At 56.1% G+C, this 57,671-nt stretch carries 52 protein-coding genes and 1 pseudogene (1 of these 53 running past the window's edge); 34 read left to right on the forward strand and 19 right to left on the reverse strand.

Translation table 11 applies throughout. From position 1 onward, the window contains the following. Positions 1-16 precede the first annotated feature (16 nt). Positions 17-2,074 (reverse strand): LTA synthase family protein, encoded by a 2,058-nt coding sequence (locus tag V7787_RS26780; RefSeq protein ID WP_336090277.1) that lies wholly within the window; start codon positions 2,072-2,074, stop codon positions 17-19. Between the two features lie 139 nt (positions 2,075-2,213). Next, positions 2,214-2,405, reverse strand: coding sequence for a PLDc N-terminal domain-containing protein (locus V7787_RS26785; RefSeq protein ID WP_003252818.1), 192 nt, complete (start codon positions 2,403-2,405; stop codon positions 2,214-2,216). Positions 2,406-2,531: 126 nt separating this feature from the next. On the opposite strand from V7787_RS26785, the gene V7787_RS26790 reads away from it, so the two are divergent. Beyond that, on the forward strand, positions 2,532-3,470 hold the full coding sequence (locus V7787_RS26790) for a ZIP family metal transporter (RefSeq protein WP_064492977.1): 939 nt from the start codon (positions 2,532-2,534) through the stop codon (positions 3,468-3,470). 123 nt (positions 3,471-3,593) lie between these two features. On the opposite strand, the gene V7787_RS26795 is transcribed toward V7787_RS26790, so the two are convergent. Both V7787_RS26795 and V7787_RS26800 read right to left on the reverse strand, forming a co-directional pair. Beyond that, entirely contained in the window at positions 3,594-4,124 is a 531-nt protein-coding gene (locus V7787_RS26795; RefSeq protein ID WP_336090282.1) for a hypothetical protein, read from the reverse strand. Between the two features lie 60 nt (positions 4,125-4,184). Then, positions 4,185-4,709, reverse strand: coding sequence for an ankyrin repeat domain-containing protein (locus V7787_RS26800; RefSeq protein ID WP_336090284.1), 525 nt, complete (start codon positions 4,707-4,709; stop codon positions 4,185-4,187). A 266-nt stretch (positions 4,710-4,975) separates the two neighbouring features. On the opposite strand from V7787_RS26800, the gene V7787_RS26805 reads away from it, so the two are divergent. Continuing rightward, positions 4,976-5,248, forward strand: a complete 273-nt coding sequence (locus V7787_RS26805; RefSeq protein WP_003252809.1) for a DUF3509 domain-containing protein — start codon at positions 4,976-4,978, stop codon at positions 5,246-5,248. 126 nt (positions 5,249-5,374) lie between these two features. Here V7787_RS26805 and V7787_RS26810 read toward each other — a convergent pair whose 3' ends face one another. The 3 genes from V7787_RS26810 to aroC form a co-directional block, all read right to left on the reverse strand. Next, positions 5,375-5,911, reverse strand: a complete 537-nt coding sequence (locus V7787_RS26810; RefSeq protein ID WP_064492978.1) for an oxidase — start codon at positions 5,909-5,911, stop codon at positions 5,375-5,377. After that, entirely contained in the window at positions 5,911-7,065 is a 1,155-nt protein-coding gene (locus tag V7787_RS26815) for an MFS transporter (protein ID WP_020192206.1), read from the reverse strand. The genes V7787_RS26810 and V7787_RS26815 overlap by 1 nt, the downstream gene beginning before the upstream one ends. A 142-nt stretch (positions 7,066-7,207) precedes the next feature. Then, on the reverse strand, positions 7,208-8,299 hold the full coding sequence (aroC, locus tag V7787_RS26820) for a chorismate synthase (protein WP_336090286.1): 1,092 nt from the start codon (positions 8,297-8,299) through the stop codon (positions 7,208-7,210). A gap of 235 nt (positions 8,300-8,534) precedes the next feature. Here aroC and V7787_RS26825 point away from each other — a divergent pair, with 235 nt between their 5' ends. Both V7787_RS26825 and V7787_RS26830 read left to right on the forward strand, forming a co-directional pair. Further along, positions 8,535-9,497 carry an alpha/beta hydrolase gene (locus V7787_RS26825; protein ID WP_064492980.1) on the forward strand — a complete coding sequence of 321 codons (963 nt, stop codon included), beginning with the start codon at positions 8,535-8,537 and terminating at the stop codon, positions 9,495-9,497. Between the two features lie 65 nt (positions 9,498-9,562). Then, positions 9,563-10,345 carry a hypothetical protein gene (locus tag V7787_RS26830; RefSeq protein ID WP_020193726.1) on the forward strand — a complete coding sequence of 261 codons (783 nt, stop codon included), beginning with the start codon at positions 9,563-9,565 and terminating at the stop codon, positions 10,343-10,345. A 213-nt stretch (positions 10,346-10,558) separates the two neighbouring features. On the opposite strand, the gene prmB is transcribed toward V7787_RS26830, so the two are convergent. Beyond that, positions 10,559-11,467 (reverse strand): 50S ribosomal protein L3 N(5)-glutamine methyltransferase, encoded by a 909-nt coding sequence (prmB, locus tag V7787_RS26835; RefSeq protein ID WP_020190530.1) that lies wholly within the window; start codon positions 11,465-11,467, stop codon positions 10,559-10,561. Between the two features lie 181 nt (positions 11,468-11,648). Between prmB and V7787_RS26840 the strand changes: the two genes are divergently transcribed. The 5 genes from V7787_RS26840 to V7787_RS26860 all read left to right on the forward strand — a co-directional run bounded on the left by V7787_RS26840 (position 11,649) and on the right by V7787_RS26860 (position 14,575). Continuing rightward, positions 11,649-12,239 carry a cysteine hydrolase family protein gene (locus V7787_RS26840; RefSeq protein WP_003252796.1) on the forward strand — a complete coding sequence of 197 codons (591 nt, stop codon included), beginning with the start codon at positions 11,649-11,651 and terminating at the stop codon, positions 12,237-12,239. Between the two features lie 85 nt (positions 12,240-12,324). Then, positions 12,325-12,645 (forward strand): hypothetical protein, encoded by a 321-nt coding sequence (locus V7787_RS26845; RefSeq protein WP_020190529.1) that lies wholly within the window; start codon positions 12,325-12,327, stop codon positions 12,643-12,645. Positions 12,646-12,967: 322 nt separating this feature from the next. Beyond that, positions 12,968-13,528 (forward strand): Smr/MutS family protein, encoded by a 561-nt coding sequence (locus tag V7787_RS26850; RefSeq protein WP_019437969.1) that lies wholly within the window; start codon positions 12,968-12,970, stop codon positions 13,526-13,528. A 70-nt stretch (positions 13,529-13,598) separates the two neighbouring features. After that, positions 13,599-14,144 carry a GTP cyclohydrolase I FolE gene (folE, locus tag V7787_RS26855; protein ID WP_003252789.1) on the forward strand — a complete coding sequence of 182 codons (546 nt, stop codon included), beginning with the start codon at positions 13,599-13,601 and terminating at the stop codon, positions 14,142-14,144. Between the two features lie 59 nt (positions 14,145-14,203). Further along, a complete protein-coding gene (locus V7787_RS26860; protein WP_010952857.1) occupies positions 14,204-14,575 on the forward strand; it encodes a glutaredoxin family protein in 372 nt (123 codons plus the stop codon). 125 nt (positions 14,576-14,700) lie between these two features. On the opposite strand, the gene V7787_RS26865 is transcribed toward V7787_RS26860, so the two are convergent. Continuing rightward, the gene (locus tag V7787_RS26865) at positions 14,701-15,303 is read right to left on the reverse strand and encodes a glutathione S-transferase family protein (protein WP_104887197.1); all 603 of its coding nucleotides are present in this window, start codon (positions 15,301-15,303) and stop codon (positions 14,701-14,703) included. Between the two features lie 144 nt (positions 15,304-15,447). On the opposite strand from V7787_RS26865, the gene V7787_RS26870 reads away from it, so the two are divergent. Continuing rightward, entirely contained in the window at positions 15,448-16,638 is a 1,191-nt protein-coding gene (locus V7787_RS26870; protein WP_104887196.1) for a benzoate/H(+) symporter BenE family transporter, read from the forward strand. 96 nt (positions 16,639-16,734) lie between these two features. Here V7787_RS26870 and V7787_RS53155 read toward each other — a convergent pair whose 3' ends face one another. Both V7787_RS53155 and V7787_RS53160 read right to left on the reverse strand, forming a co-directional pair. Further along, positions 16,735-17,616 carry a methyl-accepting chemotaxis protein gene (locus V7787_RS53155; protein ID WP_442965332.1) on the reverse strand — a complete coding sequence of 294 codons (882 nt, stop codon included), beginning with the start codon at positions 17,614-17,616 and terminating at the stop codon, positions 16,735-16,737. 27 nt (positions 17,617-17,643) lie between these two features. Then, positions 17,644-18,675 (reverse strand): annotated as a pseudogene (locus V7787_RS53160) (methyl-accepting chemotaxis protein); the annotation flags it as partial. Positions 18,676-19,080: 405 nt separating this feature from the next. On the opposite strand from V7787_RS53160, the gene V7787_RS26880 reads away from it, so the two are divergent. Then, positions 19,081-19,824 carry a hypothetical protein gene (locus V7787_RS26880; RefSeq protein WP_064491200.1) on the forward strand — a complete coding sequence of 248 codons (744 nt, stop codon included), beginning with the start codon at positions 19,081-19,083 and terminating at the stop codon, positions 19,822-19,824. A 143-nt stretch (positions 19,825-19,967) separates the two neighbouring features. Here V7787_RS26880 and V7787_RS26885 read toward each other — a convergent pair whose 3' ends face one another. Beyond that, entirely contained in the window at positions 19,968-20,729 is a 762-nt protein-coding gene (locus V7787_RS26885) for an SDR family oxidoreductase (protein ID WP_064491201.1), read from the reverse strand. Positions 20,730-20,906: 177 nt separating this feature from the next. Here V7787_RS26885 and V7787_RS26890 point away from each other — a divergent pair, with 177 nt between their 5' ends. After that, positions 20,907-21,908 (forward strand): NADP-dependent oxidoreductase, encoded by a 1,002-nt coding sequence (locus V7787_RS26890; protein ID WP_014591984.1) that lies wholly within the window; start codon positions 20,907-20,909, stop codon positions 21,906-21,908. Positions 21,909-22,872: 964 nt separating this feature from the next. Here V7787_RS26890 and pyrF read toward each other — a convergent pair. Next, positions 22,873-23,574, reverse strand: a complete 702-nt coding sequence (gene pyrF / locus V7787_RS26895; RefSeq protein WP_010952851.1) for an orotidine-5'-phosphate decarboxylase — start codon at positions 23,572-23,574, stop codon at positions 22,873-22,875. Between the two features lie 183 nt (positions 23,575-23,757). Here pyrF and V7787_RS26900 point away from each other — a divergent pair, with 183 nt between their 5' ends. Then, complete coding sequence (locus V7787_RS26900) at positions 23,758-23,925, forward strand: DUF2897 family protein (RefSeq protein ID WP_010952850.1); 168 nt, start codon at positions 23,758-23,760, stop codon at positions 23,923-23,925. A gap of 36 nt (positions 23,926-23,961) precedes the next feature. On the opposite strand, the gene V7787_RS26905 is transcribed toward V7787_RS26900, so the two are convergent. Beyond that, positions 23,962-24,297 (reverse strand): ComEA family DNA-binding protein, encoded by a 336-nt coding sequence (locus tag V7787_RS26905; RefSeq protein ID WP_020193049.1) that lies wholly within the window; start codon positions 24,295-24,297, stop codon positions 23,962-23,964. Between the two features lie 428 nt (positions 24,298-24,725). On the opposite strand from V7787_RS26905, the gene wecB reads away from it, so the two are divergent. Then, positions 24,726-25,868, forward strand: coding sequence for a non-hydrolyzing UDP-N-acetylglucosamine 2-epimerase (wecB, locus tag V7787_RS26910; protein ID WP_064491736.1), 1,143 nt, complete (start codon positions 24,726-24,728; stop codon positions 25,866-25,868). Between the two features lie 670 nt (positions 25,869-26,538). Beyond that, positions 26,539-26,814: a DUF3077 domain-containing protein gene (locus tag V7787_RS26915; RefSeq protein WP_020193848.1), complete on the forward strand. Its 276-nt coding sequence runs from the start codon at positions 26,539-26,541 to the stop codon at positions 26,812-26,814. Positions 26,815-27,012: 198 nt separating this feature from the next. Here V7787_RS26915 and V7787_RS26920 read toward each other — a convergent pair whose 3' ends face one another. Further along, positions 27,013-27,726: a hypothetical protein gene (locus tag V7787_RS26920; protein ID WP_336090304.1), complete on the reverse strand. Its 714-nt coding sequence runs from the start codon at positions 27,724-27,726 to the stop codon at positions 27,013-27,015. 440 nt (positions 27,727-28,166) lie between these two features. On the opposite strand from V7787_RS26920, the gene V7787_RS26925 reads away from it, so the two are divergent. Further along, on the forward strand, positions 28,167-29,204 hold the full coding sequence (locus V7787_RS26925; protein ID WP_336090306.1) for a hypothetical protein: 1,038 nt from the start codon (positions 28,167-28,169) through the stop codon (positions 29,202-29,204). Positions 29,205-29,276: 72 nt separating this feature from the next. Here V7787_RS26925 and pgi read toward each other — a convergent pair whose 3' ends face one another. After that, complete coding sequence (pgi, locus tag V7787_RS26930; RefSeq protein ID WP_336090307.1) at positions 29,277-30,941, reverse strand: glucose-6-phosphate isomerase; 1,665 nt, start codon at positions 30,939-30,941, stop codon at positions 29,277-29,279. A gap of 333 nt (positions 30,942-31,274) precedes the next feature. Between pgi and kdsA the strand changes: the two genes are divergently transcribed. The 11 genes from kdsA (at position 31,275) to V7787_RS26985 (ending at position 42,396) form a co-directional block, all read left to right on the forward strand. Beyond that, the gene (gene kdsA / locus V7787_RS26935; RefSeq protein WP_336090309.1) at positions 31,275-32,117 is read left to right on the forward strand and encodes a 3-deoxy-8-phosphooctulonate synthase; all 843 of its coding nucleotides are present in this window, start codon (positions 31,275-31,277) and stop codon (positions 32,115-32,117) included. 675 nt (positions 32,118-32,792) lie between these two features. After that, positions 32,793-33,548, forward strand: coding sequence for an ABC transporter permease (locus V7787_RS26940; RefSeq protein ID WP_336090312.1), 756 nt, complete (start codon positions 32,793-32,795; stop codon positions 33,546-33,548). A 12-nt stretch (positions 33,549-33,560) separates the two neighbouring features. Then, positions 33,561-34,214, forward strand: coding sequence for an ABC transporter ATP-binding protein (locus V7787_RS26945; RefSeq protein WP_336090314.1), 654 nt, complete (start codon positions 33,561-33,563; stop codon positions 34,212-34,214). Between the two features lie 50 nt (positions 34,215-34,264). Then, positions 34,265-35,371, forward strand: coding sequence for an ABC transporter permease (locus V7787_RS26950; RefSeq protein ID WP_336090316.1), 1,107 nt, complete (start codon positions 34,265-34,267; stop codon positions 35,369-35,371). Then, positions 35,364-36,449, forward strand: a complete 1,086-nt coding sequence (locus V7787_RS26955) for a polysaccharide biosynthesis/export family protein (protein WP_336090318.1) — start codon at positions 35,364-35,366, stop codon at positions 36,447-36,449. Before V7787_RS26950 ends, V7787_RS26955 begins: the two co-directional genes overlap by 8 nt. Positions 36,450-36,552: 103 nt before the next feature. Further along, complete coding sequence (locus V7787_RS26960) at positions 36,553-37,563, forward strand: galactosyltransferase-related protein (RefSeq protein WP_336090320.1); 1,011 nt, start codon at positions 36,553-36,555, stop codon at positions 37,561-37,563. After that, complete coding sequence (locus V7787_RS26965; RefSeq protein WP_336090321.1) at positions 37,556-39,088, forward strand: stealth conserved region 3 domain-containing protein; 1,533 nt, start codon at positions 37,556-37,558, stop codon at positions 39,086-39,088. Before V7787_RS26960 ends, V7787_RS26965 begins: the two co-directional genes overlap by 8 nt. A gap of 33 nt (positions 39,089-39,121) precedes the next feature. Then, a complete protein-coding gene (locus tag V7787_RS26970) occupies positions 39,122-39,895 on the forward strand; it encodes an acyltransferase (RefSeq protein ID WP_336090323.1) in 774 nt (257 codons plus the stop codon). Between the two features lie 53 nt (positions 39,896-39,948). After that, complete coding sequence (gene tagD, locus V7787_RS26975) at positions 39,949-40,368, forward strand: glycerol-3-phosphate cytidylyltransferase (RefSeq protein WP_336090325.1); 420 nt, start codon at positions 39,949-39,951, stop codon at positions 40,366-40,368. Positions 40,369-40,379: 11 nt separating this feature from the next. Beyond that, complete coding sequence (locus V7787_RS26980) at positions 40,380-41,363, forward strand: hypothetical protein (protein WP_336090328.1); 984 nt, start codon at positions 40,380-40,382, stop codon at positions 41,361-41,363. Between the two features lie 304 nt (positions 41,364-41,667). Further along, on the forward strand, positions 41,668-42,396 hold the full coding sequence (locus tag V7787_RS26985; RefSeq protein ID WP_336090330.1) for a CatB-related O-acetyltransferase: 729 nt from the start codon (positions 41,668-41,670) through the stop codon (positions 42,394-42,396). A gap of 103 nt (positions 42,397-42,499) precedes the next feature. Here V7787_RS26985 and V7787_RS26990 read toward each other — a convergent pair whose 3' ends face one another. Beyond that, a complete protein-coding gene (locus tag V7787_RS26990; protein ID WP_336090333.1) occupies positions 42,500-47,197 on the reverse strand; it encodes a CDP-glycerol glycerophosphotransferase family protein in 4,698 nt (1,565 codons plus the stop codon). Between the two features lie 252 nt (positions 47,198-47,449). Between V7787_RS26990 and V7787_RS26995 the strand changes: the two genes are divergently transcribed. Together V7787_RS26995 and galU are read left to right on the forward strand one after the other, a co-directional pair. Continuing rightward, positions 47,450-48,247, forward strand: coding sequence for a S1/P1 nuclease (locus tag V7787_RS26995; protein ID WP_336090335.1), 798 nt, complete (start codon positions 47,450-47,452; stop codon positions 48,245-48,247). Between the two features lie 48 nt (positions 48,248-48,295). Next, positions 48,296-49,135, forward strand: coding sequence for a UTP--glucose-1-phosphate uridylyltransferase GalU (gene galU, locus V7787_RS27000; protein WP_336090336.1), 840 nt, complete (start codon positions 48,296-48,298; stop codon positions 49,133-49,135). A gap of 63 nt (positions 49,136-49,198) precedes the next feature. On the opposite strand, the gene V7787_RS27005 is transcribed toward galU, so the two are convergent. Together V7787_RS27005 and V7787_RS27010 are read right to left on the reverse strand one after the other, a co-directional pair. Continuing rightward, positions 49,199-50,215 (reverse strand): XcbB/CpsF family capsular polysaccharide biosynthesis protein, encoded by a 1,017-nt coding sequence (locus V7787_RS27005; protein ID WP_336090337.1) that lies wholly within the window; start codon positions 50,213-50,215, stop codon positions 49,199-49,201. A 364-nt stretch (positions 50,216-50,579) separates the two neighbouring features. After that, on the reverse strand, positions 50,580-51,515 hold the full coding sequence (locus V7787_RS27010) for a KpsF/GutQ family sugar-phosphate isomerase (RefSeq protein ID WP_336090338.1): 936 nt from the start codon (positions 51,513-51,515) through the stop codon (positions 50,580-50,582). 514 nt (positions 51,516-52,029) lie between these two features. Between V7787_RS27010 and V7787_RS27015 the strand changes: the two genes are divergently transcribed. From V7787_RS27015 to V7787_RS27035, 5 genes are all read left to right on the forward strand, one after another. Continuing rightward, positions 52,030-52,866: a phosphotransferase gene (locus tag V7787_RS27015; RefSeq protein WP_336090339.1), complete on the forward strand. Its 837-nt coding sequence runs from the start codon at positions 52,030-52,032 to the stop codon at positions 52,864-52,866. A gap of 177 nt (positions 52,867-53,043) precedes the next feature. Next, on the forward strand, positions 53,044-55,068 hold the full coding sequence (locus V7787_RS27020; RefSeq protein ID WP_336090340.1) for a capsular polysaccharide biosynthesis protein: 2,025 nt from the start codon (positions 53,044-53,046) through the stop codon (positions 55,066-55,068). Continuing rightward, entirely contained in the window at positions 55,008-56,327 is a 1,320-nt protein-coding gene (locus V7787_RS27025; protein WP_108078045.1) for a capsule biosynthesis protein, read from the forward strand. Before V7787_RS27020 ends, V7787_RS27025 begins: the two co-directional genes overlap by 61 nt. Then, positions 56,324-57,100, forward strand: coding sequence for an SDR family NAD(P)-dependent oxidoreductase (locus V7787_RS27030; protein ID WP_266024488.1), 777 nt, complete (start codon positions 56,324-56,326; stop codon positions 57,098-57,100). The genes V7787_RS27025 and V7787_RS27030 overlap by 4 nt, the downstream gene beginning before the upstream one ends. 7 nt (positions 57,101-57,107) lie before the next feature. Continuing rightward, positions 57,108-57,671, forward strand: the 5' end (the start) of a protein-coding gene (locus V7787_RS27035) for an LTA synthase family protein (RefSeq protein ID WP_336090346.1). 972 nt of this gene lie beyond the right edge of the window; 564 of the gene's 1,536 nt are visible here — the first part of the coding sequence; it begins with the start codon at positions 57,108-57,110; the stop codon falls past the right edge of the window.

The following is a 57,671-nucleotide window of genomic DNA, read 5'->3' on the forward strand; positions in this document are numbered from 1 at the left end:
GCAACGCGGCCCCGGTTTACTTCGGTGTGCCGTGCACCACGCCAGCGGTGTTATCCAGCAGGCTCTTGGTCGCCGTCTGGATATACGCTTCCAGCTTCTTGAGCATTTCCGGCTGGTCCGGGCTTTCGATCAGTTCGGCCTTGAACTCGCTGCCCAACTGGTAGCGGTACATCCGCGGGCTCATGTCCTTGGACTCGATCAGGATACGGTCACCCTGCACCAGCCCGACAATCTGCTCGCTGCCCGACGGCTTGATCATGCCCACGCCCTGGTCACCCTCGGGCAGGTTGAGCAGGTCACGCCCCCAGCACTGGTGGCGAGCCTTGCCACCCAGGCGGCCCATGATGGTCGGCACGATGTCGACCTGGGTACCCACGGTGTGGTTCACCGCACCGAACTTCTCCTGAATGCCCGGGGCAATCAGCAGCAGCGGTACGTTGAAGCGGCCCAGGTCCAGCTCGGTAACCTGCTGGTGGTTGCCAAAGCCATGGTCACCGACGATGACGAACAGGGTTTCCTTGAAGTAAGGCTCCTTACGCGCCTTCTCGAAGAACTGGCCCAGCGCCCAGTCCGAATAACGCATGGCGGTCAGGTGCTCGTCCAGACGGCCCTGGCCGGTAACCTTCTCAACCGGCAAGTCCTTCGGCAGGGCATACGGCGTGTGGTTGGACAGCGTCTGCAGCAGCGCGTAGATCGGCTTCTTGCCATCGTGCCTGGCCAGCTCTTCGTTGCCCCGGTCGAACATGTCCTGGTCGGAAACCCCCCAGGTCGGGTCGGAGAACACCGGGTTGACGAAGTCATTACGGCCGATGAAGGTGGTCATCCCCTGGTTGCCGAAGAACCCGGACTGGTTGTCCCAGGCAAAGTCGCCGTTGTAGACGTACACGTCGTCGTAGTCACGGGCGCTGAGCAGGGCCGGCAGGCCCGACAGCTTATGGCCGCCTTCCGGGGTCTGCATCAGGTATTCGAAACCTGGCAGGTTGGGGAAGCAGGCCATGGTGGCGAACATGCCCTGGTGGGTATGGGTGCCGTTGGAGAAGAAGCGGTCGAACAGCAGGCCTTCTTTGGCCAGCTTGTCGAAGTACGGGGTGATGTTGTTGGGGCTGCCAAGCGCACCTACCGAGTGGCCGGCGAAGCTTTCCATCAGGATCACCACCACGTTCTTGATCGGCAGGGTACGGTCAGCTGGCGGCACAAAGTCACGGCGGATGGCGGCTTCGTCGGCGTCGACCAGTGTGTCGTGGGCGGTCAGCAGTTGCTCACGCACACTTTGCGTGGCCACGTCCTGCTGCAGGACTGGCTTCCAGATGTTGGCACGGTCCTCGCCAAAGCGGCTCTTGGCGGCGTCGATCAGGGTCAGGGTGCCGTTCAGGCCCAGCTGGTTGACGAAGTTGGAGTCAGTGGTAAAGGCATCACCCCAGCGCATCGGCGGGCCCTGGCGCAGGGTGCCACGGGCAGCGGCCACGGCCACCAGCAGGATCACCATGAATACCGCCAGGCGCTTGTACCACGGGGCAACGCGGTGCAGGCCTTCGGCGCGGGTAGCGCGATCGATACCTTTGAACAGCAGGCTCAGCAGCCAGGTACCGAAGGCCCAGGCCAGCAGGTAGCGAACCACCGGGAAACCGTACCAGAGCATGCTCATGACGGTTTTCGGGTCTTCCTTGATGTACTGGAACACCAGGCCGTTGAGGCGCTGGTGGAACTCGCGGTAGAAGTCCATTTCCATCAGGCCGAGGAACATCACCACGCTCGAAGCGAGGGTCAGCCAGAAACGGAACACGCCACGCCGGGCCATGGCCCAGGGGCTGAGCATGGCCAGCAGCAGGGGGATGCTGATGTACACCACCACCCGCAGGTCGAAGCGCAAGCCGTTGAGGAAGCCTTCGGCGACCGTCGAATAAGGGGTATCGCCGACCATGTCGTTGTTGTAAGCCAGCAGCGCCAGGCGCACCAGGCTGAGCATCAGCATGATCACCAGGCCGCTGAGCAGCGTGTAGGCCAGGTGGGATTTCAGGGTCGGCGAAAATGACGTTCGCGCGCCCTGTTGCTTCAAGGCGTCGGAGGTAGCCATGAATGGGAAGGTCCTAGGATTGCGGTTTGCGAAGAGGCGATGGCGCTAGGCCAACGCAGCATTATGCGGGTGCGGATTCTGTTTAAACCAATGTGAAAATTTTGTCACGTCCCTATTACTGGCTATGTCAGTACCGCGCTTAGAGCCGCACATTCCCCCGCGGCCCGGCAATCGCCCAGATCACCAGCCCCACCACCGGTAGCAAGGCGATCAACAAGATCCACAACACCTTGATGCCCACCTCGCTGCCACTCTTGATCACGTTGAGAATGGCCCAGATATCCAGCGCCAGAATGATCAGCCCGACCAGGCTGTTGAAGGTAGATCCCATGTCTGAATTCCTGTCCAGAGGCTTTGCTGCACAGCATAGTCAGCTATCGCGCCAATAGAAGGGAATCCTTGGCGGATGTCGCAGGTCCCTCGGTAGACTGACTGCATTCACTGATTCGAGGTTTGTATGCCACCTACCCATAGCCAAAGCGCCGCCCCACCTTCACTGCTGCAGGCCTGGCGCCAACAGGCCATCGATACCCCCTGGCTCAGTGCCGGCCTGGGGCTGAGCCTGCTGGCGGTGTGCGTGCTGCTGGCCGCCAGCCTCTGGAACGCGGTGAACGGCGACCATGCCGAAAACCTGCACCTGGCCATGCTGGGCGGGTTGTCGGGCTTTGGCGCCACCGCACTGGGCGCCGTGCTGGCGGTGGTGCTGCGCGATGTCAACGCGCGCACCCAGGATGTGATGCTGGGCTTTGCTGCCGGCATGATGCTGGCAGCCAGTTCGTTTTCGCTGATTCTGCCGGGCCTGGAGGCTGCCCGCGAGATCACGGGCAACGGCCCGGCCGCCGCGTTTACCGTGGTGCTGGGCATGGGCCTGGGTGTGCTGCTGATGCTGGGCCTGGACCGCTTCACCCCGCATGAACACGAAAGCACCGGCCCGTGCGGGCCCGAAGCCGAGCGCATCAGCCGGGTGTGGCTGTTTGTGCTGGCGATTACCCTGCACAACCTGCCTGAAGGCATGGCGATTGGCGTGAGCTTTGCCAATGGCGACATGAACATCGGCCTGCCGCTGACCAGTGCCATCGCCATCCAGGACATCCCCGAGGGGCTGGCCGTGGCACTGGCCTTGCGCGCCACAGGGCTTTCCAACCTGAAGGCCGCGTTGGTGGCGATAGGGTCGGGCCTGATGGAGCCGCTAGGGGCGGTGATCGGGCTGGGGATTTCTACCGGCTTTGCCCTCGCCTACCCGATCAGCATGGGGCTGGCGGCAGGGGCGATGATCTTTGTGGTCAGCCACGAGGTGATCCCCGAAACCCACCGCAACGGGCACCAGACAGCGGCGACCCTGGGGTTGATGGGCGGGTTTGCGGTGATGATGTTTCTCGACACTGCGCTGGGCTGAAGATTGATGTTTCGTGAGCCGGCCTCTTCGCGGGCTCGCCCGCTCCCACAGGGTTATCACAGGGCCTGATGCGCTGGAGTACCTGAGGGAGCGGGCATGCCCGCGAACAAGCAATCACTGGTATCAGATGTGGACGGCGACTTTCAAAGCCTCCAGCGCCGGCTCGACCTTGATGCCCAGCGCTGCACCCAGCTCCATTACCCGTGCCAGGTCCTGCTGCCCCACCATGACCATCTGCAGCTCGTCATCCAGCAACTGGCTGAAGTTGAGCAGCACATAACCACCCGCCTCCTTGTTCAGCGCGCCCATCTGCACCTGGATACGGTTGAGCGCGGTCAGTGGCTCGGTACGGGCCAGTTGCTTGGGCTTGAGGGTAAACGGCACGCTGTTGTCGAACGAATCACTGATCTGCTGGAACAGCGCCTGATAGCTGTCGGCCTGGAACACCACGGTATCCGGCAGGCTGCCCAGCACCACCCATTCGCCCAGGGGAATCGGGAAAGTGTCGTCGTAGTTGATGTCGGGGTTGGCGACCAGGAAGGCGACAGGGTCGGCGTAGGCCTGGGCGGCCTCGTCGGCGATACGCTCGATATCTGCCTCACGCATGCAGCCGGCGCCAATGAGGCTGATGAATTCGAGCAACTGAGTTTTCATGAAAGGGGGCCTGCGACGGGTGAAAAGTCGCCAAGGATAGCCGCAAATGCCCCCAGGCGGTTAGCCGGCCAGCACTTGCAGGCGCGCGGCGGTGTCTGCTGCGCCCATGGTTTGCGCCGCCATCAGGGCGGTGATGCCACGGGCATCCTGGTGCGCCGGATCGGCCCCTTGTGCCAGCAGGTAGTCGAGGATTTCGCTGCGGTTGAACATGGCCGCCAACATCAGCGCGGTGCGACCGTCCTGCGCGGCGGCATCCACCGGCACGCCATGCTCCACCAGCAGGCGAATCATCGCCAGGTCCCCTTTGAATGCGGCACCGGCAATCGGCAGCTGGCCATTGTCGTTGGCAATCAGCGGATCGGCACCTTGCGCCAGCAGCACGCGCACCGCCTCGTGGTGGCCGTGGTAGCTGGCCAGCATCAGCAGGGTATCGCCCTTGTGGTTACGCAGGTTGGCCGGCAGGCCGCTGGCAAGCAGGCGCCCGAGCATGTCGGCGTCGCCCTGGCGGGCACGTTCGAACACCTGCTCGGCGAACACAGCGGTTTCGTCATCGGTCATGGTGGCGGGTGCGGCTTGGCTGGACATAGGGAACCTCCTGGCATAATTAATGGCCCAAGTGTTCGTCAGGCATGCCATTGCGGTCAAAGGTTCAGATTCTATAAGGCCGATAGGCAAACCCTGACCCGTGCAAAATGCACTGTGCAAAATGCACGACCGTGCAGCCTGCACGATGCCGCTTCTGCAAATCCCCCGTAACCGCCTGTATTTACTAGGTTTTTCGCTAAACAGGATTCTGGCACGGTCACTGCAACCATCAACTCATGTCTGCCACACAACAGCCAGGAGTTGATATGGACCTCATCCAGCAAAAGTTCGCATCGGTATTTTCGGCCTATCAGGTGAATACCAAAGCCCGGCCCGATGGCGGTGTACTGCTTACCCTGCGCGCAGCGGATGGCAAGGTTACCCGCCGGGTGCTGACCTATGGGCAACTGCACAGTGCCGAACAGTTGTCCTGGGCGATCAGTGCCATCCGTCGTGACCTGGCTGAAGAGGCCAGTGAATTGCCGGTGATCTCGATGCTGCAAAGCCAGCAGCGGTTTGCACTGCCGACCTATCGTTGAGATTTGTGTCGCCTGACCTGGCTTCTTCGCGGGTAAACCCGCTCCTACGACCGACGGTTGCGCCGCCCTTGGCATCGCGCAGTCAATGTAGGAGCGGGTTCACCCGCGAAGAGGCCGGCAATGCCATTACAACTCGTCGATCCCCAGAAACGCCCGTGCCGTTACATCCCCGGTAAACCGCGCCTGCATGCCCTGCTCGCTGCCATACAAGCGCAACGCCAGGCAAAACGGTGTATCACCCAACTCAACCCAACGCCGCGTCCCGGCCGGCACCAGCAGCTGGTCACCCTTCTCGCACAGCACTGAATACACCCAGTCCCCCAGCCGCAGGCCAACCTGCGCCCGCCCGCTGACCACGGCAAACAGCTCGTCGGCATCATGCACATGTTCATCACGCACATCGACCTGTGCCGGGTCTTCACCGTCGCGGTTGAGCAGCGCGAAGGCCTTGCTGCCATGCGCCGTCATCAACTCATCCAGATACGCGCGGCAAACCTCCAGCACCTCGTCCTGGGCCGTGCCCGGGCGCACCCGCAGGCCAGGTTCGGCATGCACAAAGCGCACGCCCTGCTCGGCCAACGTAGCGGCGATGTCGTCGTGGTGAGTCAGCACCTTGTTCGGCAGTGCCGGGCTGGCGGGGTGGAAAACGCTGAGAATGCTCATCAGGGGCGGGTCCTGGTCGGTTGCGAACAAAGGGCAATGATAACGGCTGCGGCCAAGGCTGCGGCACTGGCCATACCAAAGGTGAAGGTGGGGCCCAGCAGCTTCCAGCTGTAGCCTGAGTACAGCGCCCCCAGCGCACCGCCGGTCCCCGACAGCGCTGCGTAAAGCGCCTGGCCCTGGCCCTGCTGGCGGGCGCCGAAGCTGGCCTGGACGAAAGCGATGCTGGCGGCATGGAAGCAGCCGAAGGTGGCCGCGTGCAGCAGCTGGGCGAAGATCAGTACTGCCGGCTCCTGCGCCAGGTTACCCAGCAGCAGCCAGCGCAATGCCGCCAGCAGGAAGCTGACCAACAACACGCGCTGCACGCTGAAACGAGCGAACAGGCGGCTCATGACCATGAACATCAGCACCTCGGCCACCACCCCAAGCGCCCATAGAAGGCCGATGGCACCGCGCGTGTAGCCCAAGTGCTCCAGGTGCAGGGTAAGGAAGGTGTAGTACGGCCCGTGGCTGAGCTGCATCAGGGCCACGCACACGTAGAACGCGATCACCCCCGGGGCACGCAACTGCTGCAGGAAGCCCCCCGTGCCGCTGCGCCCGCCCTGCTCCACCGGCTGGGCATTGGGCACCCACAGGCTGGCGGCGACGATGCCGGCCATGATCGTGACCAGCGCCACCGGGTAGATGTCCAGGCTCAACCATTCGAACAAGCGGCCCAGGCCAACCACGGTGAGGATGAAACCGATCGAACCCCACAGACGTACCTGGCTGTAGCGCGACGTCTGCCCATGCAGGTGGGCCAGGGTGATGACCTCGAACTGCGGCAGCACCGCATGCCAGAAAAACGCATGCAGGGCCATCACCAGCGCCAGCCAGGCGTAGCTTTTGCCGAAGAAGATCAGGGCGAAGGTGGCCAGGGTGCACAGCGCGCCAAGGCGGACGATCAACAGGCGCTGGCCCGTGCGATCGCCCAGCCAGCCCCACAGGTTGGGGGCCACGCAGCGCATCAGCATGGGGATGGCCACCAGCTCGCCGATGCGCGCCGGGGAAAAGCCCAGGTGGTCGAAGTACAGCGCCAGGAACGGTGCGGTGGAGCCCAGCAGGGCGAAGTAGAACAGGTAGAAGCTGGACAGGCGCCAGTAGGGGATGGGTTGCATGGGGTGGCCTTGTGGGGACCTGGGCCGGCCTCTTCGCGGGTGAACCCGCTCCTACGCGGATTTCACCCTGTCACTGCACCTGAGGGCAGTGATATCCCAATGTAGGAGCGGGTTTACCCGCGAAGAGGCCGGCGCAGTTGGATCAGCGCTGGCCCAGCACCGGGGTATTCACTTGCACATCGGCATTCTGCGAACGGTGGCGCAGCAGGTGGTCCATCAACGCGATGGCCATCATCGCCTCGGCAATCGGCGTGGCACGGATGCCCACGCACGGGTCGTGGCGGCCCTTGGTGATGACGTCCACCGGGTTGCCATCGACATCGATCGAGCGGCCCGGGGTGGTGATGCTGGAAGTGGGCTTCAGTGCCAGGTGGGCAACGATCGGCTGGCCCGAGGAAATACCGCCCAGAATGCCGCCCGCGTTGTTGCTGAGGAAGCCTTCCGGGGTCAGCTCGTCCCGGTGCTCGGTGCCGCGCTGGGCCACACTGGCGAAACCGGCGCCGATTTCCACGCCCTTGACCGCGTTGATGCTCATCAGCGCATGGGCCAGCTCTGCATCCAGGCGGTCGAAGATCGGCTCGCCCAGCCCGGGCATCACGCCTTCTGCGACCACGGTGATCTTGGCGCCCACCGAATCCTGGTCTCGGCGCAGCTGGTCCATGTAGGCCTCCAGCTCAGGTACTTTGTCCGGATCGGGGCTGAAGAAGGCGTTCTGCTCCACCGACTCCCAGGTCTTGAACGGGATTTCGATCGGGCCCAGCTGGCTCATGTAGCCACGCACGGTGATGCCCTGGGTGGCCAGGAACTTCTTGGCGATAGCACCGGCGGCCACGCGCATGGCGGTTTCACGGGCGGAGCTGCGGCCGCCGCCGCGGTAGTCGCGGATACCGTACTTGTGGTGGTAGGTGTAGTCGGCGTGGGCCGGGCGGAACAGGTCCTTGATGGCCGAGTAGTCCTTGGACTTCTGATCGGTGTTGCGGATCAGCAGGCCGATCGAGCAGCCGGTGGTGCGGCCTTCGAACACGCCGGAAAGGATTTCCACCTCGTCGGCTTCCTGGCGCTGGGTGGTGTGCCGGCTGGTGCCGGGCTTGCGCCGGTCAAGGTCGTGCTGCAGGTCGGCGAGGGAAATTTCCAGGCCCGGAGGGCATCCATCGACAATGGCGACCAACGCCGGGCCATGGCTCTCGCCAGCGGTGGTGACAGTGAACAGCTTGCCGTAGGTATTGCCGGACATGGACGCTCCGCGAGTTCTGCCTGAAATGGACGAAAGCAGCAGTATACAGATGGTTTGATCGCCTGTGCGGGCCTCTTCGCGGGCATGCCCGCTCCCACAGGATCACCACAGATCCAAATGCTGTGAAATACCTGTGGGAGCGGGCGTGCCCGCGAAAGGGCCGAACCTGCAATTCGCCCCCCAGAACCTTCCTGCGAACATTGGGTCAAACCCACATCTCCCCATGTAGTACCGCATGATGTCGCGCCTCGTCGCCTTGCTCTTCCTGCTGTGCACCGGCCTGGCCCAGGCCGCCGCCCCCACTGTACTGCAACGCCCGATCGACCTGGACACCGGCCAGGGCGTGCTGCACGGCAGCCTGCTGCTGCCGCAACAGGCCACCCCGCCGCCAGTGGTGCTGATCATCGCCGGCTCCGGCCCCACCGACCGCGACGGCAACAACCCGGCTTCGGGCCGGGTCGACAACCTGAAGCGCCTGGCCCTGCTGCTGGCCAACGAACACATTGCCAGCGTGCGTTACGACAAACGCGGGGTGGCCGCCAGCCAGCCGGCCACGCCTGACGAGCGTGACCTCAGCGTGGAGCGCTATGTGGCCGATGTGGTCGCCTGGAGCCACAAGCTCAAAGCCGACCCGCGCTTCGGCCCGCTGATCCTGATTGGCCACAGCGAAGGCGCACTGATTGCCAGCCTGGCCGCCGAGCAGGCGGGCGCCAGCGCAGTCATCACCCTGGCCGGCAGCGGCCGGCCGCTGGCCGAGGTGCTGCACGAACAACTGGCCCAGCGCCTGCCGCCCGCGCAACTGGCCGGTGGCAGCGCCCTGCTCGACCGCCTGCAGGCCGGGCAGACCAGCCTGGATGTACCTGCGCCGTTGCGCCAGGTGTTTCGCCCCAGCGTGCAGCCGTACCTGATTTCGCTGTTCCAGCAAAACCCGGCAGCCGCCTTTGCCCGCCTGCCCATGCCCGCGCTGATCGTGCAGGGGCGCAACGACGTGCAGGTGGACGTGGCCGACGCCCAACGGCTGAAAGCGGCCAAGCCAGATGCACAACTGGTCCTGATCGATGGCATGAACCACATGCTGCGCATCAGCCCCAAGGGCATGAGCCAGCAGCGCGACAGCTACCTCAACCCCGAGCTGCCGCTGGCGCGGGAGCTGGGCGAGCGAATTGTGACGTTCATCCAGCATTTGCCTTCGGCGTAGGTCAAACAGGCTCAGGTCTCAGCCATGCCTGCCGATACAGCAGGCATAGCTGAGGACAAGCCCTGATGACCACCTCCCCCACCGCCGTCGAGCCGGCCGAAGAACCCCAGGAAATCCCCGCCCTGCCCTGGGCCGAGCTGACCGCCGAACATTTCCAGCTGCTACGCCTGGCAGCACTGCCGACCGACCGCAGCACCGGCGCGCGGCCGCTGCGTTTTGTGCAGTTCGGCTATGCCGAGCGCCATGACAAGGCACACAGCCTGCTGCGCATGGAAATCCAGTTGCCTGGGCAGAAAGTGCACAAAGAGCAGAACCGCCTGGACATCCGCGTCGACCATGCCGAGCGCCTGGTGCGCATTGGCAATGAACATGGCCTGCAACTGGAACCGGTGAACCGTGGCATCGGCCGTTTCATGCTGGCCCAGGCCGCTCAGTGGTTGCAGCGCAAGTGGTCGCACTACCGGGTGGAAGGCATGGCGCTGCCGAGCAAGGACGCCCTGAACGAGGACTCACGCCTGCGCCGAGACCAGTGCTTGCGCGGGGTGGGTATCGAGGTGCAGTACGAGGACAGCCAGCACCTGAAGGGCCGTATCGCGGATATGACAGTGGGCCAGCTGAAGGCCGCCTGGAGCAGCGAGCGCCTGCAGCGGGTGGAGATTCTGGATGCCGCCAACCTGCTGCAGCAGGCTGACCAGCAACTGCAGGAAAAGGAAGGGCAACTGCGCGAGCGGGATGAGCGCGTGGCCAAATACCAGCGCGAAGACGGCGGATTGCGTTTCACCATTACCTGCCTGGTGGCGTTTGCCGTGTTCCAGGCAGGGCTGTTGATCTGGATTGCTACCCGCTAAGACCGCATCAGTTGGTGGAGACTGGGGCCGCTTCGCGACACAAGGCCGCTTGTGTCTTGCTCAATTTCTAAAAGTTGGCACGATTCGTGTGGGAGCGGGCTTGCCCGCGAACACGGGCGAAGCCCGTGCCATCCACCGCGGTGTATTCTTCGCGGGTAAACCCACACGGATAACGCTTGTGTCGCGATGGGCTGCATAGCAGCCCCAAACAGCCTAAACGCGGGCCTTGAACAATTCCTGATGCTGGCGGCACTGCTCAGCGGTGAGCATGAACACCCCATGCCCGCCACGCTCGAATTCCAGCCAGGCAAAGTCCACCTCGGGGTACAACGCCTCGACATGCACCTGGCTGTTGCCCACTTCGACAATCAGCAATCCCTTCTCGGTCAGGTGGTCAGCCGCTTCGGCCAGCATCCGCCGTACCAGGTCCAGGCCGTCGCTGCCGCAGGCCAGGCCCAGCTCGGGCTCATGGTGGTACTCGGCCGGCATGTCGTCGAAGTCTTCGGCATCGACATACGGCGGGTTGGACAGGATCAGGTCGAAACGCTGCCCCGGCAAACCGCCAAAGCCATCGCCCTGCACAGTGTACACGCGCCCGTCCAGGCCATGGCGCTCGATGTTCTGGTTGGCCACTTCAAGGGCCTGGAACGACAGGTCGGCCAACACCACCTCGGCCTCGGGGAACACGTCGGCGGCGACGATGCCGATGCAACCCGACCCCGTGCACAGGTCCAGAATGCGCGCCGGCTCGCTGGCCAGCCACGGCTCGAAACGTTTTTCGATCAGCTCACCAATGGGCGAACGCGGTACCAGCACCCGCTCGTCGACGATGAACGACATGCCGCAGAACCAGGCCTCGCCCAGCAGGTAGGCGGCCGGTACACGTTCTTCGATACGGCGTTTGAGCAGGTGCTGAAGGCGTACCCGCTCATCGTCCTCGAGCATGCAGTCCAGGTAGCTGTCGGCCACCTCCCATGGCAGGTGCACCGCACCCAGCACCAGCAGGCGGGCTTCGTCCCAGGCGTTGTCGGCACCGTGACCGAAGAACAGATCATGCTCGTGGAAGCGGCTGACCGCCCAGCGGATGTAGTCGCGCAGCGTGCGCAGACGGGATGTGATCACGGGGTACTCCTATTTTCAGACCGGACAAAAGTCTAACAGCCCCACCCGCACATTTGTTCCTTTGCGTTGCCCAAAGGCTAGCCACAGGCCAGTAACCACGCCGCTTGCGTTGTCAACCATTCCCATTGGCGCCAAGGCAGGGGAGAATAGGTATACAAAAGCCCTATCCAAGGAGCCCTTGATGTCCGTTCCAACCACGATGTTTCGCCTCACTGGCCGCGACTATCCGCCGGCCAAGCTGAGCCACGCCAGCCTGATCATCATCGATGCACAAAAGGAGTACCTCAGTGGTCCCCTGAAGCTGTCGGGCATGGACGAGGCCGTGGCCAACATCGCCAGGTTGCTCGACGCCGCCCGTAAAAGCGGCCGTCCGATCATCCATGTTCGCCACCTGGGCACTGTTGGTGGCCGTTTCGACCCCCAAGGGCCGGCTGGCCAGTTCATTCCGGGGCTGGAGCCGCTGGAAGGTGAAATCGTCATCGAAAAGCGCATGCCCAATGCGTTCAAGAACACCAAGCTGCACGAAACATTGCAGGAGCTGGGCCACCTGGACCTGATCGTCTGTGGTTTCATGAGCCATTCCAGCGTCAGCACCACCGTTCGCCGCGCCAAGGACTATGGTTATCGGTGCACCCTGGTAGAAGACGCGTCGGCCACCCGCGACCTGGCATTCAAGGACGGCGTCATTCCGGCCGCGCAGATTCACCAGTGCGAAATGGCCGTGATGGCTGACAACTTCGCTTGCGTGGCCCCCACCGCCAGCCTGATCTGAGCGGCTTGCAGGACCGCCCGGCAGCCGGGCGGAACCCGATGGGCAGCAGCAGGTCGAATTCCGGATATCCACCGAGGAGAGCGGAATGAAGCTTAAAGGCAGTTTCGACGCCAAGCGCCTGCGCCCGCGCGAACCGCGTAACTGGGGCGCCCGCCTGGCGGCCGGCCTGTCGGCCCTGCTGGCGACGCTGGGCGTATTGCTGGCCATGGCCGGCGTCGCCGGGCTGCTGGGCAACTACCCTGCCCTGCAGGAACTGAATGCCAACAAACCGTTGTCCGGCACCCTGACCGTGGCGGGCCTGGTATTGCTATGGCTGGGTGTGCGCTTCTGGCGGCGCAGCCGTATCCGCTTGCGCCGCGGGCGGGAGCTTAACCTGTCGCCGCACCTGATGAAGAAGCACGATTGATGGTTTTGCGTAACCTGTGCGGGCCTCTTCGCGGGTAAACCCGCTCCTACAGGTACCCCGCCGCCTTCAGGCTCTGTGACATCCCGGTAGGAGCGGGTTCACCCGCGAAGAGGCCCGCACAGGCTGCCCCGGCAACTCATGCAGTGAAGCTGAAATCCTCGGGGGCGCTGCGCACCCCTTTCGCGACACAAGGCCCACCCCGATCGCATCGGCCTGAAGCCATGTGCAATCCCCGTAGGAGCGGGTTCACCCGCGAAGAGGCCCGCACAGGCTGCACACGGCCCCACAGTCGCGTAAACTACGCCGCCTACGTGGAGGCATCATGCAAGACGACGATTTTTCCCTGTTCAAGGCCGAAGTGCGCGGCGTAAAGCCGATCCGCCACGACCGTGCCGACGTCGGCAAGCCCAAGGCCGACCGCCAGAAGCTGGCCGGCCTGCGCCAGGCGGCGACCGTGCGCAGTGACAAGGCTTTGGTCATCGATGGCATGTCCGACCAGTTCGTCATCGACGTAGGCGCCGAAGACGAGCTGATGTGGCGCCGCGATGGCGTGCAGGAAGGCCAGCTGCGCAAGCTGAAGCTGGGGCAGATTCCGTTCGAGGGCAGCCTCGACCTGCACGGCATGACGGTGGAAAAGGCCCGCGAAACCTTGTGGGACTTCATCGCCGAAGCCACCAAACTGGAGGTGCGCTGCGTGCGGGTGACCCACGGCAAGGCCGCGCGCCTGGACGGCAAGCGCCCGATGATCAAAAGCCACGTCAACACCTGGCTACGCCAGCACCCGCAAGTGCTCGGTTTTGCCTCGTGCAGTGCCCGCCACGGCGGCACCGGCGCGGTGTATGTGATGCTGAAGCGAACCATGCTCGAAGGCCGCGACGAGTAACGCCGCGCTTGCAGCGCCGCCCTCACCGCCGTACCCTTCGTTTTTGCGATTTTTTCCCACAGGTAGATCCATGTCCCTGGAACAGAACTACACCGAGATCCTCAGCCAGATTGGCGAGGACGTCTCCCGTGAGGGCCTGCTCGACACGCCCAAGCGGGCTGCAAAGGCGATGAAGTACCTTTGCCGCGGTTATGAGCAAACACTGGAAGAAGTCACCAACAACGCTTTGTTCAGCTCTGACAACAGCGAAATGGTGCTGGTCCGGGACATCGAGCTGTATTCGATGTGCGAACACCACATGCTGCCGTTCATTGGCAAGGCACACGTTGCCTACCTGCCGAAGGGCAAGGTACTGGGCCTGTCCAAGGTGGCACGTATCGTCGACATGTACGCCCGCCGCCTGCAGATCCAGGAAAACCTCAGCCGCCAGATCGCCGAAGCCGTGCAGCAGGTAACCGGTGCCGCGGGTGTAGCCGTGGTGGTCGAAGCCAAGCACATGTGCATGATGATGCGCGGTGTCGAGAAGCAGAATTCGACCATGATCACCTCGGTGATGCTGGGTGAGTTCCGCGACAACGCCGCCACCCGTAGCGAGTTCCTCAGCCTGATCAAGTGATTGGTTGCTGACCCCGAGCCGACCCTTCAAGGTCGGCTTTTGCATTTCAGGAGTTGCCCATGATCGTCAAAGCCCTGCGGGTTGGCCTCGGCCAGCTCATCGTCTTCGGTGACTGGATCAGCCGCCCGGCCAAGCGCAAACGCGACGCCGCCGCCCAGGCCCGCATCGAGCAAGCGGCCAAGGGGCTGGCGCTGTACCAGTTCCACGCCTGCCCGTTCTGCGTCAAAACCCGCCGCACCCTGCACCGGTTGAACGTGCCGGTGGCGCTGCGCGACGCCAAGAACGACCCGGTGCACCGCCAGGCCCTGCAAGAAGGTGGCGGCCGGGTGAAAGTGCCATGCCTGCGCATTGAAGAAGCCGGCAAGGTGACCTGGATGTATGAGTCCAAGGCAATCATCGCTTACCTGGATGAGCGGTTTGCCGCCATCTGACTGACGCTGCAGATCCCTTGCGGGAGCGGGCGAGCCCGCGAAGCAGGCACCGCGGTGGTTGGCACGGGCTGCGCCCGTGTTCGCGGGCACGCCCGCTCCCACAAGCCTGGAAAACAGGTCGGTTTTCAGCCCACCATCGGCACATGCCGCGGGTGGCTGCTGACCCGCTCAAGCCAGGCCCTTACCGCCGGATACTCTGCCAGGTCGAACCCGCCCTGCTGCGCCACATGGGTGTAGGCATACAGCGCCACATCGGCAATCGAGTACTGCTCACCCACCAGGTAAGGCGTCATCTGCAACTGTCGCTCCATCACCTTCAGCGCCTTGTAGCCGCCCTTGTGCAACTTGCGGTACTCGTCCAGGCGCTCGTCCGGCAGCCCCAGGTAGAACTGGATGAACCGCGCCACGGCAATGTACGGCTCATGGCTGTACTGCTCGAAAAACTGCCACTGCAGCACCTGGGTACGCAGGCGCGGTTCGCTGGGCAGGAACTCGCTGCCATCGGCCAGGTAGTTGAGAATGGCGTTGGACTCCCACAGGTAGCTACCGTCTTCCAGTTCCAGCACCGGTACCTTGCCGTTAGGGTTCATCGCCAGAAACTCGGGCGTTTCGGTCTCACCCTTGAGAATGTCCACCGGGTGCCATTCATACGGCCGGCCCAGCAGGCTCAACATGAGCTTGACCTTGTAACAGTTACCCGACTGGTAGTCGCCATAAACCTTGTACATCGACCCTCCCTGCAAAGCAGTTTCGCAATTGCGCCCAATATTTGGCGACTGTACGGCTAAAAGCAATGGCCGCTGTATGGCAAGGATCAACCTTGCTCGCTGTAGTCTGAAAAAACTGCTTACACCTTTACAAGGATTTTGTTCATGACCGATGCCACTTCCGCACGCCTGCGGCCCCTGGCAGACACCTCCCCCTCGGCGGTGGTCGCCGGCTTCATTGCCATGCTCACCGGCTATACCAGTTCGCTGGTGCTGATGTTCCAGGCCGGCCAGGCGGCCGGGCTGACCACCGCGCAGATCTCGTCCTGGATCTGGGCGCTGTCGATCGGCATGGCGGTATGCAGCATCGGCCTGTCGCTACGCTACCGCACACCGATCACCGTCGCCTGGTCCACCCCCGGCGCGGCGCTGCTGATCACCAGCCTGGGTGGGGTCAGCTATGGCGAAGCCATTGGCGCCTACATCACCTGCGCCTTGCTAGTGCTGGTGTGCGGCCTGACCGGCAGCTTCGAGCGCCTGGTCAAACGCATCCCGGCCTCGCTGGCCTCGGCACTGCTGGCGGGCATCCTGTTCAAGATCGGCAGCGAAATCTTCGTGGCAGCGCAGCACCGCACGCTGCTGGTGCTGGGCATGTTCTTCAGCTATCTGCTGGTCAAGCGCCTGTCGCCGCGTTATTGCGTGCTGGCCGCGCTGCTGGTGGGCACGGCATTGTCCGGCGCGTTGGGCCTGCTGGACTTCAGCGGCTTCCACCTGGAAGTGGCCAAGCCGGTGTGGACCACCCCAAGCTTCTCGCTGGCGGCAACCATCAGCATCGGCATTCCGCTGTTCGTGGTGGCCATGACCTCACAGAACATGCCCGGCGTGGCCGTCCTGCGTGCCGACGGCTACCAGGTACCGGCCTCGCCGCTGATTTCGGCCACTGGCTTTGCCTCGCTGCTGCTGGCGCCGTTCGGCTCGCACGGGGTCAACCTGGCGGCGATCAGCGCGGCGATCTGCACCGGGCCGCATGCCCATGAAGACCCGGGCAAACGCTACACCGCGGCGGTGTGGTGCGGGATTTTCTACGGCATTGCCGGGGTATTCGGGGCCACCTTGGCGGCACTGTTCGCGGCATTGCCGAAAGAACTGGTGCTGTCGATTGCGGCACTGGCGCTGTTTGGTTCGATCATGAACGGTTTGACCGTGGCCATGAACGAGGCGCGCGAGCGGGAGGCAGCAGTGATCACCTTTATGGTGACCGCTTCGGGGCTGACCTTGTTCTCGATTGGCTCAGCGTTCTGGGGGATTGTGGCGGGGGTGTTGGCTTTGGTGATTCTTAACCCGCGTAGGGGGTGAGGGTTGTTGTTGCCTGGGGTGGCCTATTCGCGGGTAAACCCGCTCCTACGACGGGAAATCACAAAACCCGCGAATGGGCCGCCCCTGGCAACGAGATTACAACCTGAAATGCCCCACCATGCCCTTCAAATCGGTGCCCAGCTGCGCCAGCTCGACACTGGACCGGGCATTGTCCTGCATCGCCAATGCCGCCTGGTCCGCACTGCCGCGAATCTGCGTGACACTGCGGCTGATCTCTTCCGCCACCGAACTCTGCTGCTCGGCGGCTGCGGCAATCTGCTGGTTCATCTGCTGAATCAATGACACCGCTGCGGCAATGCTGCCCAGCGCACTCTCGGTCTGCAGTGCATCGGCCACGGCCAGCCGCACCAGCTCGGTACTGCCGCGGATCTGCGCCACTGACTGTTGGGCATTGCCGCGCAGGCTGGCCACCAAGGTCTCGATCTGCTCGGTGGATTGCCGGGTACGCCGCGCCAGCGCGCGCACTTCATCGGCCACCACGGCAAAGCCGCGCCCCTGCTCGCCGGCGCGGGCAGCCTCGATGGCGGCATTCAGCGCCAGCAGGTTGGTTTGCTCGGCCACGCTCTTGATCACTTCCAGCACGTCACCGATGGTGTGGATTTCGGCACTGAGGCTGTCGATGCCGGCGCTGGCAGCTTCTGCCGCCGACGCCAGCTGCTCGATGCGCTGCATGCTCTGGCGCACCACCTGCTGGCCGGTGTCGACCTTCTCGTCCGCGGCCTGGGCCGCCTGCGCCGCCTCCTCGGCATTGCGCGCCACATCGTGCACGGTGGCAGTCATCTGCTGCATGGCGGTCGCCACCTGTTCGGTTTCCTCCTTCTGGCTGCCCACCTCGCGGTTGGTCTGCTCAGTCACCGTCGACAACGCCTGGGCGCTGCCGGCCAATTGTTCGATACCCTGCTGCAAGCCACTGACAATGCTCGAGAGCCCCGCCGCCATCTGCTGCATGGCCTGCATCAGTTGCCCCACCTCATCCCGGCGCGGCGCCTGGGCGTCGAAGCCCAGTTCACCCGCCGCAATGCGCTGGGCGCGGGCGATCACATGCTTCAACGGGCCGACCACAGCGCGGGTAATCAGCCAGGCCGCCAACACGCCGACAAGCAACGCCAGCGCCGTGGCCAGGCCGATGGCGATGGCATTGCGCTGCAGCTCGCCTTGCAGGGCCTGCTCCTGCCCAAGATAGGCTTGGTCGACACGCCCGGTAACCCGCTCGGCGCTGGCTTGCAACTGCGCCTTAAGCCCCTGCTCGCGGGCCAGCTGGTCGGTGTATTCGTTGAGTTTTTCCGAGAAACTGCCAATGTGCCCCGCCACTTCGCCCAACACACTCTGGTAACCGGCATCGCCAACCGCGCCTTGCAACTGGCTGACCAGGCCAGCGGCCTCCACCGCCTGGGCAATACGCTCCTGGCTCACACCCTCCTCGCCCTTGCGGCTTTTTTCCAGGCGTACCCGTGCTTCGTCCATGGCCTGCAGCATCAGCCGCGACACCTGGGCCACCTGCGCGGCTTGCTCAAGAAACTCGCCACCCTGCTGGCCCTGGGACTGCTTGAGGGTGTACACGCCGTCATCGGCTAGGCCGGCCTGCAGCACATCAAGGTTGTTGGACACGTTGGACACCGACCAGCTGGCCATGTCCAGCGCCAGCTCCTTGGCTTGCACGGCCTCGACAAAGGCTTCGAATGCCTGGCCATAGGCGGCGAGATCGGTTTGCGCCGCCGCCAACGCCGGCAGGCCCCGGGCGCGTTCGACCAAACCCTGCAGGCCGCCACGCAAAGCGTCGGCCTGCTGCATGTCGGAGCGCAGGGCAAACGCCTGCTCATGCTCGCGCAAGCGCAGCAAGTCGGTATTGAACTGGGCCAGCTGACGCAAGCTGTCGAAGCGCTGGCCAACGCTTTGCAACGCCACGACGCCGATAGCCGCCACCGCCAGCGTCAGCAGCAGCACCAAGGCAAAGCCCAGGCCAAGTTTGCGGGCCATGCCCAGGTTGGCCAGCACACCGTGCTTGCTCGTGCCCATCACCGATCCCCTTTCAGCCAGTGAGGTTATCCCGAAGGCTAAGGGTGGCAACGTTATCTGCCAATGAACAAGGGCCTGGCGTCAGAATAGTGTCAAATAGCTATGTCTTGTCGTTTTTGGCTGCAAAAGGGTCGCTTTCAGTGCCAGCTGTAAAAGATATCACTAGGCCATCAATGATAGCCCGTCCCTCAACCTGCGACGGCACCTGCCCATATTAAATCGACGCAAGTGAAACATTCATTTATTCCAATCCACACTTTATCGAACACTATTGACGCCATTAAATTTGCGCCAAAAGTGGGGTATTGAAATTTTTTTAAACACCCCTGCACACAATAAAAACGTCGCTATCGTGATCGGTAACTGGCCCGTTCTCCGGACCTGCAGTGCACCCTGGAGTTTGCAATGAAAACAGCCATGTTTACTGCTGTGGTCACCCCGTTGCTGCTGTTTACTGTGCCAACCGTTGGCTATGCCGAAACTTCCACCGCCCCGTTGTTCACCCTTGGCCTACAAGGGAGCTACACCCAACTGGAACTCAACGGCCGTAATAATGAAACCGAAGATATGCCCGAAGGTGGCTTATTCATCAACTTCGGCAACAAGATGACGGCCAGGCAAGGCCTTGTCTACCAGGCCGAGGCCAGTGGCATGTACTCGAAACAGCATGACCAGAAGCTCAAGGACGGCCAGGCCGACCTGGACCTGGGTTGGCGGTTGGCGCTGGCCGAACGGCATTCAGTCGACCTGCTGCTGGGCGCCGGTTACAAATGGAACCGGTTGGAACCCAATACCAGCCGCCATGATATCGACCTTACCAACCGCACGCCGTTCGCCAAACTGGCGGCGGGGTACAATTACCGCTTCAATAATGCCACCTTGCGTTTCGAAGCGGGCATACGCCAGGTTATCAATGGCGATTCGCAATTGAAAATACATGGCATCAGCAACGAAGAGGTTGATTTGAAAGATACCACCAACCCCTTTGCCGAACTTAGCGTGCTGTTCAACCAACACGGTACTGTGCCGGTATACGCTTCGCTTTACTTCAGCCGCTACAACTATGAACTGGACGGGCAGTTCCTGATGACCGACTCGGACGAACAAACCCGTGACGAGTATGGCCTGAAAATAGGCGTCAGCTTTTAGCCGGGTGACCGGCTGGCTGCCCGGCTTGCTCAGAACGGCCTGGGCACGACCCTCCTGTCCATGCGCGACATCGTAGGGTTTGGCCTGGTGGTCGCATTTGTCAGGGGCGGGCTTGCCCACGAAGCAGCCCGCACGGCATCCACTCAGATCGCCGTAGCCCCACCATCCACCGTCAGGCAATGCCCGGTGGTAAACGCCGCGCCGTCACTGCACAGGTACAGCACGGCGCTGGCGATTTCCTCGACCTTGCCAATGCGCCCTACCGGGTGCATGGCTGCGGCGAACTCGGCCTTGCGCGGGTCGGCCTGGTAGGCGCGGCGGAACATGTCGGTGTCGATCACGGCCGGGCACACGGCGTTCACGCGGATGCCCTTCTTGGCGTACTCGATGGCCGCCGATTTGGTCAGGCCGATAACCGCATGCTTGCTGGCGCTGTAGATGCTCATCTTCGGCGCTGCCCCAAGCCCCGCCACCGACGCGGTATTGACGATGGCCCCACCGCCTTGGGCCAGCAACAAGGGCAACTGATACTTCATGCACAACCACACGCCCTTCACGTTCACGCCCATGATGGCATCGAACTCCGCTTCGCTGCCTTCGGCCAGGCGGTGTTGCTCGATCTCGATCCCGGCGTTGTTGAAGGCGTAGTCCAGCCGGCCATATGCGGCAATCAGGCGCTCATGCAACTGGCGCACTTCGGCGTCGCGGGTCACGTCGCAGGCAATGAACAGCGCTTCGCCGCCCGCCGCGTGGATCTGCGCCACGGTGGCCTCGCCGCCGACCGGGTCGAGGTCGGCCACCACCACTTTCATGCCCTCGTGGGCGAACGCCAGGGCGGTTGCCCGGCCGATGCCGGCAGCCGCGCCGGTCACCAGGGCTACCTGGCCAGAAAAGGTCATGCTCATCGCGTGCTCCTGTGAGGGTTGGGGTGGGGTTCAGAGCATAGTCAGCCACCACTCGGCCGGGCAGCATCATCACAGCAACGGTTGGGCTACCATGCTTGTCAGTGATTTTAAGGAACCGTCTTCATCAACAAGGTAGATTGAACGCCTTACGCCCTCCACCGCCCACAAGGACCCGCCATGACCCAGACCAACCGCCGCTTCCTGCTTGCCAAACGCCCGGTCGGCGCCGTGCGCCGTGACGACTTCAGCTTCGAGACCGTACCCGCCGAACAACCCGGCGAAGGCCAGGTACTGGTGCGCAACCTGTACCTGTCGCTGGATCCGGCCATGCGTGGCTGGATGAACGAAGGCAAGTCCTACATCCCGCCCGTGGCCCTGGGCCAGGTAATGCGTGCGCTGGGCGTCGGTGAGGTGGTTGCCTCCAATCACCCCGGTTATCAGCCCGGCGACCACGTGAGCGGCGCCCTCGGTGTGCAGGACTACTTCACCGGCGAGCCCCAGGGCCTGCACAAGATCGACCCCAAGCTGGCCCCCCTGCCCCGTTACCTGTCAGCCTTGGGCATGACCGGCATGACCGCCTACTTTGCCCTGCTGGAGGTCGGCCAACCCAAAGCTGGCGATACCGTGGTCATTTCCGGCGCGGCCGGTGCGGTGGGCAGCATTGTCGGGCAGATTGCCAAGATCAAAGGCTGCCGCGTGGTCGGCATTGCCGGCGGTGCCGAGAAGTGCCAGTACCTGAAGGACGAGCTGGGCTTTGATGGCGTGATCGACTACAAGGCCGAAGACGTGCTGGCCGGCCTGAAGCGCGAATGCCCCAAAGGCGTGGACGTGTACTTCGACAACGTGGGCGGCGACATCCTCGATGCCGTGCTGACGCGCATCAACTTCAAGGCACGCATCGTGATTTGCGGCGCGATCAGCCAGTACAACAACAAAGAAGCGGTGAAAGGCCCGGCCAACTACCTGTCGCTGCTGGTGAACCGCGCGCGCATGGAAGGTTTTGTGGTGATGGATTACACCAAGGACTACGGCAAGGCCGCGCAGGAAATTGCCGGCTGGTTGGCCAGTGGTCAGGTGAAGAGCAAAGAGGATGTGGTGGAAGGGCTGGAAACCTTCCCGGAGACCTTGTTGAAGCTGTTCAGCGGGGAGAATTTTGGCAAGTTGGTGTTGAAGGTTTAAACGCCCCTGCACGGCACCGATGGCCCGGCACATGCCCTTGTAATCGGGTTCACCCGCGAAAGGGCCGGGCCTGCCGGCCAATTTCCACCGGCCGTCCATCGTTGCCGCCGCCACCGTATTCGCGGGTAAACCCGCTCCTACACGGATCGGGGGCGCAGCCACATCAGCGGTTCGACACAGGCATCGGTGGCCCGAAAGGGCCAGGCCTACCGGCCAATCTCCACCCGCCGTCCACCGTTGCCGGCACCACCGTATTCGCGGTGACACACATCGCTGGCTGGGCACAGCCCGTCGTAGGAGCGGGTTCACCCGCGAAAGGGCCAGCCCTGCCGACCAATCTCCACCCGCCGTCCACCGTTGCCCCCGCCCCCGTATTCGCGGGGGACACACATCGATGGCTCGGCACAGCCCGTCGTAGGAGCGGGTTCACCCGCGAAAGGGCCAGCCCTGCCGACCAATTTCCACCGGCCGTCCACCGTTGCCGCCGCCCCCGCATTCCCGGACACACACATCGAGGCTCGGCACAGCCCGTCGTAGGAGCGGGTTCACCCGCGAAAGGGCCAGCCCTGCCGGCCAATTTCCACCAGCCGTTCACCGTTGCCGCAGCTACCGTGTTCGCGGTGACACACATCGATAGCTCGACACAGCTCGTCGTAGGAGCGGGTTCACCCGCGAAAGGGCCAGGCCTGCCGGCCAATTACCACCGGCCGTCCACCGTTGCCCCCGCCCCCGTATTCGCGGTGACACACCTCCATGGCCCGGCACAGCCCGTCGTAGGAGCGGGTTCACCCGCGAAAGGGCTAGCCCTGCCGGCCAATTTCCACCGGCCGTTCACCGTTGCCGCCGCTACCATATTCGCGGGTAAACCCGCTCCTACACACGGATCGGGGGTGCAGCCACATCAGGGGTTCGACACAGGCATCGGTGGTTCGGCACAGGCCCTTGCTGGACAGCCGCAGGTTAATTACCCACGGATCTCCGCCACCACCGCTGCCAACGCTTGCGCAGGGTCTGCAGCCTGGCTGATCGGCCGGCCGATCACCAGGTAGTCCGAACCAGCATCCAGTGCCTGACGCGGGGTGAGGATACGGCGCTGGTCATCCTGCGCGCTGCCCGCCGGGCGAATGCCCGGGGTCACCAATTGCAACGAGGGGTGCGCCGCCTTCAGTGCCGGGGCCTCGAGCGCCGAGCACACCAAACCGTCCATACCCGCTTTTTCCGCCAGCGCCGCCAAACGCAGCACTTGCTCCTGGGGGTCGACATCCAGGCCAATGCCGGCCAGGTCTTCACGCTCCATGCTGGTCAGCACGGTCACGCCAATCAGCAACGGCTGCGGGCCGCTGCGCTTGGCCAGTTCTTCACGGCAGGCCGCCATCATGCGCAGGCCACCGGAGCAATGCACGTTGACCATCCACACGCCCATCTCGGCGGCAGCCTTTACCGCCATGGCGGTGGTGTTGGGAATGTCGTGGAACTTGAGGTCCAGGAACACTTCGAAGCCCTTGTCACACAGGGTTTCGACAATGCCCGAAGCGCTGCTGGTGAACAGCTCCTTGCCAACCTTCACCCGGCACAGCGCAGGGTCAAGCTGGTCAGCCAGCTTCAGGGCGGCCTCACGGGTAGGGAAATCCAGGGCGACGATCAGGGGCGTCTGGCAGGCGGACATGGGCAGGGTCTCTTGGCAAGTCGAAAACGGCGCGCATTGTAAACGAAGTGGCGCAGGCTTTGGGGCCCGCAGGTCACGGAATTGGCCCAACAAGGCCTGGCACCTATAATTGAACCAACGGAACGGGCAATTGCTCAAAATTCATGTAACCGTTGCCCACGGCCCGATCTAAGGAGAACGACAATGCCCTGGTATGCCTGGCTGATACTCATCATAGCCCTCGGCTCGATTGTCGGCGGGTTGATGCTGCTGCGCGACACGGCCAAGAAACTGCCGCTGACCGAAGAACAACTGCGCAAGGTACATGAGCGTAATGCCGAAGCGGATGCCAAGGACGCGCAGGACCGCTAAAGGCCGGGCCAGGGCATCACCCCGGCCCCTGCCCGCTTACTCCACCATCACCTTGTCCCGGTTGCGCTCCAGCAACGCATTGCCTATCCCCTTTATCTCCAGCAGCTCATCCACCGAAGCAAACGGCCCATTGGCCTCGCGGTAGGCCACGATAGCCTCCGCCTTGGCCTTGCCAATGCCGTTCAGCTCCTTTTGCAGGGTGAGTGCATCCGCCGTGTTCAAGTCCAGCCTTGGCGCCTGCTGTGCCTGGGCCTGGGCCACCACCGGCACCGGTTCGGGCACAGCCATGGTGCTGGCCGGGGCGGCGCTCAGGGAGAACGACAGACTGGCGAACAGCGGCAGCAGCAGGTACGACAGAACGTTATTGCGCATGGTCAACACTCCTTGGGTTGGTCATTTTCCAGCAACCGCTTTCCTTCGGCTGCGCAACCAACCCTAGCGGGTAACCCGGCCGCACAATACCCAAGCCCCCCGGCGAATGGTTACCGAATCGGTCAGCAAAACGCTCAACTTCGCCCACCCATCAACCGTGGCCGTTTACGCCCCGCTCGGCCCGGCCCTGAACGCACAAGGCCCTGGCCTTGTAGCTGTAGCCAAATCCCCGTTTGTCCGATACCCGCTGCCCACCATTGCCCGGCCATTCTCCTACAACGCCCGCCGAACAAGGCCCGCCCGGTAAACCGCCCTTCCCCAGTCGGTAAGCTTCCCCCCGGCAAACTGGCACGCCATTGCCCGCCTGCTAGATTGTTGAGCAATGGAAACCGGCCTGCTTCAAGGACCCGAGCAAGAGGATCACTGCCGTGCCCCTCAAGACCCTGACTGTTTTCGGTACCCGCCCAGAAGCCATCAAGATGGCCCCGTTAGCCCTGCAACTGGCCCAGGACAGCCGCTTCGAAGCCCGCGTGTGCGTCACCGGCCAGCACCGGCAAATGCTCGACCAGGTGCTGGAGCTGTTCGGCATCAGCCCCGATTACGACTTGAACATCATGAAAGCCGGCCAGGACCTGACCGGTGTGACCACTGCCATCTTGCAAGGCATCCGACCGGTGCTGGCCGCGTTCAAGCCCGACGTGGTGCTGGTGCACGGCGACACCGCCACCACCTTTGCCACCACTCTGGCGGCTTACTACCAGCAAATCCCCATTGCCCATGTAGAGGCCGGCCTGCGCACCAACAACCTGTATTCACCCTGGCCCGAAGAAGGCAACCGGCGCCTGACCGGGGCCCTTGCCGCGCTGCACTTCGCGCCCACCGCCACCTCGCGCGACAACCTGTTGCGCGAAGGCACCGACCCGGCGCACATCTTCACCACCGGCAACACCGTGATCGACGCCTTGCTGGAGGTGGAGCAAAAGCTGCAAAGCCCCGCGCTGAAGGCCCGTTTCGCCAGCCACTTCAGCTACCTGGCAGCCGAACGCCGGCTGTTGCTGGTCACCGGCCACCGGCGCGAGAACTTTGGTGGCGGCTTCGAGCGCATCTGCCAGGCCCTGGTGCAGATTGCGCGGCAATTCCCCGAGTTGGACGTGGTGTACCCGGTCCACCTCAACCCCAACGTGCGCGAGCCGGTCAACCGGCTGTTGGGGGATGTAAGCAACATCCACCTTGTCGAACCGCTGGATTACCTGCCGTTCGTTTACCTCATGACCCGGGCCTATGTGATTCTGACCGACTCGGGTGGCATTCAGGAGGAAGCGCCGGCCCTGGGCAAACCGGTGCTGGTGATGCGCGACACTACCGAGCGCCCGGAAGCCGTGGCGGCAGGTACGGTCAAGCTGGTGGGCACCGAAGTGGCATCGATTGTACGGGCGTTGAGTACCTTGCTGACCGATGAGGCGGCGTATCGCGAAATGAGCTTCGCCCATAACCCCTATGGCGATGGCAAGGCCTGCGCGCGCATACGCGAAGCCCTGGCCACCTGGACCAGCCCCCACCGCTCAATGTAGGAGCGGGTTCACCCGCGAATACGATATCCGCAGCCCCGCTAAACCCCCAGTAAAAACTGGCCAGCAGCCCCACCCCGACCTGAGCCCACCCCCGCTCGACGTAGGAGCGGGTTCACCCGCGAATACGATATCCGCAGCCCCGCTAAACCCCCAGTAAAAACTGGCCAGCAGCCCCACCCCGACCTGAGCCCACCCCCGCTCGGCGTAGGAGCGGGTTCACCCGCGAATACGGTAGCTGCAGCACCGCTGAACTCCCAGTAAAAACTGGCCAGCAGCCCCCCTTCCGCGTGTAAACCCGCCCCAACAACGGTCAACAATCACCGCGTAGATATTTGCCTTGGAATGCACATTCCGCACGTCAGACTTTCCTGAAACCCCGCCCCACCTCTTCAGCTCGGGCAACCAAGCGAACTATCCTACGCGCCAGTCAGAAGCAGCTGAATTGTCGGGGAAATGTCTCAGGGATAACGTCACCGGGTCGCCATGTTGGTGACCGGGTGTGAGAACCTGATGCGAGCTACCTGACTTGCCTGTCATGGCAGTCGTACGCGGGCAGACTTCGGTCTGGCCGAGCTTTGTAGCTCCCTCGGTTTCTCACCCCGTGTACGACTGCCGCCCTGGTCCGTGAGAAAGATCTGCGTGGCAGTTCCACCTATCAGGAGCAACTACCATGAAAAACAACAACCAATCCCCCCTCCTCACCGCAGGCATCGAAACCTTCCTCGAAGCCGGCAACCCCACCCTGGATCTGCTGCGCGTCCAACCCGGCATCCCCGTCGATGACGCCTATGAACACGTCTCCGTCCTGCTGGGCTACTGCAAGCACTTGGTACGCGAAGGTGACATGGAAGACGACCACAAGATGCTGGGCGCAGCGGATTACCTGCTGGCCACCGCAAAAGCCCTGATGAACGACATCGAGATTGCGAAAAACAGGCACCACTGAAGGGAATGACGCGAGACCAGGCGAGGCTATGCCTCGCTTGCAGTCAGAAGAAATGGGCTTCATCAGGCCAGACGTGGCGAGGGCGAACCACTGCATTGGCCAAGCCCCACACTCGGTGGGAGCGGGCGCGCCCGCGAACACCGGCACCGCCGGTGCCATCCACCCCATGCCTACAAGATCACAGCCCCCACCCGCCGCTCAAATCTCACTGCGCGGATAAACACTGATAAACGCCGAAATGGCAATTGCATCCCCATCATCCACCTTCACCCGCGGGCTCTGCCCCGAGCGTTTGATATCCGAGGCAAAATCAGCGGTCTTGAATGCCTGCTCAAGCTCGTCACCGCCCACCCCGGCATAAACGACCACCTGGGTACCGGTATTGTGCTTTTGCAGGGGCAGCTGCTTGATCTGAACCTGCACCCCCGCCTTGGTCAGCGCAACGGCGATTTCCTTGGCAAAGCGCACGGCTTCCTTGTCATCTTTGTGGATATTCAGCAACACCACCGGCGCCAGCGTCTTAGCCTTCAGCTCGCCCGCCAATGCCTTGAACGCATCATGCGCCTGCGGCGTCAGCGCTCTGGGCTTCAGGCTGGCCTCCAGCTTCAACCGCTCGGCCCTCTCGCGCTCCAGTTCGGCCCTGAGCGCATCGTTCTGCTCAATGAGTTGCTCGATCTCCAGCCTGGCCTGCACGTCCGACTCGTGGACGACAGTAACCGCCTGCGCCCCACGGGAAACGGGCACTTCGGCTTGCTGGTTTTTTACATCCGAGGTCATATGGGCAATGATCATCGCACTGGCGGCGATCAGCGCAGCGATTACCGCAGTGGCAGAGGCTATGGCATGGATAAGGCTGGCTGCGTCTGCTGAAATATCAGGCATAAACAACTTCTTGAAATTGAAGGTTTTCATCAGTTTCACGTTCAGAGAGACGGGCCAGATGGGTAACCTGTCTCGGGCACTGTTCAACCCTCCCATCGAGGGAGGCCGCGGCAGAGTGCCATAATTGCGAGGTTTAAGACAGCCTGAAAGCAATTGGAATTGTAGGGCCGGATGAGTCGATTCCGAGGGGATGGGTTGACTGCTGTCGGCCGAGATGGTGCATCGGCGATGATGCTTTGCGAGTTCCACCTGTATTGGCAGCAGTGCATTAGGCTTGGAGAGCATAGCCATTTCAGAAAAGTGAGCAGATTAGGACTTGCGTTAAGACTAGTGCGTTAACCTCATTAGACAGAGCAACTAAAAATGTGAACTGCGAGGCCTCACCAGGGTCTTAAACATTAACAAACTGCAACCCAATTAGCCGCAGTTGATATTTCAGGCTTCCGAAGCCCCAATGTGGAGATATTTATATGGCGACGCCTCTAAGGCTAATTATGGCCTGCACTGCAAATTTGATCGTCAGTTCAAGTGCCTCCGCGCAAGCACCTGTAGATAAGACGATCGTGATCGCTGCACACAAAAAAATGATCACAAGATTTAATGAGGAATTATCTAGGGAAACCCCTCCTGAATTCTCCATTCTAAAAACGTTAGACTTTAAATCAAAAAGCTATGAAGAGACGGTCGAACGGCTCAATGCTCGCTATACGTATCCACAAGGCTTTCAAATTGACGAAGAGCGCGGATTTCTTTACTTGCTTCGGTACTCCAACGGCAGACCTACTAGATGCGTAATTGAGAAATACCAGTGGAAAACGGGCGAGCTAATCATGACGTATATCATCCCGGAACCTCAACGATCAGTTTCAGAGGGTTTGGTAGTTATTAAAGAACTAGATGGCGACGTAGCCTACGTGCGATCTGGCAATACCTTGGCTCGCCTTCTACTCATCGACTCGCCATCAGGATTCGGCACCACAAAAACACTTGATTCTGTAGCCACTAATGTTGCGCAGAGTTTCTACCATAAGCACGATAAATGGTTTATCGAGAAGTTTAAGACTCCTGAGGACAGCTTGGGAGAGAGCCGAGGCCAGTATTCGATCCTAGACAAAAACTTCAACTCAATCAGGGATGTAACCTTTGCACCTGAGTACGCCGGCTACAGGAACTCTGACAAACTTGGTCTACCCAAGCACCAAGGATTCGCAGTCCTAAATAACGGATATGCAATGACAATGGGGGGATATTGGGACTCGCATTCCAACACCACTCCATATAACTACTTCGGAGTAAATTTTTTTGATGAGAATGGAAAAATTGTAAAATCTAAATATATGTCACCTGAAGCATTTACCTCTCAAATCGCGAGCATGGGAATTCATGCCGACTCTATCGAGAACGAAGGATTACAGGAACTAGAAGATGGAAAGGTGGTGACACTACAAGTTATACGCTCAAGTAGTGACCGAAGTGGGAAGTTGCTCTTCCTACTTCTTAATCCTTAGTGATAAAAGCGGCCACCCTCAAGAGAGTAGCCTACTTCAAGTTCAGTGACCACGGACTTGTATTCGCAGACCTCAACCGCGATGGCGGCCACGGAAATAGTCAATTAGCCCTTGGGTTGACCCATCTTCGGCACGCTCATCAAGACTGCCGATCAATCGCTGGTATACACCCTCTCCTAGCTCTTTACCCAATTCCACACCCCACTGATCGAAAGCGTTAATACCCCAAACCACGCTCTGTACGAATACCTTATGCTCGTACATCGCCACCAGTGCACCTAACCGCCGAGGGCTGATACGCTCGACCACTAGTGTATTACTAGGGCGATTGCCTGGGATAACCTTATGAGGGGCAATCTTTTCTATATCAGAGGCATTCAAGCCTTTTTCTCGCAACTCGGCCTCGGCTTCGCTGCGGCTTTTGCCTAGCATCAGCGCCTGGCTCTGAGAAAGACAGTTGGCGTACAACCATTGATGATGATCGGCCACAGGATTGAAGCTCACTACTGGGACGATGAAGTCAGCAGGAATCAGCTGAGTGCCCTGATGCAAGAGTTGATGGTAAGCGTGTTGCCCATTGCAACCCACCCCCCCCCAGATGACCGGCCCGGTATCAACCTTGACCGCCGTACCATCTTGCAAAACACTCTTGCCATTAGACTCCATATCGAGTTGCTGCAAGTGCTTAGTGATATTCCGCAGATAATGGTCATAGGGTAGAATCGCATGACTATGGGCGCCCCAGAAGTTCCCATACCACACGCCCAGCAAAGCGAGTAATACAGGTATATTTTTGTTGAAATCCGCAGTTTGGAAATGTTGGTCCATAGCGTGGGCACCAGACAACAGTTCCTTGAAATTAGCAGTACCGATTGCCAAGGCAATTGGTAGTCCAATTGCGGACCACAGTGAGTATCGCCCGCCCACCCAATCCCACATGGGGAAAATATTTTCCTCGCGAATACCAAAAGCTACTGCAGCCGCCTTGTTGCTCGAAACTGCTATAAAGTGGCGATAAAGATCAACCTCTGTCCCCCCCTGCGCTAGGTACCAGGTACGAGCAGCGACAGCATTCTTTAGCGTTTCGAGCGTATTGAACGACTTCGAGGAAACGATAAACAAGGTGGTCTCGGCGCGGAGATTGGCAGAAAGCTCGTGGAACTCGCTACCGTCGATATTTGCCAGATAATGGCAGCGCACGCCGCGCTGTGCGTAGGGCAACAAGGCTTCGGAAACAAGCTCGGGCCCAAGGAAGGAACCACCAATCCCAATATTGACCACGTCAGTAATTGGTTTTTCGCTATATCCACGCCATAGGCCATTGTGTATACGGCCCACCAATTCGGTAATCTGGTTAAGTGCCTTATGTACTTCTAGGATGATGTCCGCACCGTTAACGAACAGCTTGTCAGCTACAGGTCGTCGCAGCGCAGTATGTAGTACAGGACGGCCTTCGGAAGCGTTAATGATCTCGCCGCTGAATAGCGAGTGGATCGCATCCTGAAGGCCGACCTCACTGGCGAGGTTGACCAGTAAATTAAGGGTCTGTTCTGTAATCAGGTTCTTCGAGTAGTCGAGGAAGAGTCCGCAGCTGCTAAGGGAAAACCGATCGAAACGCTTGGCATCGATGGCGAAAGCTTCACGCATGCTGAACCCTTGCATCGCGTCGCGGTGTTGCTGAAGCGCCTTCCAGGTTGGCAGAGCAGTGACATCGTGTGGTGTGCGGTAAAACGCCATTGCAGATTGATCCTTGATGCTTGGTGATGCTTGTACCCGTCAGTCATTGCCAAGTACAGATTCGGCGCCATTATAGGCGTTGAGAACGCTTGTGAAAGGGGAAAGCCCACAACGGTAGCTTTTCAGGGCGAGGAATGCCTGTTTTTCGATAACGGAAGCCCTCTGATCAGAATTGAGCCGCTCAGACTTGCTATGAATCGCCTACCTCTGTTAACCCTGATCAACCTGGCAAAAAATTGTAGAATCGGACCAATCACCGGTAGCAGGCGGATGTTGACTGCCCTCCCCTAACCCCGCCCTATGGACTCCTCTCATTGAGGGATTGAGTAAAAAATGATCAAAATCACCCCCAAAATCGAATGCTCGAACTCGGCTCCTTTTGTACTGTTCGGTGGGATTAACGTTCTCGAATCCGAAGATCTTGCCCTGACTGCATGCGCAGAATATGTCCGGGTCACAGAAAAGCTCGGCATCCCTTATGTATTCAAGGCCAGTTTTGACAAAGCAAACCGCTCCTCTATCCATTCCTTCCGCGGTCCTGGGATGGAAGAAGGATTGCGCATCTTTGAAAAAGTGAAGACTGAGTTTGGAGTACCAATCATCACTGATATCCACGAGATTTACCAAGCAGCGCCGGTTGCTGAAGTGGTTGATGTGCTGCAGCTCCCGGCTTTCCTTGCGCGACAGACCGATCTTGTCGTCGCACTGGCCAAGACTGGCAAACCTGTCAATATCAAGAAACCACAGTTCCTTAGCCCTTCCCAGATGCAAAACATCGTGCACAAATTCAGAGAGGCTGGTAACGATCAACTAATCCTGTGCGATCGTGGCTCTTGCATGGGTTACGACAATTTGGTTGTAGACATGCTTGGCTTCGGTGTTATGAAGCGCACATGCGATGATTTGCCTATTATTTTTGACGTAACTCACGCATTACAGAATCGAGACCCCTCGGGCGCAGCATCTGGAGGCCGACGTGAGCAAGTCGTTGATTTGGCACGTGCAGGGATGAGCGTAGGCTTAGCTGGCCTATTTTTAGAAGCGCACCCAAATCCTGATCAAGCTAAATGTGACGGCCCCAGCGCCCTGCCACTCGATAAACTAGAGCCGTTCCTGCTACAAATAAAAGCGCTAGACAATTTGATCAAGTCCTTCCCAAAATTAACCATTTCCTAGCCCTAGGGATCCGGCCGTTAGAACAACTCAGGATAACCGCATATTTGTCGACTATGATAGGTATGCGGAAATCCGGCCACCGCCGCACCTCACAACCACCAAAACGCCAAGCAGCGCACGTATACCAGTCATACTGCACCGCAAAAAACTAAGCGTATCTGCTAATCACTGCAAATGTTTTCAGTGAAACTCTAAGCAACGACAACCTTTCACCGACAGCGCACCAAAATCAAAACCACCAACCCTCACCTCATCCGCACAATTACAATTCTATATTTACCCGCTACAAGTTTATAAGGTGGCCATTAGCGTAAATTGACGATACGCCGTTTAAGGTCAGCTTTCGCTAGATTCGGAGATGAGGCGACCCCTACTGAAACCAACCAAAAAGCCGACCTACGGAGCTTGCAGGCCGCCGAGAAGCATGGCATGGAGACCCAATTCGACGCTTTCGATAACTATGCTGAAACGCCAAGATAACAATTTTCTTGACGCTTCCGCCTCACCGAATTACCCTCCCGCCCTCACAGAAATGGAAGTCTCCGGGACATTCCCAGGCGAACCGCTAACGGAATCGGGCCTTTCCTGAAGATGAATCCAGCGTGCCTTGGCGCGCTGCTTTGCTTTGCGGTAGCCAACTTGAAGCCTCGTTCGTCACTACAGATACAGAAATCAGTGATCTTCGCCCTCGTGTTGCGGGAGGCTCGCGCACGTATCGGCGACCGCCGCCTGGGTGCAGTCTGGATTCTCATTGAGCCGATTTGCCACCTACTAATATTTTCGCTGCTCTATAGCCAGATCCGAGGTCGTACTATTTCCGGGGTTGAATACCCGGTTTTCGTGCTAGTAGGCATGGCTCCGTTTTTACTGTACCGCAATACTGCGCTGCGCTTGATGGACAGCTTGAGAGAAAACCGCTCGCTATTCGGATACAAGCAGATTAAACCGTTAGATACCTATGTGGCCCGCGTCTTGGTCGAAGCCTGTATTAGCGGCCTTGTCTATGCCTTGATTGTCTTTGGCTTCGCTTGGTGGGGCTTTGATATGTCAGTTCAAAACCCTCTCATGTGGTTCGCCACTTTAGCACTTGGGCTACTTTTTGCATTTAGCCTCGGCATGCTATTGGCCTTGATCACGCACGCCTTGCCAAGTTTAAAGCTCATCATTCGGATGATATTTTTCCCTCTCTATTTCATTTCAGGCGTGCTTATACCTGCTGCGTATCTTCCGCATGCGCTGATGCCTATCTTACTTCTCAACCCATTCCTCCATCTCACAGAGCTGATTCGAGGAGAGGTATTACCTCATTACGCAATGGTAGATGGCATCTCGATAGGTTATGTCATCGGCTTCACTATAGTTCTCCTGTTCATTGCGATGGGTAGCTACAGGGCGAGAAGGCTGCACCTGATTTCCACAAAAAATGGATGAGATCCGGTTACCGTGTTTGAACTTAGAAACGTCACTAAGTCGTACCTGACTCCGAAGGGTCGTCGTTATATCTTTCGGAATCTGTCGCTCTCGATTCCTCCCGGGAAGAATATCGGGTTGATCGGGCGTAACGGCGCAGGCAAATCCACACTCATGCGATTACTAGGTGGCGCGGATGTTCCGGATTCGGGCACGATCGTCACCGATCGTAGTATCTCGTGGCCTGTAGGCTTGACCGGTGGCTTTCAAGGAAGCATGTCCGGCAGAGACAACATAAAGTTCGTCTGCCGGGTCTATGGTGCTGAAGGCGAAGCAATGCGCGAGAAAATCCGCTACGTTCAAGAGTTTGCGGAAATAGGTAGTTGGCTGGATGAGCCCATCAAGACATATTCCTCAGGAATGCGTTCAAGGGTAGCTTTCGGTTTAAGTATGGCGTTCGACTTCGATTACTATTTGATCGACGAAGTCATGTCTGTCGGTGACGCTCAATTTAAACGCAAATGCGCGAGAGTCTTCCGCGAAAAGCTAAAAAAATCAAACGTCGTATTAGTTTCGCACTCTATGCCGGAAATCAAAAAACTCTGTGACATTGTACTTCTTGTAAAAGACGGTGAAATTCAAATTTTTGATGATGTAACTGAAGGCATCAGAGCGTATAGCGCGTAAATGACTTTTTATCTTAAGCGACCCTGTTTCAATCAAGGATGCAGCAAATTATGAGCAGTAAGGGTAAATTTAAGGGCTGGGGTTTAGCCATTGCCATGGTCGCCCTGCCGATGGCTCTGGCAATCATCTACTACGCCGCGTTCGCAGTGGACCGTTTTGTCAGCTCGTCCCAGGTTGTAGTCCGTCAAGACGGCAACAACCAAGCCGCCCAAGTTCCTGGCCTTGCAACGTTGCTGACCGGAACCAACCCAGCCTCGCGAGAAGAAACCCTTTACTTGCGCGAGTACATCACGTCAATGGACATGATGCTGCTCCTCGAAGATCGAGTTCATTGGATCGAACAGTACGCTGCCCAACGCAGCGACGTTTTCTTCTGGCTGGACAAGGACGCAGAACGCGAAGACTTGCTCAGCTACTATCAAAGGATGGTTTCAGCGCATTACGATGAAACCACCGGTCTACTCCGCGTTGAAGTTCAGGCATTTACTCCGGATCTTTCTGAGAAAATGCTGCGGACCATTTTGCAAGCCAGCGAGCACTTTGTAAACGAAGTAAGCCACAATATTGCACGCGAGCAAATGAAGTTTGCCCAAAGTGAACTTGAAACAGCTCGAATCAATTACGCCAAGCGCAAAACTGAGCTTTTGACCTTCCAGAATGTAAATAAGGTGCTCGACGGCGGTAACTCAGCGCAAAGCCGCGCCACGATCATTGCCGACCTGGAAAGTCAATACACTAAAGAACAAGCACTGCTTATAGAAATGAGCTTCAAGCTTCGCGCTGACGCACCTCAGATCCGCCAGCAGCGCCAAAAAGTGGAAGCCATCACACAGCAACTAGCGAAGGAAAAGCGCCTCCTTGTTTCTTCCCCTCAGGGCTCTCAGCTGAACGTAGTAGCCTCTCGCTTCCAGCAATTGACCCTAGATGCAGGCATTGCTGAAGAGAGCTACAAGACCGCTGTTGCCGCTGTGGACAATGCTCGTATTGAGGCAAGCAAAAAAATTCGCACGCTGGTCACAGTAGTGAGCCCCAATACACCGCAGCTCGCCCTGTACCCAGAACGTTGGTACAACTTGGCAACAATTTTGCTTGGTCTTTTGATGCTTTACGGCATTACCCGCTTCATTTTGGCTTCGATCGAGGATCATCGTGATTAAATCCCTGTCTGTCTCTCACGCCTTAAAACTGAAGGTGGCAGCACTGGCGTTGGCATCGTTGAGCCTTGCTGGCTGCGGCGGAACGCTTTCTGGCGCCGGTCCCTACAAAGGTGCAATCGAGAGCAAAACTGATGCGTATAATTTGGTCGATATCAACGCACAGACTATTGCTCCGTATATGCGAGGCGCCCCGGCCCCAGCGCTGGCAACCGTGACCAAGCCCTTGTCGCCCGAAGTTCGCTTGATGCCTGGGGATACACTTAACGTACTCATTGCCGATACGGCGCCTGAAGGATCGGCCTTGTTTGCCCCCTTGGCCACGGGCGGAACGCAGCTGAAATCGCGCATTGATGCACAGGGGATGATGTCCCTGCCCTACGTGGGGCGACAGTACGTAGCCGGCATGACGCTTAATCAGGTTGAAAATCTCATTCGTCGTCAACTGAAGGGGATAACGACTGACGTGCAGACGCATGTGGAGTTGGTAGGCGACCTATCTGGGTCGGTTCTGGTCGCTGGCGCGGTCAAAACACCCGGTCGATTCAGTACCTTGCAGGGCCCGCTCACACTTCTAGATGCAGTCAACCAAGCCGGTGGGCCAGTTCTTGAACCTCATCTCGTTACTGTGACAGTACGTAACGGCAGCCAGGTCCAAGAGTTTAATTATGATGAGATCTTGGCGGGCAATAATATGGTATTGCGCCCCAACTCAGAAGTCATTCTTGAGAGAGCCCGGCAGCGCTTTGTCGCGATGGGCGCTGTAGCTTCACCAGGCCTGAAAGATTTGCCGGATCGCAACACCAGCTTATTGGATGCCCTTGGTACAGTCGGCGGCTTGCGCGAGGGAAGCGCCAACGCAGAAGGCGTTTTCATTTTCCGAATGGAGTCCGCAAAATCCAAACCTACTGTACTACGACTCAATATGCGTGATCCGGCAGCAATCTTCTATGCTCGCCAAATGATCGTAAAGCCAGATGACACTATCTATGTAACCAATGCAGCGGTCTATGAGTGGCAAAAGGTCATTTCCCCCATTGTTCAAACAATGGTTCTGGGCCGCGCGACCGGGGTTAATTAACAGTATTAGTAAGGCGCGCCCCATATTAGGCGCGCCACTCCGAGCGGTCTACCCTCAGGTGCTAGCTGCCAGTGAGTGTAACCTTTCGATCAGACGGACCTGAATGAATGGCAATCCCACGATGAATGACATTTCAATTATCGTACCTCTGGACTTATCACAGCGCCCGCTGGATATCTTGCGGAAAGCCATGAGGATGTCTGAGGCCGCCGAGCGCAATCGAGTAGCGCTAATCTTTGCTTTAAACGACCAAAACAGCGCATACGATCGACGGCTTAAAAACGCAAGTAAAGACTTCAAGCACGTCACGCTCATAGCTGACAAGCACTATGCAGGAGCAGTCAATCCAGCACTGCTACGAAACAGGGCTTATGATGCAGTGGATACCAAATTCCTTGCATTACTGGATGTCGATATTTGGCCCGACTTCTCTCCATTAGAAAAATATAAATGCATGATAGAAGACGGATCTGCTCCTTTCTATTTTCTACCTTGCATGTACCTTACTGCAAAGGGCTCAAAAGATCTGTGCCGAGGGAAAACAACACCAGCCCTGCTGAAAGATAAGTACTTTTCTTTCTCCAGGAAAGAATTTTTGCATCTCGCAAATCCTTCCTCGGTTACTATTATGAAGAGTGAAGATTATCTAAAAGTTGGAAAATTCAACGAATCCTACAATGGCCATGGATTTGAAGATTTTGACTTCATGATGCGTTTAGCCAAACACCATAGAAAGCTTCGTCCCTGCAAAGAAATGATGCTCAACAAAAGCGCACGCTCTCCTCTATTCACTTCTGGGTTCCGTCGCGCACTTGGGCGCCTCTCCCTTGACGCCTTAATTAACAAAGATTTTGTTTTCCATCTATACCATGAGCGCCCAAGCGTGATAGCGCACAAGGAAAAACGGGAGGAAAACTTCTCTCGCTTTGTTAACACGCACGACATGGACTGGGGGCAAGAGACTTCCAAAAGCCTACTTGAAGAATTTATCGAAGCCTGTCGCTTATCCGAACGCAGTGTAGATGAATATTCAGCCTTGTTCGAAAATAAGCCAGGCCATATTGACAGATTCGATACATTCAAACGCCGCTTGAGATTTTTGCTAAATGAATAGTAAGCCCGTAAAGTACAAAAAACTTCGAAAATTTTTTCGCGATCCGAATATGTTTTTCTATGACATGTTCCGCAAACGCGTATTCAAAGGTGCTCCTCCGGCAGCAATCAAAAACACGGAGGCCAGCCCGCAGACTGCTGTACGCAGCGTTGATCTCTTAGAGGTAAATCGACTCGGCCTACCTGAATACATCAGAAAGTACCTAAACGCTGGTATTGGAGCAGAGGACGGCGTTGACCCAAACAGCCTAGTGCTGTGGAGCGGCTATCTCAATGGGTTGATCAGCTTCATTGCAGGCCTTCGAGAGTCAACTCCTACAAACGTTACTATTTACACCCTTGGAGGTGGCTATAGCGTCGCCGCCAAAGTGAACGAGCGTTTTGACGCAAAAGCGGTAAGCAGCGCACTCGCTCAGCGACCTGATTTTGTCGTCGAACTTTGCAATATTCTTGGTGAAACTCACGTTCTTCATTTCTATCTTTATGATCTAGCTCCAACAGGCGAAGCAACGATGCGCTCTGGTCGCGCCTGGCAGCGCCGTTTCCCAATTGATCGTTTTGACGAAATATACGCTCCCAAAACCAAGCGTGAAGATTATCAAGCAATTGATGCGGTCTATACATGGGTCAACCATGCTGATATAGGCTGGCAGAAACTGTGGACAGAAACCTTCCCTGAGGAAGGTTTCGATCCAGATCGTTACACTAATAACGATGAGCTTCGCTATTCATTACGCTCTCTGAATAAATATGCCCCTTGGCTGAACAAAATTTATATAGTTTCAAACTGCCAAAGGCCAGAATGGCTGCGCGACGATAAAAAAGTGGTATGGGTAAGTCATGAAGCTATTTTCCCAGATACCAGTGTACTTCCAACATTTAACTCTCATGCCATCGAAGCCTGCTTGCACAAAATCCCCGGACTTAGTGAGAACTTCATATATCTGAATGACGATTTTGTACTAGGCCACCCTTGCCTACCTTCTGATTTCTTTGATGAGATCGGGCGATCACTCGCCTATTTCGAGCCCTACGGTATGGCAGATGATGAGATCACCGAGGAAACTCCTGACTACTTAGTGGCAGCAAGCAACTCTCGGAAACTGCTGCGAAAGCTGTTCCCAAGCTATCAAGCGAAGAACCTACACCGGCACGTTCCCTATTGCTTAAAGAAATCTATTTTGGAAAAAATCGAGCAACACTACTCAGATGCATTTTCAACCACGCGAGCAGCCAAACGCCGCAGCCTGGAAGATATCAATCTGACTTCTTTCCTTTATCACCATTTTGCTTATGCTTCTGGCCTTGCGGTGAAAGCCGATGCTCCTGGCATTATCATCCGACCCACGAACATTGAAAAAGTTGTGAATAAAGAGCGATTCAAATATAAACTCATATGCTTCAATGATGGCAACGGAAGCGCCGAAGATACAACTTATAAAAATCAAACTCAGAACTTCTTCAATCACCGTTTGTTCCAAAGTGCACCATGGGAACGCCATAGCCAGATGGCCAACCTAAACTAGCACGCAAGTAAATACAAACGAGGAGCCAATCCTATGATTGAGAAACTATTTAAATCAATTTTCCCCGCAATAAGTATCGACAAAATGGTTGGGGAAGATACACGTGCACTTAGCCTTAAAAAGATCCCTCTCTCAGAGCTTGCCGCAAAAAAAATATTGCCCGAGCTATTTGATGAGACCTGCATTCTCTACACTACTGAAAAAATTTTCAACGATATCCTGCAACGTAAAAAAAACGTTGAAATTAAATTTCTTGGTAAAAAAACCGTCTCACACTGCAAACTCGTGATTCTCAGCGACTCAGCTCAAATTAGAATCATGTTCCGCCAGAGCCATGCAAAAGTGTTCATCGGTGCAAATTGCGAAGGGAAATTCGACATACGGCTAAACAATTTAAAGCCTGAGATTTGCGTAGGTGAAGCTGTGACCTCAAGAGGTATCCATATCGCTGTGCATGGCAACGGCATTAGCATTGGTAAGCAATGTTTGATTGGTGAGGACGTAGTCATTCAAGGCCATGACGCTCACGGAATTGTAGATATCGAGACAATGGAGTTGATCAACTCCGATGATTCACACACAATTGTTGAGCCTCGGGTGTGGCTTGGCAAACGTGTTATAGTTTTACCGGGAAACAGAATAAGTGAAGGCTCCATTATAGGAGCGGCTTCAGTGGTTACCAAGGATATCCCAGCCTGCTCTCTTGCGGTTGGCATACCTGCCAAAGTAATAAAGAACGGAGTAACTTGGTCTCGTTCACGCTACAAAGTTGATGAAGAGTGCAAAGAATTCGTCAGAAGCCTCTGAACGCCACAGACCATCTCACTCAAAACAATTTGACTCATAATCAGGAAGATCACATGAGCACTCGTGCTAAAACTGTAATTACCTATGGTACCTTTGACTTGTTTCACGTCGGCCATGTGCGCCTCCTGCAGCGCGCAAGATCACTGGGTGACCGCCTTATCGTTGCCGTCTCCGAAGACAGCTTCAACGAAGGCAAAGGTAAGAAATCGTACTCGAGCTATGCGGATCGAAGCCAACTTGTTGCTGCGTGCCGTCATGTCGACCTAGTCATCCCTGAACTCAACTGGGAACAGAAGCGTCAAGACATTATCACTCACAATGTTGACATTTTTGTGATGGGGGACGACTGGGAAGGTAAATTCGATTTCTTAAGCGACATATGTGAAGTCGTATATCTGCCACGCACACCAGATATTTCCAGTAGTCTGATCAAATCTCATTTAAAAACCCCAGCTACGACAGCAGTCGCCTGAGGTTAAATAAAATGAGTGACGCCAAACAGGTTCATTACACCTACGTAGCCAGCGAAAACCTTCGTCTATTGGAACAGGAATTCGCGGCTGGCATCAACTCTCATTTGCTAGGTTGGGAAGCGACTGAGGCCCCTGTTTCTACTCGGCCAGGGGCCGTCAATGTTACGTTCTTCATCTACCGGCGAGCTCACGTCATGATGTCGCATGGCGTAGCTGATAAGAACTATCTGACCCGCAGAGACCCTCAACGGGGTTTTGAGATAAATAAATATCGCTCGGTATGTGTGCCTGGGGACTGGTTAAAGCATAAGTTACTAAACACCAAAGGTGTAGAGCTAACGGCCAACCAGATCAAGGTCGTTGGCTGGCCAAGAATTGACTCCCTAGTTCAGGCTCAGAAAAAGAAACTAGCAGAGCTAACACTTGCAGATCGCTTGAGAAAAATGTCTCCTTTCCGCAAGATCAAAGTACTTTGGGCTCCCACCCATAATGCAGAAAGCAAAGTCGGACCAATCTCAAGTTATCCTGGAATGATCCCTTATGAAGAAAAACTACGAGAACTGTTTGATTACGACTGCTCTCTGCATCCCAATTTGCGCGAATCAAAAAAACCAACATTTGAAAAATTAATCGAGGCGGATGTCGTCATTGCGGATCGAGGCACTCTCGTCTATGAAGCTTGGGCGCTAGGTAAACCGGTGATATTCCCCTCCTGGCTGATTGGCGAGGGCAATCTTTACGATAACTTGGGGTCGGCCGAAAGCCACATTTATCATCAGAGACTGGGTCTACACGCCGACAGCTTTGAAGAAATGGTAGATATGATTCGAACAGTAAAGCAGCCTGATTTGCAAACATTGCAATTCATGGAGTCATATCTCCCACGTCGTACCCTAGGCAAGTCTTACGAGCTTATTGCAAACGCAATCAATGAAGTCTGGGACTCAGGTAATTTACGCTTAGCCAAAAAAGTATCTAAACCCATTCAAACTTAAGACCCATTATATCTACACTGCTTAAAAAGTGCTGCGACAGGGCCTGTAAACGCAACAGGCCCAGAGCCATCCAATAGATAAGGAGCGCCCAATGTTTTCGTAAACCTAGAATTTTTCAGACGCCCCATGCATCCAATGCTAAGTTAAGAATGTATATTACAAATCTTATCGCAACGCCATAGCCATGGATAGTTGCCCCCCATAAATCAGGAATCCTAAGCCCTGAGTCTAAAAATCCGGAGGTTCGATGATAGTAACCCAGGAGCAGGCGCATCAACTGTGGACGAGTCGAGTACTTTTCCGCTTGAACTCCCCGAGACCTACCCAGCATAAATACGGCTGGTTACAGCTAGGTATAGACATTCCAATACACAAGACCGTTAGAATTGAAAGCCACTCCGCCTTATACAAGGGACCTTACAAAGGCTGCGTAGGCGGAGGAAAATACTCTGGTTTGTGTTCAATTGGCGCCCTCTCCTATTCTTACTCAGCACTACCAGAGCCCATGAAAGTTGGAAGATACTGTTCCATATCAACAGGCTTGGTGATTCTCGACTCTCACCACCCCATGGATCTCGTTACAACATCAATAATTACGTTCCGACCCGGCAATGACCTAGTACGTGATTTCACTTCCGCAGAGCAGACCAATCAATACAATTGGCACAAGTTTGACAGGAAGAATTACCCAATTATTGGGAATGACGTTTGGATAGGAAGAGATGTAACGCTGCGCATGGGGATAACTATCGGGAACGGTGCAGTAGTCGCAGCGGGTAGCCTCGTGACAAAGGACGTTCCCCCCTACGCAGTAGTTGGTGGAAATCCAGCAAAAATCCTGAAATATCGCTTCTCGGAAAGCCTTATAAAAAAGCTGTCGAGTCTTAACTGGTGGAACTATGATCCACGTCGAATCTGCGAAATCGGGTTTAGCGACCCAGAGGTTTTTTGCACAAAGCTAACGGAAACCATTAAGGCTGGTGAAATCGATATCTTTTCACCCAAGGTGTTCGAATTCCTTAGCGATATTTAACACGCTTCAAAGAAAATCAAAACACTATCAGAATGAATAAAATAGGCTGAGGAAATGAATACCTCAGCCTATTAAATAGCGCCAGAGTTAACTGGCGCTCACACTATTTCGCAGCCATAGAAAAGTCGTTATATGCAGTAGCGTTATACTCACGCGCATCAAATTTCCGCGGGGTAAATGTACCATTAATAATTTCTTTTACTCCTTCTGCCAGACCTTCCGCGGAAAGTTCAGTAAGAATTCCTAAGCCATTTGCCAGGACATCATCTGGCCCAGGAATATTGGTTGATACGCAAGGTACATTCAGAGTCATAGCTTCAAGAAGCACAATACCTTGCCCCTCATAGTCCGAAGAAAGTACGTGGCACTGTGAAGCCTTAACAAACGGGAACGGATTTCGCTTAACTCCAAGCAAAATAACTCTATCCCTCAGGCCCAGCTCCTTAATAAGGTTTTCTAACTGCGCGTAAAGTGGCCCAGTACCCAAAATATAAACCGCAATATCGTGCCCCTGATCGACCAGCACTTTAGCCATTTCAATAAGTCGAACCTGGTTTTTTTCAGGCCACATACGAGCAACGTTTACAATTTTGAATCGACTATCTGATCTCAGCGCACTGAGCCCCTCATCATCAAGATCGATATCTGCATCATTAATAATCCGATTGACATCAAGCCCATTTCGCACCAAATGAAACTTATCAACAATCTCAGGATTAATCGCTCTGAAACTTTCTTTATTAATCTCCATTGAGCTTCCGGACACATTCAGGAATGCATCATACTTTTCATAGAACTTGAAGACCTTTCTCAAGTTCGGCAAGCGTTTCTCTGACTCTTCCAGCATATCATTATGAAGGTAGATAAGATGACGATTCGCAGGTAAAGCAGCCATGAAGCCAGCCCAGAACGGATGATACCCCTGATGCTCAACGCTGAAATCGGCTTCCAGAGGGCCCAAAACACGATAGCACTCTTGTCGGCATGCAATCTCATACACCTCCTGCATATCCGGAGAATAGAAGAGGCCCTCTGAGTTAAACTTATCGGAAACCCATTGCTGCTCTAGGCTCATTGAGGTCCGGCCGCTTCTGAAAATGACGTTTGCAACTTCTTCTAGCTTGCGGATCGCATCGAACCCTGCTTCTTCCTTACGCAACTCCACGGAGTCCAGCAAGACGACCACTTCATTGCCTTGCGCTGCCAAGTTTTGTACCAAAGAAATTGCTGATGTAGCAACGCCGTTGATAGTGCCTAACGCAGATCGTACTACAACTGGCTTTTTATCGTGCCGTCTAACACAATGATCACTACCGTGATTAAAGAAGAACTCAACTACACGTTGTGTAGATCTCCCATCTTCAACCCCACAGAAGTTTTCATGGAACTCTCTGTAAGCATCATTAACATATAGACCAGGATCGCCGAGAGCGCTATGAATCAAAGCACTCAACTCTTCAGTGGTTTCACACTGAGGCCATGGAAGTTGATCCCGCTCAAAGTACAAGCCCCGCTCATCTTTGTATTCATCCCAATCAGGAATGAAGTGAAGCACTGGACGCTTGAGCGTCATATAATCGATGATGATTGAAGAGTAATCTGAAATTAAAACATCTGCCACTGGCAACAATGCATTTGTATCAATGGACTGCGGCGCCAACTTAACAGGCAAGTTCAACTCAACAAGTTGCTTCTCTACCAAATGATGGCCACGGAACAATAAAACATAATCATTCGATATAATACTTTTAAGCTGCTCAATCAGATACTCTGCTTCCAACTGCGGTGAGTTCCAGCTACCCCGATAGGTTGGTGCAAACAAAACAACTGGCTTTCTTCCGGTGATGCCCAAAGAAATTCGGATTTCATCGACTTTATCATGATCGATATTAAATAGCTGGTCATTACGCGGATAACCGCTGATTAACTGTGCCCCTTTTAAAATTCGATCAATGCTGTGACCTTCAACTTGTGTCTGACGAGTATGCTCGTTAGGGAAAATTAAATGCGTAGCATGCAAGAAGTTCCGAGCAGTGTTAGCACGGGTATACGGTGGCGTATTCATCGCTCGTCCAAGCGTTTTCAACGGCGTACCATGCCAGGTATTTAGGTATTGCTGACCAGCCTTTCTAACAAAGTACTCTGCAAAAGTACCATTGCAAATTAGATATTTGCAGGTCGAAATCAAACGCAGGTAGAGTGCGCTCCCTCGCTTTACAAAGAAGACATTCCTTAAACCTTTATATTTTTGATCTACGCCCGCAATATCGTTCACTACCCAGAAGTGGTTACGGTCTGCGTACTTTCCATCGGCAATCAGATAATCGAAAATTGCCAGTGGGTTGCACGCCATTGAAGATCCGTTGTGAACCTCATAGAGTATGGCATCCTCCATGAGCGGTAGAAGATCTACGTATTCTCTGTAGGTGGCGTGGAAGTTAAGCGCATGGTCAGTCAGGAATTTGTCTTCATACGCACCGTGGGGACGCTGAATAATTTTATACGCCTGGAATGCTGCACAAGCCCTCTCCCCTTCTCCAGCCAGCGCCCAAAGTTTGCCCAGCTCATAATACATCTCCGGATTATGCTCATTGGTACGCCAGATGGCTTGCTGTACAGCCTCTGCTGCTGGGCCTAGCTTACCGAGCGCTACCAACACTTTGCTATACAACATCCAAGTATTGGGATTCGTGCAATCGCGCTTGAGGCGAGCCTCAATCAGATCTGCCTCGGATAACTTGTTAGTCAGACCAGTAGAGAGTGAAATCAGTTTCGCTACTTCTCTCTCCTCAGCATAAACAGCGGCATTTTCCAGCCCTTTGTGAGCCAGTTCAGTGTCGCCGCGTTGCAAATGAGCCTCGTATAACTCAAGCCAAGCCCCACTTACACTGGGGTTTGTCTCCAGATCAGATTCGACGTTTTCGACACGGTACGACATCAATGACGCTTCATACCGTCTCTTGTCAAAATCTACAACTGCCGCTTCGCCTTTGATGGCAAGGAAGAAGTTACAGGCTTCGTCAAAACGGCCCATCTCGACCGATACCATGCCAGCGCGATAACGCCATTCAGCAAGCCCTTTACCTCCCAAACGAATCGCATATTTGTAGGACTCTAAAGCCTGGGAGTATTTCTTTTGGCGCTCCAATGTGAATCCGAGTCGGAAGTGAGAATCTGCCGATTTCATTCTTAAGCCGACGGCAGTACGGTAAGAAGCCTCCGCATCAGCCCAAAGGTAGCATCGCTCTTGCGCCCTACCCAATCGGAAGTTGAGGTCGAAATCAAACTTTAATACGAGCTTATGGTCAGTGAATGCACTACTAGCTTTCGACCATCGTCCAGCAGCAGCATGGAAGGTACCGATACCGTACTTGTCCGCTTTATGTTTCTTATCAAGAGAGCATGCCTTATTATACGCCGCAATAGCTGCAGGTAAGTCGGCGGGCCCTTCATGACAATCATTTTCATAGCAATACCCTAAGCGATAATACCACTCAGCAGGTACTGTACTACTTAGATCTATAGCTTTTGTATATGCAGCAGCAGCGGATCGGAAATGACCCATTTTCTTTTCTGCCACAGCCAACCGGTGATAAACATCTGCATCATCATTGGAAATTTTTAGAACATTTTGCAGGGATGATATAACCTGCCACCACTTATGCTGCCCTTGAAATGCCATGGCGAGCTTATTGTTCAAGCTCACATCATCTGGGTAGATCGAAAGCAAGCTCATCAGCGCAGTCTCTGCCTGGGCCCAGTGCTTTTCTTTCAAATTCAGATCAGCTTGCTCACGAGCTTCTTTTTCACTCTCGAGCAAAAGCGGATCACTTAAATGCTGTAACAAATTACATATCTTTGATGCGCTGTTTGACTCTTCGAAATTATTAATATAATCCCTGCAGAATGCTCTAACGTCTTCGGCAATTTCGAGCTCATTGGAGTTTTCAATCAGCGTAAGAAACTCCTCAAAGCTACCTGGATGATAGCCGAGGTTTCGTCGATATATTTCCGCCTCAGCTGATTTTGGGGCCTTGTCAAATATCGCATCTCCTACGATCCAACGTGGGAATATGACAGGCTTACCAAGCGCCCAAGCTTCATATGCTAAAGATGTATAGTCAGTGACTACTACATCCGCCTCGATCAACTCCTGAGTAATCGGTTTCTTGTTAACCTTATTACGCGGATCTTCAACAACTACCAAAGTACAATGGCGACCAAGCTCTTCAATATAACCCGAAAACTTTTCGCTTGAGCTCATAGCATTGCCGGAGGGATCAAACCAGTTTCCGTGAATGGGCGCATACAACACACGTGGAGTCGAATCTGTAGTTACTCTTCTGTAATTCTCTTTCATCGACCGGAGGTAATCTATTCGTGGAGACCCTACTACGACGATATCTGAAGATTGCAATCCAAGTTTTTTATCCTTGAGTAAGCTTCTGGCCAACCACAGGCCCGGCACTAAAATTTTTTTAAAATTGCTCAGCACAGATGTGCCATCACTCTGCAGCTGATGAAGATGTTGCCGGTCAGCCAAGTCGAACATCAAGAAAAGATCTGCGTCTACACCTGCAAAAAGCGAGATACTCAGGCATCCCTCGGAGCTAGCATCTGGCGACGCCTGAATCCAGTCGAAGTGCCCTCCATCTACCGCCTTAATTTGCGAAAATATTTGTGTACGAAGTAGGCGTAAGTTCTCAGAATCATCACCTAACAATTGCACCTGACGCTTGCCCTCGACATTCAGAGTGTCCGACAGTAGCAAAGAGCCATCAACATTTACAACTTCAGTCATCACGCACCTTTCGGGAATACCTAGCTTAAAATTTGTCAAGAAATTAAGTTTCTACTAACAATCCATCGTTACTCAAACCCTCATGATCTTGCTTGAACAGTATCCTGATGCGAAGCGCAATGACCTTCTCATTTCGGCTTGCGTCAAAAACGATGAATGATACCCTAGCCATGGTTCGATTTAAACACAAAAACCAAGTACGTCAACCTATTGGCGCCACAATATTGACTCATGTTCCTTGAGGCTGCTCCCATGCCGGGCAAATTTAAGATTGCACTCGCCTTCTGCTTATTGGCCAGCCATTGTCAGAGCTCATTTGGATGGGGAGAGGAAGGCCATAAGGTAGTAGCCCTCATCGCACAGAAACAGCTCACCCCCGAAGCCAGAGCTAATATTGATCAAATAATGCAGCGGTCTGCTAACGGCGAAATCGCAGACGTCGCCTCTTGGGCAGATCTGATGCGTGGCAATAGCGCTGTGCCGCAGATAAGCCATGTTGTAAAAATACCTTTTAATGCGCGCAGCTACTCGGAGCGGCGAGACTGCTCAGGCAAATATCGATGCGTTATTGCTGGCATCTACGATGCTGAAACCGAGCTTCAGAAGTATATGCGCACTAAACGCATAACAACTGAAACGCAATATGCCTTGAAATTTTTGATACATTATGTAGGGGATGTCCATCAGCCCTTGCATGCGATACAAGAGACCGGCAATATGCGTACCCTCCCAAGCCGTCAAAGGTGGAAACTCCACAAGGTTTGGGACACCATCATAATCAGGAGCATGCATCAAAGCCCTGAGTCTATGGCTAGAAGGCTTCTCAACAAACGACAAAGCGTTGAGCAAAGCACCCCCGAAGACTGGGCAATGGAGAGCCATGACATAGCTAAACGGGTAATTTATGGAGGAAGTTATGCCCTAGCCAAGACAAAACACCCAATTCGACTGGGCGATGACTATTATAAGGCAAACTCACCAATTGTTGACGAGCGCTTACTAACAGCAGGAACTCGACTTGGACGCCTTTTAAACTCAATATTCAAATGAACTTTCACTGAAAGCTAATTTAGCTTCAAATTTAGATTAAGGTTTATCATGATCAAGAAGTGCTTATTTCCCGCAGCCGGCTATGGCACCCGTTTCCTACCCGCCACTAAGGCAATGCCCAAGGAAATGCTGCCTGTTGTTAACAAGCCACTTATTCAATATGGGGTAGAAGAGGCGCTTGACGCAGGCCTTAGTGAAATTTCCATTGTAACAGGGCGCGGCAAACGAGCCCTGGAAGATCATTTTGATATTTCTTATGAACTTGAAAATCAAATCAAAGGCACAGACAAGGAAAAGTATTTGGTCGGCATTCGCCGGTTGCTTGACGATTGCTCATTTTCTTACACTCGCCAAACTGAGATGAAAGGGCTGGGCCACGCAATCCTGACTGGCCGCCCGCTAATTGGCGACGAACCATTTGCTGTAGTTTTGGCAGACGACCTCTGCGTCAATCCGGGAGGCGATGGCGTCCTCACACAAATGGTCAAGCTCTACAAACAATTCCGGTGCTCGATTGTAGCGATTCAAGAAGTAGCACCAGAAGAAACCCACAAATACGGCGTAATTGCAGGCGACATGATTCGCGATGATATATACCGTGTCACCAACATGGTGGAGAAACCGAAGCCAGAAGACGCACCCTCAAATCTCGCCATCATCGGCCGCTATATTCTGACTCCTGATATCTTTGATATTATTTCCGACGTAGAGCCAGGCAAAGGTGGCGAAATTCAGATCACCGACGCACTGATGAAACAAGCCCAAAGCGGCTGCGTTATAGCCTACAAATTCCAAGGCAAACGCTTCGACTGCGGTGGAGCTGAAGGATACATCGACGCAACAAATTTCTGTTTCGAGAATTATTACAAAGCAGGCAAAGCATACTGAATTTGAGAAGGGGCATTTATTAATGCCCCCATCAGGTACTTGCAAAGGGCAAAGCGTTTCAAGCTATACGACATCCAAACAGTAGCACTTTGTAGGAATCTGATAGAGTGAAATATTCATAAGCATAACTGCGATATTCACAGTCTGAGCACCAACATCGGGATGGTCGTTTATCAACGAATTGACTGAATTAAGATAATCAAACTGCCTTCCTACGCGTGACTTTTTTACTATCCGATTAATATAATCATATTGCGGCGAGCGCGAAGAGTAAACAATTGAGATACTCTGCTTCAACCTTAAATCAGAGTCTAAAATACGCGCAAAAACCTGCTGCTTGCTTTCAGGGAAAGTTCCAATCGTAAAATGAGAGTCCCTGAAAACGCTCTCATAGTATTCATCTGAGACGATAGGGTCGACGACAACAGCATTGAACCCACCCACAACCCCATGATAGAGAGCGCCTGTACCCCCTTTCGACGCCCCATACAGCGTGATACTTTCCTTTTCTACGCCTAACTCTTGACCAACTGTATTAATTAACGATGTCACACGATGAGCAAACTCTGGATCCGCATTGTTATTCAGGTAGAAACTACCTACAACGCCCCCCAAATCTGCGATACGCAAAACTGCAGTATCGGCAGGCAAATACTTGCCGATAGACTTGAAATTAAAAGTAAACAGCCTCATTAGGCTAGACGTAAAAATGTCCTCGCCAATAGACGAAAACACCACCAACATCCTGGATGCCTTATGAACTTTCGGGACTTCCAACTGGTAGACCAGACCGTGGGCAGTCTTGAATTCACCAGCCTTAACCCTATGCCATAAATCTGGTACCACGCTATTCCGAACAAAGCTTGACATATGGTCATTAGATTTATACAGGCTAAACCCGGCGTTAGCTAACTCGACCACATAAGATTTAGCAAGGGGATTTTTTCGACTAACATGGATAAGATTTTCGCAATCTCCATATGCCGAGTGATCTACGTGAACATAATCTATCGAATTTAGATCCGCCAATACTTCAGCGACCTGCCCCCCCAGTACAACCTTTTTTGTCTTTGTCGCCATACCCAATCCGCGTCTTCTAAATCGAAAACATAGGAGTATCGACCGCCTATCACACCAAGTCAATAGCTTGAGAGTTCTCTACTAAGCTTTCTTCATTATGGATCAAATGCAGCGTCCATCCCAAGCCCGAGAAAAATAGAATAAGGGCAAACAAAAGCAAGGCTGCGATCAACATAATCCTGACCCTCTGGATAATGGAACCTTACGATCAACTTCGGCTGTCCACCTTGAAGATCATAGGGCTCGCAATATTTCAGTTTATGTGTCAAGAGCTGACCGATCGTCGGCAACGTGAAAGGCCACGCACCTATCCATCACCCCTCCGCCCAGAGACGATCAAGGTGATGGACCAGCTGACAATACCTCAGTCGAAGATTTCGACGATTCCACTGACCTCACCCGTAGCCGCATCCCGGACAGCCAATGCACGGATTTTATTTTCGTGCATGTAGCCTTCGGCCTCAGAGATTAACGCGTCAGAAGCAATCTCATGCGGATTAGCAGTCATGAATGCTGAGACCCGCTCAGCCACTACACCAGGGTTTTCTAGAAGCGCTCGCCGCAGGTCGCCGTCAGTGACAATACCTACAAGCCGACCGTCGTCAGCCACCAATGTAAGACCGAGACGCCCCTGCGTCATAACGAGCAGGCAATCATGGAAGGTCGTGGCTGGAGTAACGAACGGTGCTGGACTGTGCATTACATCAGAAACCCGCGTTAAAAGCTTCCTACCCAAACTTCCACCAGGGTGATAGCGAGCGAAATCCATAGGCTTGAACTCTATCGCCTCAATCAAAGCTACTGCCAATGCATCGCCCATCGCCATAGTAGCAATAGTTGACGTAGTAGGAGCGAGATTATTAGGGCAGACCTCACGCTCGACGGATATGTCCAGCCAGATATCAGCGTGTTGCGCCAGCGTCGAAGTTCTGCTCGCTGTCATTGCAATGAATTTGTTTCCAAACGATTTCAAGCTTGGAATCAGCTTTATAAGCTCTTCGGTTTCGCCGCTATAACTGATGAGAATCAGAACATCTACAGACTTAAGCATCCCCAAGTCGCCGTGAAAGGCTTCTGCGGGATGCATGAAAAAGCTTGGCGTCCCAGTAGATGCGAAAGTGGCAACCATTTTCTGACCGATCAAGCCAGATTTGCCCATCCCACAGACCACCGTTCGCCCTTTACACCCGAGAATCAACTCTACGGCTTTCTGGAACTCACCATCCAATCTGTCAGCCAGCTGGGTAACAGCTTGAGCTTGGGCAATGAGGGCTTCTTTGGCGATGGTAAGGTGGTTCATTTCCGTCCCTGATGCTACGGGTTTGCGAGAACCTGGATCTTAAAGTCTTTAGGACGCGAAGCAAAGGATTCTGGCGCTAACCGACCACATAAGCTTGCTCAGCATCAATCGACGACCACTCCAGCCTTGCCGATGAGAATCCCCCGATGCGCCTGCCCATGACAGGACCGAACATGGCGCGACAGCTTGACGGGGCCGGCTACGCCTCCTCGCCGGAGAACTTTTTGTTGTACGCAGGGCTCTGATAACGCAGGATGTCCACCCCCAAAAAAATGCGTACAGCCAAGACGACTACGCCTGACTAGAATTGATGACTGTTCTCCCCCCCCCTACCGCACGAGGCAAAACCCACTTCCGCTGGTTTCGGGCTTCGCTCGAGCAGCACATTCATACCCTGATCCCAGAGTGGAAAGGGGCGCCCCTAACTATTACCAGTCGGGACCTGAGGTCCAATGCGTCGTTTGTAAATTATGTTCGCTACCACCGCCTGATCGACCCTGCCACAGGGGAGCCAATGGATGTAGTGGAAAAATCGATTCGCAAGCTGGCATTCATTGGCAGCCAGGAAGCTCGGTTCCACCGTCATGACGGGATGCTGAAAGGCACGATCTATTTTCGCTACCCCCCCTGCCTAGGCGTAATCGAGACGCCATGGGAAAGCTTAATTTTCACCCGATACGTACGAGGACGACCACCCCGCATGGAAGCTATCGGCTTTCATTTGGCCCGCGGAATCACCGAGCTCGAAACTCGAAGTCATGACTACCTGCAGGCCAGGCTGAGCTCCAAGAATCTACTCCTCTGGAGCATGGACTTTTTCCAACCATGGTTCATGCTGCGGCCACGCTTCAATTTTGCGCGTTGCCTTCCTGAATTGGAGCGACTTGCGCTCGAGGATTGTCGATTCACGGGCATTGCCGAACATCTCAGGGGGTTCAAACCGTTGCTACGCGATCTTGCACGCATGGCGCAGCAAAGCCCCAAATGCATCAGCCACATGGACTATCTGCGAAAGAATCTCTTCATCCGCAAACGCCGCCTATACCTCATCGACTGGAGCGAGGTAAAAATTGGCCGTGTCGGATTCGACGGAGGGGCCTATCTCGGGAGCCTTTTTCGCCGAAAGGAGATGCCAGCCTTTCTCGTTGCTCAAGCTCAATTCAACAAGACCTACCGCGAGACCCTGCCTCTGCATTTCGACCAAGAAGACGCGATTAGAAATCAACGCTACATCTTCCTGCTGACAGCCCTCTATCACTGCCTGAGGGCAGAGACGATTCAGGAGTACAAGGAGCAAGGCCGCTTAGCCGTTCTCTTGGAAAAGTACCGATACCTCCTGACAATGCTTTGATCTGATCTCATTTTGATGGCACTGCGTAAGAAAATCAGCTGAGCGGACCAGTTTTTTTCTCCGAAAGCCGTCCAAAAAATAATGAATCTGTATTAAGATTTGCGCCCTTCAATTCCCTATGGATTCAGAAGCCTTCTTGCGCTTTGCTGCCCGCACACGGAACGCTGCTGCACGTTTATGGACGACGTATTGCCTCGCCCCCACTTGCTGATCCTTTCAAAAGGCACTCAGAAAATAGCCACTCTGCCTGCCTTACTGCCCGACTTTGCGTTGCAGGGCGGCAGCGTACGTGACATGCCAAACGCGGACTGGGTTATGGCGTGGGGTCGTAAGCCCAGCGCACTCATTGCTCTTGCTGAAGCACAAAAGGCTAGGAAACCTGTGCTGACTGTGGAAGACGGTTTTCTGCGTTCAGTCGGACTGGGTGCTGACGAAGCACCACTGTCGCTGATAGTTGATGCTGTGGGCATTTATTACGATGCCTCCCAGCCATCACGTCTTGAGCAATTGATCGCCGAGCCGTTATCTCCCGCAGAACATGAACGGGCAAAGAGGCTCCAGGTTCTCTGGCAGGAACAGCGAGTCTCAAAGTACAACAATGCCCGTATAGAGGACCCTGTTCTTCCTGCCAACTGTGTGCTAATAGCCGACCAGACGAAGGGCGACGCATCGTTACAAGGCGCTGGCGTTGAAGATTTCGGCAAAATGCTCGAGGCAGCGTTGGAGCGACATCCAGATTGTACGATCCTACTGAAAGTACACCCTGATGTCGTAGCAGGGAGGAAAAGTGGTCATTTTGACCTGGCTTCAGTGACACAGAATCCGCGCATTCAGATTTTGGCTCAGAGCATTCATCCTGCCGAGCTGCTGCCTCGTGTTCAAGCAGTATACGTAATGACCTCCCAATTGGGATTCGACGCCTTGTTATGGGGCGTCCCTGTCTATACTTGGGGCATGCCATTTTATGCAGGCTGGGGTTTGACGGTAGATCGCCTACCTGCTCCTGCACGTCGTAAAATCGTACCTCTCACCCAGGTGATCCATGCTTGCTTGGTGCGATATCCACGTTATGTGTGCCCGGAGAGAGGTGTTCCAAGCACCCCTGAAGCGTTAATCCGCTGGCTAGGGCTACAACGCAGACAGCGCAGCCTAATACCTGCTGCCGTGCAAATTTGCGGCTTTAGCCGATGGAAAGAACCTCTCGCCAAATTATTCTTCGATGGAAGCGCTATTCGTTTCGTAAAGGCTAAGAAGCAACCATCCGCATCGATGCCTGTCGTCACTTGGGGTTGTAAATATGATAATCGGCTGATTGGGCACCCTCACTCAATTCATCGCGTTGAGGATGGCTTCCTGCGCTCTGTTGGTTTGGGTGCCGGTAAAGCTCGGCCTTTGTCTTGGGTAGTAGATGACTTGGGCATCTATTACGACGCGACCCGCGCCTCACGCCTAGAACGAATTCTAGCTGATGATGCGTTCGACCAAGCCTTGCTGCAGCGTGCCGAAAGCTTGCGGCATGCTATTTGCAAGGCAGGACTGACCAAGTACAACCTACCTGGTTACTCTTGGGAAAGGCCTTCTACAACAGCGCAGGTTATCTTGGTAACCGGTCAAGTGGAGGGTGATGCATCCATCAGCTTCGGCAGCAACCGTATTCATAGCAACCTGCAATTACTACGGGCAGTCCGGGAACAGAACCCGAATGCCTGGATCTTGTACAAGCCACACCCGGAGGTAATTGCCGGCACCCGAGCTCGTGGCGATGACGAAGAGCAGACGGTGCATTGGTGCGACGAAATTATCGGCAACACGCCCCTGCATCAATTGCTGGAAGTGGTTGATGAAGTGCATGTGCTCACGTCCCAATCGGGCTTCGAAGCGCTTTTGCGCGGCGTCCCGGTGACCACCTATGGTCAGCCATTCTATGCCGGCTGGGGCCTTACTCGGGACATGGACCTTCAACCGCAGGTACAGGCACGCCGAAATCGAACACTAACCTTGGACCAACTGGTGGCAGGAACGCTCCTTCTCTACCCCACCTACGTAAGCCGTATTACCAATCGTTTCACAACAGCTGAACAGACTCTATACGAACTACAGAATTGGCACGCGCTACCGCCGCAGCCAGGAGCTACCTCCCGATGGCAGGACTTGAAACGACGCTTGAGCAGTTTGTTGGGCATGAAGCGCCTGACCAACTGAACACAAGGGCGACGCGTGGTCCTCTGCTGCGCGTCCCCACCTGCAACTTTCTGTTTCTACAAGGCGTAAGCTCGCCTTTTTTTGCTCGCCTTGCCAAAGGTCTACGCGACATCGGCCAGTATGTGCACAGTGTGCGCTTCAACGTTGGTGATGAGTTATACGGGGCCGATGGCCCGAACATCGCTTGCCCGAGTAACGCCGATGGCCTTGAAGGCTGGTATGCCGATACTTTCCGCCGACTGGACATCACCGACCTTGTCCTGTTCGGCGACTGCCGCCCGGTACACCGCACGGCGATAAGGCTTGCCCGCCTGCAAGGCATTCGCGTGCACGTCTTCGAGGAAGGCTACTTCCGCCCTTACTGGATCACTCTGGAGCGCGACGGCGTCAACAACAACTCGCGCTTGCCACGGGACCCGGAGTGGTACCGCGAAGTGGGCAAATACATCCCGCGCTACCAAAACGGCAACTCGTTCAAACTGTCGTTCACCGCGCGCGCAGCACATGATGTGATGTATCACACCGGTGGCGCCCTTAACGCCCTTTTCTACCCGAACTACCGAACCCATGCCCCCTTCAACGCCGCAGTGGAATACGCAGGCTTCATTCGCCAAGGCCTGCGCCTGCTCCGCGCCCGCAGCCGCGACGACGCTCTGGTCGCCGATGTCGCCCGTGAGCGCCAGCCCACCTTCCTGCTGCCGCTGCAGTTGGACAGCGACGCACAGATCCGCGATCACTCGCCGTTCGACAACATGACCCAGGTCATCGAGCACGTGATCGACTCGTTCTCGCTGCACGCCCCGTTCAATGCCCGCCTGCTGGTCAAGAACCATCCGCTGACGCCTGGCCTGGTCAACTACCGGCGCGTCACCGAGGCGCTGGCCCGCGAATACGACGTAGCCGACCGGGTCGAGTTCATGGAAAGCGGGCATATGCCAACCTTGCTCTCGCACATCAATGGCATGATTACCGTCAACAGCACCGCCGGGGCTTCGGCGCTGCTGCACGGGCGCCCGACCATTACCCTGGCCGACCCTATCTACGCCATGCCCGGCCTTACCCACCAAGGCAGCCTGGCTGATTTCTGGCACACCCCGGACATGCCGGACATCAAGCTCTTCCATCGCTTCCGCAACACGGTCATCCACACCACCCAGGTCAACGGCGGCTTCTACACCGCCTGCGGCATGGACATGGCCGTGGCCAACTGCCTGGAAGTGCTGATGGCGAAAACCTCAAGAATCGAAAAATACCTATGAGTTCGCATGCCTCACCCCGCTGCATCCTCATCACCGGAGCCACAGGCGGTATCGGTGGCGCGTTGGCGCCTGCCTACGCCGCCCCGGGGGTGACGCTGATCCTGCAAGGCCGGCGCCAGGACCGCCTGGCCGAAATGGCCGAACAATGCCGCGCCCTGGGTGCCCAGGTGTTGCTGGAAGCCCTGGACGTGCGCGACCTGGACGCCCTGCGGGCCATGGTGCGCCGGGTTAGCGAGCAGCATCAGCCCGACCTGGTGCTGGTGGGCGCAGGGCTTAACACCGCCGTAGGCGCCAATGGCGAAGCGGAAGACTGGGAGGACAGCCGCGCCCTGATGGAAGTGAACGTGATGGCCGCCCTGGCCACCGTCGAGGCCGCCCTGCCCGCCATGCGCAGCCGTGGCGACGGGCAGATCGCTCTGTTCAGCTCTCTTGCGGGCTGGCGTGGTTTGCCGGTCACACCGACCTACAGCGCCAGCAAGGCCGCTATCCGTGTGTACGGCGAGGCCATCCGCGACTGGCTGGCGCCGGAAGGGGTGAAAGTGAATGTGATTGTGCCGGGGTATGTGGAGTCGAAGATGTGCTTCGAAATGCCCGGGCCTAAACCTTTTCTGTGGACCGCCGACAAAGCGGCCAGGCGTATCAAGCGCGGGCTGGCGGCGAACCAGGCGCGTATCAGCTTTCCGTTCCCGCTCAACCTGGGCACCTGGCTGCTGGGGCTTATCCCGCAGTGGCTTTCTTCGATGATCCTGCGTGGGTTGAAGTACAGTGATTGATGTTTCCATGTTGCCGGTCGCTTTGATCGGCCTGGGCTTGACCGTCGCGGTCGAGCGCCTGCTGGTTCCCCGCCCTGCCCTGCGTCGCCCGGCCGATTGCTGGCTGCTGCACGCGGGGCTGTGGTGTGTGGCCTTCGGGCTGTTGTATGCACTGACGGCGCGGCCGTTGTTCAGTGGCGTGAATGTGTTGCTGCTGTGGCTGCTGATCGTGCTGGTCAGCAACGCCAAGTATCACTCGCTGCGCGAGCCGTTTGTGTGTGCAGATTTCGAGTATTTCAGCGATGCAGTGAAGTTCCCGCGCTTGTACTTGCCGTTCTTTGGCTTTGGCAAGGCCGCGCTGCTGGCGGTGGGCTTTCTGGTTTACCTGTGGGCGGGGTTGAGCTTCGAGGTGCCGGGCGCGCGGCTTGAGGCGGTGCTGCCGTTGGCGCTGGGCCTGGGCTTGCTGCGCCTGGGGCATCGGGCTGTGAAGCCGAGCTTTGATGCCGAGCAGGATGTGCGTGGCTGGGGGTTGGCGGCCAGCTTGTGGCGGTACTTCTGGGCGGCGCGGGCGCCGGTGGACCGGGACGGGCTG

The organism is Pseudomonas sp. CGJS7, assembly GCF_036961695.1.

What these genes read in the sequence shown, in the direction of transcription:
- V7787_RS26885 (WP_064491201.1), bottom strand. Translation starts at nt 20,729, where the DNA reads ATGAGCATGACCTTTTCTGGCCAGGTAGCCCTGGTGACCGGCGCGGCT.
- V7787_RS26785 (WP_003252818.1), bottom strand. Translation starts at nt 2,405, where the DNA reads ATGGGATCTACCTTCAACAGCCTGGTCGGGCTGATCATTCTGGCGCTG.
- V7787_RS26850 (WP_019437969.1), top strand. Translation starts at nt 12,968, where the DNA reads ATGCAAGACGACGATTTTTCCCTGTTCAAGGCCGAAGTGCGCGGCGTA.
- V7787_RS26830 (WP_020193726.1), top strand. Translation starts at nt 9,563, where the DNA reads ATGACCACCTCCCCCACCGCCGTCGAGCCGGCCGAAGAACCCCAGGAA.
- V7787_RS26870 (WP_104887196.1), top strand. Translation starts at nt 15,448, where the DNA reads ATGACCGATGCCACTTCCGCACGCCTGCGGCCCCTGGCAGACACCTCC.
- V7787_RS27005 (WP_336090337.1), bottom strand. Translation starts at nt 50,215, where the DNA reads ATGGCGACAAAGACAAAAAAGGTTGTACTGGGGGGGCAGGTCGCTGAA.
- V7787_RS26880 (WP_064491200.1), top strand. Translation starts at nt 19,081, where the DNA reads ATGAAAACAGCCATGTTTACTGCTGTGGTCACCCCGTTGCTGCTGTTT.
- V7787_RS27015 (WP_336090339.1), top strand. Translation starts at nt 52,030, where the DNA reads ATGGATGTAGTGGAAAAATCGATTCGCAAGCTGGCATTCATTGGCAGC.
- V7787_RS26780 (WP_336090277.1), bottom strand. Translation starts at nt 2,074, where the DNA reads ATGGCTACCTCCGACGCCTTGAAGCAACAGGGCGCGCGAACGTCATTT.
- pgi (WP_336090307.1), bottom strand. Translation starts at nt 30,941, where the DNA reads ATGGCGTTTTACCGCACACCACACGATGTCACTGCTCTGCCAACCTGG.
- V7787_RS53155 (WP_442965332.1), bottom strand. Translation starts at nt 17,616, where the DNA reads ATGCAGGCCATGCAGCAGATGGCGGCGGGGCTCTCGAGCATTGTCAGT.
- V7787_RS26965 (WP_336090321.1), top strand. Translation starts at nt 37,556, where the DNA reads ATGAATAGTAAGCCCGTAAAGTACAAAAAACTTCGAAAATTTTTTCGC.
- V7787_RS26990 (WP_336090333.1), bottom strand. Translation starts at nt 47,197, where the DNA reads ATGACTGAAGTTGTAAATGTTGATGGCTCTTTGCTACTGTCGGACACT.
- V7787_RS26865 (WP_104887197.1), bottom strand. Translation starts at nt 15,303, where the DNA reads ATGTACAAGGTTTATGGCGACTACCAGTCGGGTAACTGTTACAAGGTC.
- V7787_RS27030 (WP_266024488.1), top strand. Translation starts at nt 56,324, where the DNA reads ATGAGTTCGCATGCCTCACCCCGCTGCATCCTCATCACCGGAGCCACA.
- V7787_RS26950 (WP_336090316.1), top strand. Translation starts at nt 34,265, where the DNA reads ATGAGCAGTAAGGGTAAATTTAAGGGCTGGGGTTTAGCCATTGCCATG.
- V7787_RS26845 (WP_020190529.1), top strand. Translation starts at nt 12,325, where the DNA reads ATGAAGCTTAAAGGCAGTTTCGACGCCAAGCGCCTGCGCCCGCGCGAA.
- V7787_RS26810 (WP_064492978.1), bottom strand. Translation starts at nt 5,911, where the DNA reads ATGAGCATTCTCAGCGTTTTCCACCCCGCCAGCCCGGCACTGCCGAAC.
- V7787_RS26920 (WP_336090304.1), bottom strand. Translation starts at nt 27,726, where the DNA reads ATGAAAACCTTCAATTTCAAGAAGTTGTTTATGCCTGATATTTCAGCA.
- V7787_RS26995 (WP_336090335.1), top strand. Translation starts at nt 47,450, where the DNA reads ATGCCGGGCAAATTTAAGATTGCACTCGCCTTCTGCTTATTGGCCAGC.
- V7787_RS26815 (WP_020192206.1), bottom strand. Translation starts at nt 7,065, where the DNA reads ATGCAACCCATCCCCTACTGGCGCCTGTCCAGCTTCTACCTGTTCTAC.
- galU (WP_336090336.1), top strand. Translation starts at nt 48,296, where the DNA reads ATGATCAAGAAGTGCTTATTTCCCGCAGCCGGCTATGGCACCCGTTTC.
- V7787_RS27020 (WP_336090340.1), top strand. Translation starts at nt 53,044, where the DNA reads ATGGACGACGTATTGCCTCGCCCCCACTTGCTGATCCTTTCAAAAGGC.
- V7787_RS26840 (WP_003252796.1), top strand. Translation starts at nt 11,649, where the DNA reads ATGTCCGTTCCAACCACGATGTTTCGCCTCACTGGCCGCGACTATCCG.
- V7787_RS27010 (WP_336090338.1), bottom strand. Translation starts at nt 51,515, where the DNA reads ATGAACCACCTTACCATCGCCAAAGAAGCCCTCATTGCCCAAGCTCAA.
- V7787_RS26800 (WP_336090284.1), bottom strand. Translation starts at nt 4,709, where the DNA reads ATGTCCAGCCAAGCCGCACCCGCCACCATGACCGATGACGAAACCGCT.
- V7787_RS26960 (WP_336090320.1), top strand. Translation starts at nt 36,553, where the DNA reads ATGAATGGCAATCCCACGATGAATGACATTTCAATTATCGTACCTCTG.
- tagD (WP_336090325.1), top strand. Translation starts at nt 39,949, where the DNA reads ATGAGCACTCGTGCTAAAACTGTAATTACCTATGGTACCTTTGACTTG.
- kdsA (WP_336090309.1), top strand. Translation starts at nt 31,275, where the DNA reads ATGATCAAAATCACCCCCAAAATCGAATGCTCGAACTCGGCTCCTTTT.
- V7787_RS26805 (WP_003252809.1), top strand. Translation starts at nt 4,976, where the DNA reads ATGGACCTCATCCAGCAAAAGTTCGCATCGGTATTTTCGGCCTATCAG.
- V7787_RS26915 (WP_020193848.1), top strand. Translation starts at nt 26,539, where the DNA reads ATGAAAAACAACAACCAATCCCCCCTCCTCACCGCAGGCATCGAAACC.
- V7787_RS26825 (WP_064492980.1), top strand. Translation starts at nt 8,535, where the DNA reads ATGATGTCGCGCCTCGTCGCCTTGCTCTTCCTGCTGTGCACCGGCCTG.
- V7787_RS26925 (WP_336090306.1), top strand. Translation starts at nt 28,167, where the DNA reads ATGGCGACGCCTCTAAGGCTAATTATGGCCTGCACTGCAAATTTGATC.
- V7787_RS26905 (WP_020193049.1), bottom strand. Translation starts at nt 24,297, where the DNA reads ATGCGCAATAACGTTCTGTCGTACCTGCTGCTGCCGCTGTTCGCCAGT.
- aroC (WP_336090286.1), bottom strand. Translation starts at nt 8,299, where the DNA reads ATGTCCGGCAATACCTACGGCAAGCTGTTCACTGTCACCACCGCTGGC.
- V7787_RS26890 (WP_014591984.1), top strand. Translation starts at nt 20,907, where the DNA reads ATGACCCAGACCAACCGCCGCTTCCTGCTTGCCAAACGCCCGGTCGGC.
- V7787_RS26970 (WP_336090323.1), top strand. Translation starts at nt 39,122, where the DNA reads ATGATTGAGAAACTATTTAAATCAATTTTCCCCGCAATAAGTATCGAC.
- V7787_RS26860 (WP_010952857.1), top strand. Translation starts at nt 14,204, where the DNA reads ATGATCGTCAAAGCCCTGCGGGTTGGCCTCGGCCAGCTCATCGTCTTC.
- V7787_RS27025 (WP_108078045.1), top strand. Translation starts at nt 55,008, where the DNA reads ATGGCAGGACTTGAAACGACGCTTGAGCAGTTTGTTGGGCATGAAGCG.
- pyrF (WP_010952851.1), bottom strand. Translation starts at nt 23,574, where the DNA reads ATGTCCGCCTGCCAGACGCCCCTGATCGTCGCCCTGGATTTCCCTACC.
- V7787_RS26980 (WP_336090328.1), top strand. Translation starts at nt 40,380, where the DNA reads ATGAGTGACGCCAAACAGGTTCATTACACCTACGTAGCCAGCGAAAAC.
- V7787_RS26795 (WP_336090282.1), bottom strand. Translation starts at nt 4,124, where the DNA reads ATGAAAACTCAGTTGCTCGAATTCATCAGCCTCATTGGCGCCGGCTGC.
- folE (WP_003252789.1), top strand. Translation starts at nt 13,599, where the DNA reads ATGTCCCTGGAACAGAACTACACCGAGATCCTCAGCCAGATTGGCGAG.
- V7787_RS26900 (WP_010952850.1), top strand. Translation starts at nt 23,758, where the DNA reads ATGCCCTGGTATGCCTGGCTGATACTCATCATAGCCCTCGGCTCGATT.
- V7787_RS26790 (WP_064492977.1), top strand. Translation starts at nt 2,532, where the DNA reads ATGCCACCTACCCATAGCCAAAGCGCCGCCCCACCTTCACTGCTGCAG.